Genomic DNA, 57,671 nt, shown 5'->3' on the forward strand with positions numbered 1-57,671 from the left:
AGCGTTATTAGATATTGAAGATATAGTTTTAGATAAAAGAGACGACTGGGAAGAAGTTCAAAATTATATTGAAGCTATGAATACTGCGATCAAACAGCTGGAGACTTTACCGTTTTCTACTCGCTTGATTAAGGAAACTCACAAAACATTGCTTCAAGGAGTTAGAGGTCATAATAAACAACCTGGTGAATTTCGAACAAGTCAAAATTGGATTGGTGGTGCTTCTATAAATGATGCTACTTTTATTCCGCCAGTTCATAATTCGGTGTCAGAACTAATGAGTGATTTAGAAAAATTTGCACACAATGAAGATTTTTATTTTCCTGATTTACTTAAAATTGCTTTAATTCACTATCAATTTGAAACTATTCATCCTTTTTTGGATGGTAACGGAAGAGTTGGACGGTTGTTGATAACACTTTATTTGGTTGATAAAACTATTCTAAAAAAGCCAATTTTATATTTATCTGATTTTTTTGAAAGAAACCGACAATTTTATTATGATAATTTGATGAATGTAAGAACCAAAAATGATTTAAAACAATGGTTTAAATTTTTCTTGGTTGGTGTTATTGAAACGGCTAAAAGTGGAATTGAAACCTTTGATGCTGTTTTAAAATTGAAAAAAGAAATAGAAGATAAAATTAAAAAAACTGGGAATAGAAGCCATCACTTACTGAGTATTATGGAAGTTCTCTATCAAAAACCAACAGTTAATGTATTTAAAATTGTAGATATTACTGGTGTTTCACAAGCTACAGCTTATAAAATTTTAGAAGAATTAGTAAGTATGGATATTCTAAAAGAAATAACTGGTGGCAAAAGAGGCAAAGTATATGTATTTAAAAATTATATAAAATTATTCAATTAAAATTCTAATGACTAACATACAATTTATAGCAAAGTTTGTAGCTACCACAGCTATTAACATTCAAAATACGGTTCAATTACTACAAGAAGATTGTACAATTCCCTTTATTTCTCGCTATCGAAAAGATACAACAGGAAATCTAGATGAAGTTCAAATTGAAAATATAGCTAAGTTTCAAAAGGAATATGAAGTTATTGTAAAACGTAAAGAGGCTATTTTAAAATCTATTGAAGAGCAAAAAGTACTTTCCCCTGAATTAAAATCTAAAATTGAAACAAGTTTTGATTTACAGGAATTAGAAGATTTTTATTTGCCTTTTAAAAAGAAGAAAAAAACAAAAGCTGATGTGGCTCGTGAAAACGGATTAGAACCTTTAGCTAAAATTATTATGGCTCAAGGAAATGACGATATCGATTTCTTGGCAACAAAATATTTGAATGACAATGTAATTAATGAAGAATTGGCTTTGCAAGGAGCTAGAGATATTATTGCAGAATGGATTAACGAAAACATTTATGTGCGTAAGCAATTGCGTAGATTGTATCAAAGGAAAGCTAGTATTACCACAAAAGTTGTAAAATCTAAAAAAGAGGACGAAAATGCTCAAAAATTCAATCAGTATTTTGATTGGTCAGAGCCTTTAAGTAAAACACCTTCCCATCGATTATTAGCAATGCTTCGAGCTGAAAACGAAGGTTTTGTAAAAATGAAAATCGAAGTAGATACAGAGGAAGTTTACGATTTAATTGATGAAATAATTTTAAAAAAACAAAGCAATTCAACTTCTCATGTGCAGCTTGCTATTGAGGATAGTTTTAAACGTCTTTTAAATCCTGCTATTTCAAATGAAAGTTTGCAAGAAGCAAAGGTTAAGGCTGATGCCAATTCTATTCAGGTTTTTGCTAATAATTTAGGACAGTTATTATTGGCACCGCCCTTAGGAGAAAAACGAATTTTAGCGATTGATCCAGGATTTAGAAGTGGTTGTAAAATTGTTTGTTTAGACGAAAAAGGAGATTTGTTATACAATGAAACGATTTATCCGCACGCACCACAAAAAGAGGAAGCGATGGCGATGAAAAAAATTCGTTCGATGGTGAATTCCTATAAAATTGATGCTATTTCTATAGGAAACGGAACCGCATCTCGTGAAACAGAATTTTTTATAAAGAAAATTGCTTTTGATAAACCCGTACAAGTTTTTATTGTCAGTGAAGCTGGTGCTTCAGTATATTCAGCCTCTAAAATTGCCAGAGATGAATTTCCTAATTATGATGTTACGGTTCGAGGTTCGGTTTCTATTGGTAGACGACTTTCGGATCCATTGGCTGAATTGGTAAAAATTGACCCAAAAGCGATTGGTGTTGGACAATACCAACATGATGTAGATCAAAATAAATTAAAAGAAGAATTGGATAATACCGTAATTCGTTGCGTGAACTCGGTTGGAATTAATATCAATACTGCCAGTAAACACTTATTGAGTTATGTGAGTGGGATAGGAGAGAAGTTAGCCGAGAATATTGTGCAATATCGATCGGAAAATGGCCCATTTACAGACAGAAAGCAACTCAAAAAAGTGCCTAGATTAGGAGAAAAAGCATACCAACAAGGTGTTGCATTTATCCGAATTTCGAATGCTAAAAATCCGCTAGATAACTCGGCAGTCCATCCTGAGGCCTACGGAATTGTTGAAAAAATGGCTAAGGATTTAAAATTGACAGTCAATGATTTAATTGCTAATCCTGAAAAAACAGCTTTAATAAAACCAGAAAATTACAGTACACCAGAAATAGGGTTACTAGGGTTAAAAGATATTATTAAAGAACTCGAAAAACCAGGATTAGATCCTAGAAAGTCGGCTAAGGTTTTTGAATTTGATCCCAATGTGAAATCAATAAAAGATATAAAAACAGGAATGATTTTGCCAGGAATTGTCAATAATATTACCAATTTTGGATGTTTTGTTGATATTGGTGTGAAAGAAAGTGGCTTAGTTCATATTTCACAACTCAAAGCTGGTTTTGTAAGCGATGTAAATGAAGTAGTAAAATTACACCAACACGTTCAGGTAAAAGTTACTGAGGTTGATGAGGATAGAAAAAGGATTCAGCTAACGATGATACTATAACCAACAAAAAAATCCAAATTACATAAGTTTACCTTATGTAATTTGGATTTTTTTAATATTGAAATTAAAGAAATTTATTCTTTTGTTTCGTCTTCTTTTTTATTTGCTGGTTGGTCATCCTTAGCGGCATTCTTGAATTCTTTAATTCCGCTTCCTAAACCTTTCATTAATTCTGGAATTTTTTTACCTCCAAAAAGTAATAAAACAACAGCTAATATAACCAGGATTTCTGTAACACCTAATCTTCCCATGATTGAATAATTTATTGCCGCAGCAAATTTGTACTAAAACGTTGGGCAAAGGTATATAGAATTCCTTAATGGAAAAGTATTTTAATGCATTTATTTGGTTTCAAAAGCGTTAAAAATTTATTAAAAATAAATTTAGGTAAGAGCATTGTGACAAACACTTACGAATACAATCAACAACAATAATTGTTATATTTGTTCAATAATAAAATACGATGCCTAAAAAAAAGCTCAAGAGACGTAAAATAAAAGAAAATTTATTCAATAAAAGACGTTTAATTATTTTAAACGAAGATACTTTTGAAGAAACATTTTCTTTTAAACTTACCTTGATGAATGTGTTTATATTTGCCACTTTAGGAGCGGTAATTATTATTACAGTGACTACTTTTATTATTGCTTTTACACCTCTTAGAGAATTTATACCCGGTTATTCCTCTTCTAAATTAAAAAAAGATGCTACTGAATTGGCATTAAAATCGGATTCTTTGACTACAGCATTAAAGAAAAATGAAGCCTATATTTTATCGATTAAAAAAGTACTTATTGGTCAATTAGAATATGCCAAATTTAATAAAGATTCAATACTAGCCTCTAGTGATGAATTAGTTGAACCCGAATTATTAAAAGCCTCTAAGGAAGAATTAGAATTAAGAAAAGAGGTTTCTGAAGAAGAAAAAACTACTTTATTAACTAAAAAGCCAGTTTCTAAGAAAGAAAAGAATAAGAAATAAAACAAGCAATATCCTCTGCCTTTGTGCCTTTTTGGCAAAACTAAAATAACTATGTCTATAAAATCTATCGCAGCAAAATTGTTTGCACAAAAAATATACAAAAAAACACAAGTTTGGGTTAATAATCCCGTGGAAACACAAAAAAAAGTTTTTTTGCATTTAATCAAAGAGGCTAAAAACACACAGTTTGGTAAAGATCATGATTTTGAAAAAATAAAAACTACGACTGATTTTGCTCAACAAGTTCCCGTTCGGGATTACGAAGCATTAAAACCTTATGTAGATCAGGTGGTTAACGGAGCTGAAAATATTCTTTGGAAAGGCAAGCCGTTATATTTTGCCAAAACTTCAGGAACTACTTCTGGTGCCAAATACATTCCGTTAACAAAGGAATCCATGCCATATCATATTGAAGCGGCTAGAAATGCCATTCTGCACTATATTCATGAAACGGGAAAATCTGATTTTGTTGATGGAAAAATGATTTTTTTACAAGGAAGTCCAATTTTAGAAGAGAAAAATGGAGTAAAACTAGGTCGTTTATCTGGAATTGTAGCTCATTTTGTTCCCAAATACCTTCAAAAAAATAGAATGCCTTCATGGGAAACCAACTGTATTGAAGATTGGGAAACTAAAGTAAATGCAATTGTAGAGGAAACTTTTGACAAGGATATGTCTGTGATTTCAGGAATTCCTTCTTGGGTGCAAATGTATTTTGAAAAATTGCAGGAAAAAGGAGGGAAGAATATTGGTGAAATTTTCAAAAATTTTAATTTATTCATTTATGGCGGTGTCAATTATGAACCCTATCGCGCTAAATTTGAAAATTTAATTGGAAGAAAAGTAGATAGCATCGAGTTATTTCCAGCTTCTGAAGGTTTCTTTGCTTATCAAGATTTGCAGAAAGAAAAAGGAATGTTATTGCTTTTAAATGGTGGTATTTTTTATGAATTTATAAAAAGTGACGAATTTCATTTAGAAAATCCTAAACGGTATACGATTGGCGAAGTAGCTTTAAATGTGAATTATGTTTTAATTATTTCAACCAATGCCGGACTTTGGGGTTATAATATTGGTGACACCGTTCAATTTGTATCTTTAAAACCGTATAGAATCATCGTTTCAGGTAGGATTAAGCATTATATTTCGGCTTTTGGAGAGCATGTTATTGGTAAGGAAGTAGAAAGTGCTTTGCAAGAAGCTATTTTAGGAACTACAATTCGTATTAATGAATTTACGGTTGCTCCTCAAATTACACCAACAACTGGTTTGCCTTATCATGAGTGGTTTATTGAGTATGAGAACGAACCACAAGACAGCGTTACTTTTGCGCAAGCGATTGATAATGCGATGCGCAAGCAAAATATGTATTACGATGATTTGATCGTTGGTAAAGTGTTGCAAAAATTAGTGGTCACTCCAGTGGTTAAAAATGGTTTTCAAGACTATATGAAATCGATCGGTAAATTAGGTGGCCAGAATAAAATTCCTCGTCTTTCAAACGATAGGAAGATTGTCGATTTATTAAAAAGAAAATAAATGTCTTACCTTTGAAGGTTAGAAAATAATTAGAAAATGAAAGAAACAAAAAATATATCTCGTTCGAGAGCACAAGAATCATCAGCAGCTATTGAAAAAATGTACATTACGATGCGTCATCTTTTTAATAGAGGATTTTACAAACCTATGGGAGTTTCTGGAGATACGTTGCGTGAAGCTTTACTGGCATTGCGTCCAGAAATTTACGGAAACATTGGAGAAGAAAAGGTAGAGTTAAACGGTCTTTTATATGTAATTGAGCGTCTTCCGGTAGGAATAGAGGAATGCCGATTTATTAATTTAACTTCGGATGAAGGCTATTCTAAATCCCATTTTCAGGCTATTGTACCGCCTAAAAGACGTCGCAATTGTTACCGTATCGATGAGGAACAAATGAATGTTGAAATTACAAGAGGTCGATCTGATATTTATGATATTCTAACGCATTTGACATTTATTTTTATTGAATCTCATAAAATCAGAAATAGAGTTTTACTAGATGATGCAGGCGAAGTTTCTCGTGATTGGTTTAAATTAGAGCAAGCTGTTTCGCAAAAGAAAAAACTGACTCTTGTAGAAAAAGAAAAAGCAATTTCGCATGCGGCAAACATTTTAGGTAGAACTTTCGAGGAAGTTTTAAATATTTATGATGCTTTTGGTTCAACCGCTTCGCCAGACCGATTTTTGCACGTTATTTTTTGGTTGGGAAAATTAGCAATAGAGGAAATTGTTGATGATAATAAACGAACAATCACCTTTAGTCCTATTCTAAGAGAACGCTTAGGACATCACATTCACGGTGAAGTTTGGGCTACAAATATTAAGAAGGTTTTAGAAGAAAATAAACTTTTAGACCGTCCTATTCATGTTATTAGTGCTAACATGCACTCGGTTATGAACTCCATTTTTGCAACAGAGGTTTTAAAAACGAAGTTCAAAGACAAATCAGATTTCTTTATTTATGAGGAATTGAGTAAATCTGGAGCAGATGTTCTAAGAAATGAAGTTTCGGATGTAGCCTTAAAGCACGGAATGATCTCTTTGCCAGATACTTCTGGAACTAATATTGACGTTCAAATTTTTGATACAGCAAAATTAAACTGGTCTAAAACATCATTTGCAAACGCAACTATTGGTGATAAAAAACCCGTACTTATTGTTATGGATTATGCCTTTGGTGAACAAGCCTATGAAACGATTGACGAATTATTGAAGCCATATAAAAAAGACATTCTTTTGAACGTGGAGTCGGTTTCTATAATGGGTAAAGCAGGAATTCTAGAAGGTGGAAAAGGAGATATAATGATTCCGAATGCCCACATTAACGAAGGTACGGCAGACAATTATTTTTTCGAAAATGAATTATCAGCTGAAATGTTTGAAGGAAATGACATTGCCGTTTTTGCTGGACCAATGGTTACAGTACTTGGAACCTCATTACAAAATAGAGATTTACTAAAATTTTTCCATGAATCTACTTGGGGAATTATTGGTCTTGAAATGGAAGGTTCTTACTATCAAAAAGCCATACAATCGGCATCTAAAATCAGAAAAAGTGTTCCTCATGACGTCAAGGTAAGATACGCGTATTACGCCTCAGATAATCCATTAGAAACCGGAAGTACATTGGCTTCGGGTGGTTTAGGGACAACAGGAGTAAAACCAACCTATTTGATTACTATTAAAATATTGGAACAAATTTTCCAGGTTAAATAGTAACATTCAAGTCGCTGTATTAAAGAAGTAAAATAACAGAATATCGCAAACTTACCCTAGTTTGTAAAAACTTTATTGGAGAATCAAATCCTAGTAAATTAAGGAAGAAATCCAACATAATAATCAATATATGAAAAGAATACTTATTACTGGAGCTGCAGGATTTTTAGGCTCTCATCTTTGTGACCGTTTCATAAAAGAAGGTTATTTTGTAATGGGCATGGATAACCTTATTACAGGAGATTTAAAAAACATAGAACATCTTTTTAAATTAGAAAACTTCGAGTTTTATCATCACGATATTACGAAGTTTGTTCATGTTCCTGGAAATTTAGATTATATTCTTCATTTTGCATCGCCCGCAAGTCCGATAGATTACTTAAAAATACCGATTCAAACCTTAAAAGTGGGTTCTTTAGGCACACATAATCTTTTAGGATTGGCTAGAGTAAAGCAAGCAAGAATTCTTATTGCATCGACCTCTGAAGTTTATGGTGATCCACTAGTTCATCCTCAGACCGAAGAATATTATGGAAATGTAAATACGATTGGTCCAAGAGGTGTTTATGATGAAGCCAAGCGATTTCAGGAATCTATTACAATGGCCTACCATACTTTTCATGGTGTAGAAACTAGAATTGTTCGCATTTTTAATACCTATGGTCCAAGAATGCGACTCAATGATGGTCGTGTTATTCCGGCATTTATAGGCCAAGCCATACGAGGTGAAGATTTAACCATTTTTGGTGACGGAATGCAAACGCGTTCTTTTTGTTATGTAGATGATCAAGTAGAAGGAATTTTTAGATTGTTACATTCAGATTATGTATATCCTGTAAATATTGGAAATCCAGATGAAATTACGATTAAAGATTTTGCCGAAGAAATTATAAAATTAACCGGAACCAATCAAAAAGTAGTCTATCATGAACTTCCTGTAAATGATCCTTTGCAACGCCGTCCAGACACCACTAAGGCTAAAGAGTTACTAGGATGGGAAGCTAAAGTTGGTCGTGCAGAAGGAATGAAAATAACGTATGATTACTTTAGATCTTTGTCAAAAGAAGAATTATCTAAGGAAGAGCATAAAGATTTTTCAAGCTATATCAAGTAGTGAAAACAAAAGTAGGAAGATATTCAGTTTACATTCGCCCTTTTTCATATTGGATTGATTTAATAATCATTAATGTTTTGAGTATTTATTTAATACCTCACGACAATCAGTTTTGGTATGTTATTTTGATAAGCGCAGCATGGATACTTACTGCCATTTATCTCGGTTTTTATGAAATATATCGCTATACAAAGAGCATTGCAATTGCAAATAAAACCATAAAACAGGCTGCTTTGTTTGGTTTATTTTGTTTGATTCTGGAGTTGTTTGATTCAGAATCTAATCCTCCAAAAAGAGTTGTTTTTTACATAGTTGTAGCGCTTAGTCTTGTTTTTTTTGTCAAAGTATCTATTTATTATTTTTTAAGAAAATATAGAGTTTGGTACGGCGGAAATTTTAGAACTGTTGTATTGTTGGGGAATGAGGAAAGGATTAATCCTTTGAAACATTTCTTTACCGAAAACCCAGATTATGGCTATAACTTAACCCAAGTTTTTTTGTTGAAAGAAGCAAATGAAGAAAGTATAAAGAGATGTCTTTCTTTTGTAACAGAAGAAAATATTGATGAAATTTATTGTTCTATCGCCGATTTATCGCCAGAGCAAATTGCAGATATTATTGATTTTGCTGATAATAATTTTAAAACATTAAAATTTATTCCCGACGAAAAGCAAATCCTATCCTCCAATGTAAAGTTCGAATTTTACGATTACATTCCTGTCATGTCCTTGAGGAATATCTTGCAGGAAGAAGATTTTAATAAAGTAATAAAACGAATTTTTGATCTTGTTTTTTCTTGCTTTATAATAATAACCGTATTGTCATGGTTGCTACCTATAATGGCTGTTTTAATAAAATTAGAATCGAAAGGACCATTATTTTTTGTTCAAAAAAGAAGCGGAATCAATTCTAAGAATTTCAATTGTTATAAATTTCGATCGATGGAATTAAACGATTCTGCCGATATGAAATTGTCATCTAAAAATGATGTTAGAATCACTAAGGTGGGAAAATTTATTCGTAAAACAAGTATCGATGAATTGCCACAATTTTTTAATGTTTTCTTGGGAGAAATGTCTGTTGTTGGTCCAAGACCACATATGATCAGTGTTACTGATTTATATGCTACCAAAATCGATAAATTCATGGTTCGACATTTTGTAAAACCAGGAATCACAGGATTAGCACAAACCAAAGGATATAGAGGCGAAGTAGAAACCGATACTGATATAATTAATAGAGTAAAATATGATATTTTTTATATTGAAAATTGGTCTATTTTGTTAGATATAAAAATCATTTTCATCACGATATTCCATATTTTGCGTGGCGACGATAAAGCTTATTAAACATGAAAAATCCATTGGTTTCTATAATTACGCCTGCTTTTAATTCTGAAAAATACATTACAGAATCAATTCAATCTGTTTTAAATCAAACCTATCAAAACTGGGAAATGATTATTGTAGATGACGCTTCTAATGATGCTACAGTCTCGATTATAGAAGAATTTATTAAAAAAGACAATCGGATAAAAATTTGTAAACATCATGAGAATGCAGGAACCGGAATTGCTAGAAATACAGCTTTGAATGAAACTTCTGGAAAATACATTGCTTTTTTAGATGCGGATGATATTTGGAAACCAACAAAATTAGAAAAGCAAGTACATTTTCTCCAAATAAATAAAATCCCTTTCACTTTTTCTTTTTACGAAATTATAGATGAAAACGGAAAAGCATTGAATAAAAGAATCGAATCACCTTTAATCTTGAGTTACCAACAATTGTTTTTTTGTAATTATGTTGGAAATCTCACGGGAATTTATGATGTTGATTATTTTGGAAAAATAAGTATTTCGTCTATCAGAAAGCGTCAAGATTGGATGTTGTGGCTCACGATTTTACAAAAAATTAAATTAGCTCCAGTAATTCCTGAAAGTTTGGCCTATTATCGCATTCGAAAAAATTCGATCTCTGCTTCAAAATTTGATTTAGTGTACCATAATTTTAAGGTTTATAGAACCTTTCATGGGTATAATTTATTCGTTTCTTTATTGTGTATGACTGGGTTTTTATTTACACAATTGCTGATAAAACCACGATATATTAAAGCAACGATTTAAATTGTTTTAACTTTCCTCTATTGCTTCGATCAAGAGTTCGTTTTCTGGTAAATTTAAATTTTAAATCAGGCTCCAGATACAAATCAATAGCTTGTTTAATTTTATTTATTTGTTCTAAATTCAATTCTTTTTCGCTAACATATTCGATTTCGAATAAATCTAATTTGGTTTGTTTAATCACGAATTCCTTTACGTTTCCATCATCTTCAATAATACTTTTTGTAATGTAATAGAAAGTTAAACCAGGCGTTTTTTTGCCGCTAGGTAAAACGGCAAAGTCATTAGTACGACCCAATAATTTCTTTAAAATAGGTTTTTGTAAGGTGCTTTTTTCATCTAGTATTCCAATATCACCAATATCATATCTAATAAACGGATGTGCTTTATTAAATAAGGAAGTAATTACGATTCGGCCCGACACACCATAGGGAACGGTTTGATCATTTTCGTCTATTATTTCTACAAAAAGTGTTTCTGCATTTACTTGCCATTGCTGTTCCGTATTTTGAAAAGCTATTAAATCCAGTTCTGAAGCTCCATATTCATTGACGATAGGAATGCCAAATTGCTTTTCTAATAGGATTTTATCCTCTTCAAAAAGCATCTCAGATGTTACAATACAAACTTTTAAAGTGGGACAAATAACCGATAAAATTATATTTTTTTTCTCAAGGAATTTTGCAAATAAAACGATAGAACTCGTATAACCATTAATATAATCAAATTTCTTTTTTTCAAACTCTTTCAACATCACTTCTAATGCTCGATCTGATAAATCAAAAATAGAGAAACGATAGCGATTGCTTAAAAAGTCTTTGACTCTTTCCTTTTTGTTGCCTAAAAAATCCAGCGGAATTCCATAAAAACGCGCTTGAAAGGAAGTGTTAAAATCAATTCCGTACCAACTAAAACGGTATATATTTGAAGCCCAAGTTAAAGCGTGGCTGTATTTATCTTTTGCAAAAACAAAAGGCTCGCCACTAGAACCAGAAGTTTTATTGATGTAACTATTTTTTGAAGAATATCCTTTAGAAAACCTTTCTAATAATGGTTTTTGTAAATTTTTTTTATTTAAAATGGGTAAATCATTCCAATTTTTAAAAGTTTTTATACCCACTAATTCCTGATAAAAAGAATTGTTTTCTAAATGAAAAGTGACAATTTCTTGTTTTTTATTTTCTATAAAAATGTCATGTTCTTGTTCAGACAATGCTAGAATTTCTCGCAATTCCTTTTTAGCTTTCTGTATAGGAAAACCATTTAATAAAAGCGATAAGTCAAAAATTCGAAACATTTTACAAGGATATTTTATCAAAAATAATATATACCACCAAGTAATAATCAGGAAGTGGCAAATTTTTGAAAATTAATTATTTTTTACGTCCAAAAGCAATTATTTTTGCACCTCCTTGAAAAAGGGAAACACACAACTAAAAAACACACAAAATGAGAATTTTATTATTGGGTTCAGGAGGTAGAGAACATGCTTTTGCATGGAAAATGATTCAAAGTCCACTTTGCGAGACTCTTTTTGTAGCACCCGGAAATGCTGGAACTGCTACAATAGCCACAAATGTTGCTTTGAGTCCTACAGATTTTGATGCTATTAAATCATTTGTGATCCAAGAAAAGGTAACTATGGTAGTAGTAGGTCCTGAAGATCCTTTAGTAAAAGGGATTTATGATTTCTTTTTGAATGATGCTGCCTTAAAACACATTCCAGTAATTGGTCCCTCTAAATTAGGTGCGCAATTAGAAGGAAGTAAAGAATTTGCAAAGGAATTTTTAATCCGACATAATATTCCAACAGCTGCTTACGATAGTTTTACTGCTGAAACGGTAGAAAAAGGATGTGAATTTCTAGAAACATTGCAACCGCCTTATGTATTAAAAGCAGATGGATTAGCAGCAGGAAAAGGAGTTTTGATCATTCAAGATTTAGCTGAAGCCAAAGAGGAATTAAGAAATATGCTCGTGCACCAAAAATTTGGTAATGCGAGTTCAAAAGTGGTAATTGAAGAATTTCTAGACGGAATAGAACTGAGCTGTTTTGTTTTGACAGACGGAAAAAATTATAAAATTCTACCTACTGCTAAAGATTACAAGCGCATAGGCGAAGGCGATACAGGATTGAATACAGGCGGAATGGGAGCAGTTTCTCCAGTTCCTTATGTTGATGCCGTTTTGATGGAAAAGATTGAAACACGCATCGTAAAACCAACAATTGATGGTTTTAAAAAAGATGGTATTCCGTATAAAGGTTTTGTTTTTATCGGATTAATCAATGTCAATGACGAACCTATTGTGATCGAGTATAACGTGAGAATGGGTGATCCAGAAACAGAAGTAGTGATTCCGAGATTGAAAACCGATTTAGTCGAGTTATTTTTGGCTGTAGCCAATGAAAAGCTGGATGAGATTACACTAGAAGTAGACGAAAGAAGTGCCACTACAATTATGGTTGTTTCTGGAGGTTATCCGGAAGATTTTGAAAAAGGAAAAGTAATTTCGGGATTAGAAACCATCCAAGATTCAATTGTTTTTCACGCAGGAACCAAATTAGATAACGGAAATGTTGTTTCTAATGGAGGAAGAGTTTTAGCAATTACATCTTACGGAAATAATTTTGAAGAGGCCATAAAAAAATCTTACCAAAATATAGATAAACTAAATTTTGATAAGATGTATTTTAGAAAAGATATTGGAAACGATTTAAAATAGTTTCGAGCTATCGTTCCCTTTTTGTTTAAATCTTATTTAAAGAAAGAGTGAGCGGTAGTATCTTGCTTTTCAGTACCTGCATCTTCAAACATTTTTAATTGTTTGATCCAATATACCATTGCAGCCGCACAAATAATCATGAAAATCCAGTTAATTGTATTTGCTGCAAACCAAGATCTTAACTCTAATGAGCGTAAAAAATCTTGAGGAGCAAATAAGATGTCTACAAATAAGTATTGTATTGCTTCGAAAAATGCTTTCATAATGTATAAAATTAATTTTAGTAGTTGTTTTTTGTGGTAGGACGAGTTAAAAAGGGACTTTTTAGGAATCTTTTCAGACTAGCAGGGCTTACTTTTTAAACAAGTCTTATATTTACCGACACAAAAGTATAAAATATCCGTATGATAACAAGTGTTTTTAGAAAATCTACACCATTAAATTTTTTATTTGTTGGAATTTTAATGTTGTTCTTCTTTTTAATATTTCAATTTCAAGATTTGTCATGGACAAAATCCATTTTTTCAATACTAACAAAGATAGGATTGTTTTGTCTTTTATTGGCTTCTTTATTCGTATCCAATTTTATAGCAAAGCGAAATGTACTGACCAAGGACAGTACCTTTACGATCTTTTTTTCCTTTTTGTTTCTGCTTTTCTTTCCATCGGTATTTAGCAATACGAATCTAATTATTGCTAATTTTTTTATCCTGCTTGCCTTACGAAGATTACTTTCTTTACAATCGCTAAAAGCCTCTAAGGAAAAAATATTTGATGCCTCTTTTTGGATCTTTATGGCCTCCTTATTCTATTTTTGGAGTGTTCTATTTATAATTCTAGTTTTTATATCGATCATTTTTCACGTTTCCAGAGATTACAGAAACTGGATACTGCCATTTATTGCTTTTTTTATAGTCGGAACATTATACTCCCTCTATGTTACTCTTTTTAATCTAAGCGGATTTGATTATTTTATTAAAACCGTACATACGAATTTTGAAATATCCTATTTTACTAATAATTACCAAAACGCGGCATTTTCTATATACGCTACAATTGCGCTGTTTTTCTTAGTATCAATGTTTTCAACAATGTCTAATAAACCTCAAGTTTCTCATACCTCTTTCAAAAAAATAATAGCATCCTTTTTCATCGGAGTTATAATTTTCTTGGTTGCACCAGAGAAAAGCAATGACTTGTTAATTTTCACGATTGCTCCTTTGGCCATTATGACCACCAGTCATATAGAAATGCCACAACTTAGATTGAATCAGGAAATAGTGTTGTATGTACTTATTATTTGTAGTGTTTTTGCTTTCTTTAGCCAGTTATAATTTCGGACCGTAGGCTAAATCACCAGCATCTCCTAACCCAGGAACGATATAATTTTTAGCATCTAGACTATCGTCTAAAGTAGCAATCCAAAGATGACAATTTTTAGGTAAATGATCTTCTAAATGGGCAATACCTTCGGGGGTTGCAATCACAACAGCAATATGAATTTCCTTTGGATTTCCTCTTTCCATCAATTTATTATAAACAGCAATTATAGATTGACCAGTTGCTAACATTGGGTCAAGTAACAATACATTCTTTTTATTGATGTCTGCTACGGCTTGATAATCGACTTTAATTTCAAAATAATCATCGTTGTTTGGATGATGTCTGAAAGCCGAAATAAAACCATTTTCAGCACTGTCAAAATAATTTAGAAAACCTTGGTGCAAAGGCAAACCAGCCCGTAGTATAGAACATAAAACTATTGGGTCATTAATTTCGGTAGTCTTTTTTATACCAAGTGGGGTTTGGATTTCCACGTTTTTATAACTTAGTTCTTTGCTTAATTCATACGACATGATTTCACCAATTCGCTCAATATTTCTTCGAAAACGCATGCTGTCCTTATGAACATCAACATTTCTAATTTGTCCTAAAAAATGGTTCAGGATACTATTGTTTTCTGATAAAATATGAATTTGCATGATTTATTTTTTGATATTAAACTTCTACAGTTTTTGTTAAACCATAAAAGTATAAAAAGTATCTTTGTAATTATTAAATATAAAAATATGTTTTCAAAATTAGCTTATTCCGTATTCGAACAAAGTATTAAGGATTATCATCAATTTGATAATGTAGATCAACCCATCAACAATCCGTTTCCAAAAGATAAATTTGAACATTTGTTGTATCATAAAAACTGGATTGATACCGTACAATGGCATTTTGAAGATATTATTAGAGATCCAAACATTGATCCTGTTGCAGCTTTGACTCTAAAAAGAAGAATTGATGCTTCTAATCAAGAACGTACCGATATGGTAGAATATATTGATAGTTATTTTTTACAAAAATACAGCACGGTAGTCATCAAAGACAATGCAAAAATCAACTCTGAAAGTCCGGCTTGGGCTTTTGATAGATTGTCTATTTTGGCGCTTAAAATTTATCATATGAATGAAGAGGCGACTCGCGCAGAAGCTTCTCAAGACCACAGAGACAAATGTCAAGTAAAATTGAATATTTTGTTAGAGCAAAGAACTGATTTATCAACAGCTATCGATGATTTATTGACTGATATCGAAAAAGGTGATAAATTCATGAAAGTGTATAAGCAAATGAAAATGTACAATGACGATGACTTAAATCCTGTTTTGTACCAAAATAAGAAGTAATTTCAGGAGCTTTTTCCAGCTTTCCATTACAATTCCTCACAAAAAAAGTACCGTTTCTATGGTCCTAAAAAGAGCTTCCGCTGGTCGCTTTTTTAGAACCAGAAACGTTACTTTTTTTGTTCCGGGATTTTCATTTCAATCTGGGCTAAGATCCCAAGAATAAATATTTATACTTGTCAAAAAATACCAAACATATCGCTGTCATGAGACTTTCCGCAATGGGAGATGTGGCTATGACGGTTCCTGTTTTACGCGCTTTTGTAAAACAATATCCATCGGTTCAAGTCACCGTAATTTCGCGACCTTTCTTTAAGCCTTTTTTTGAAGGAATTCCTAATGTTTCCTTTTTTGCTTTCGACGAAAAAGAAAGGCACAAAGGTTTTTTGGGATTACTTCGATTATTTCAAGATGTAAGAGCGCTTCACGTTGACGCTTTTGCTGATTTGCACAATGTATTGCGTTCTCAAATTATCCGAAATCTTTTTCTAGTAACAGGAAAAAAAGTAGCTGCGGTAGATAAAGGTCGTGCTGGTAAAAAAGAATTAACGCGCGCCGTAAACAAAGTATTCCAGCAATTACCAACGATGTTCGAAAGGCATGCTGAGGTTTTTAAAACACTTGGTTATCCAATAGATTTATCTCTTGAGCTAGAATTTCCCCAAAAAACGGTCTTAAGTGCAGAAATTACAGACTTAATTGGCGAAAATTATCAAAAATTAATCGGAATAGCTCCTTTTGCACAATACGATTCTAAAGTGTATCCTTTGGATTTAATGAAAGAAGTCCTCGCAAAATTGTCCGAAAATAAAGAGCATACTATTTTACTTTTTGGCGGCGGAAAAAAAGAAATCGAAATTTTAGATTCACTTGCCACTCCTTTTAAAAATGTAATAAATGTAGCGGGAAAAATTAAATTTCAACAGGAATTAAAACTGATCAGTAATCTAGATGTAATGCTTTCTATGGATTCTGGTAATGCTCATATTGCAGCAATGCTTGGTGTAAAAGTAGTAACACTTTGGGGTGCAACACATCCTTTTGCTGGTTTTTCACCATTTAATCAACCCATAGAAAATGCTTTGGTTTCAGATAGAGAAAAGTATCCTATGTTACCAACATCAGTTTATGGCAATAAAAAAGTAGAAGGATATGATGAGGTAATGCGAACTATTTTACCAGAGAGTGTAGTTTCTCGTATTCAGTCATTACTGTAGTTTTAAACTATTATGCAGGCAATTTTATTTGGCTTACAGCCAAATCCCATTTTCTCTACATCTAACCTGTAAATATCGTTTTAAATTAGAAATAGATACTTCAAAATCAGGAGATTCTAAACCAAAACGGATCGATTCTTTTTGTTGTTTTTCGGTTTCTTCACACGCTTTTACAATTTCTTTGAGCATGTCCAGCATTATCAATTGCTTGTTTTCGTTTTGCTGAAATTTTAAATCGACTAATTCGTCTTGCAACTTTTCACAGTAGTCTAAAAGTTGTTCGACTTCTGTTTCTTCCAGAAGATTAGGTTTGTTTTTAAAAATTTCCCGTGGTTTTTTCATTTGGTTTGAAATAAAAAATTCCAAATTCCTATTTTTAAGTAGGAGTTTGGAATTTTAAATTAGTAGTTATTTATTGATTAAACATCATCATAATCAATATAAATGCTTTCTGATGTGGGATGCGCTTGACAGGTAAGGATCAATCCGCTAGCAATTTCTTTATCAGTAAGAATGGAGTTTTTACTCATTTCGGCAGTTCCAGAGGTAACACGAGCCAGACAGCTGCTACAAATTCCGCCTTGGCAAGAATAAGGTGCGTCGATTCCTTGTTTTAATGCCGCATCCAAAACGGTTTGTTTCTGAGACATTTCAAAAGTCGTTTCCTCATCATCAACCATAATGGTGATTTTGGAGTGTCCGCTTAAGGATTTTTCTATAGTGTTTTCTACGATAGAAGCTGCGAATAATTCAAATTTTATAGCAGTATCCTTTACGTTGTGCTCTTTTAAAACATCAGAAACTAGATTGATCATAGGCTCAGGACCACACAAGTAGAACTTATCAAATTCGAGTTCCTTGTGCTTGTTTTTCAAAACAAAGTTTACTGCTGCTTTCTCAATTCTACCAAATAATGCATTGTCTGTTTTGGCTTGACTGAATACATAATGTACAAAAAGACGACCTACATATTGCAATTGCAAATCGTGTAATTCTTGATGAAAAATCGTTTCCTCGGGAGATTTGTTGCCATAAACCAGTACAAAAGAGCTTTTAGATTCGTTTTTCAATACTGATTTCAATATCGACATTACGGGTGTTATTCCGCTTCCTGCAACAAAAGCAACATAATTTTTTTGTCGGTCTGCTTGTGGTTCAAAAGTAAATTTTCCTTCAGGAGTTCCTACTTCAATGGCGTCACCGGCTTTTAGTTTTGTATTAGCAAATTGAGAAAATGCACCATCTTTTACCGCTTTGACTGCAATGCGAAGTTCGCCACTGTCGGGTGATGAACAAATAGAATAGGCACGGCGAATTTCTTGACCGTCCAGCGTTAGTTTCAAATTTAGGTATTGACCCGCAATGAATTTGTAATTTGCTTTTAGTTCTTCCGGTACGTTAAAAAGTATAGAAACGGCATCTTTAGTTTCGCGTTTTACTTCTTTTATAATTAGTTTTAAAAAGGATGACATGGGATTTTTTTTTTGACAAAGATAATAAACAGATTAGGTTTCTTAAATCAAAGTGTTTGAAAATTTATAATAGCGGAAAACTAGTGGATATTTTTTGACACGAATGACACGAATCATATTTTTTTTAAAAATTAAATTTCCCCAATTTTAGCTTTCTAAAAAGTATTAAAATGAGAAATAGTTTTTATTAGTGTTAATTAGGCTATTTTTTGTTTTAATTTTTAGTTAAATGATCCGTTTACTTTAAAAATTACATACCTAATAGTATTATGTATAAGATTCTTATGTATATTTGTTTTTAGAAATTATAAAAAAATGAAAAACTCACAATTATATAAGGGAAGTTTAAATACGATCATCATGAAGTTGCTGGAGGAAAACGGCAAGATGTATGGTTATGAAATTACTCAAAAAGTAAAAGCAATTACATCCGGTGAACTTAATATTACCGAAGGAGCTTTATATCCAGCATTACATAAATTGGAAGCAGAAGGAATTCTAGATGTAGAGATGGAAAAAGTAGACAATAGAATGCGCAAATATTATAAACTTACTGAAAAAGGAACTACCGAAACCGTAAACCGACTTTCAGAATTGGAAGATTTTATTAGAAACATGCAGAGTTTAGTAAACCCAAGTCCGAAATTAGAATTTTAATCTTAAGGAGATGCAGTTAACCGCCGAACAAATAGAGTGTATAGACCAGACTTTAAATGAAAGAGGGATAAAGTTTGACGATATAAAACTTGAAGTTTTAGATCATATTGCTAGTGAAATTGAAAATGAAATGGAACTTACTAACAATGAATTTCCTGAAGTTTACAATCAGGTTCTTAATAAATGGGGTGAGGATTTCAAATTGACAAGAGATTTTTTTTCATTGCAATCAACATATCCTAAACTAGTTCATAGTAAATTAAAAAATCAGTTTAAAAGGGAAGTTATTATATCAGTAGTATTGTCTATAATATTAATTATTATTTTTCAATTGGTCGATAACACAAAGGAAAAATTAGAATTTATTCGTCTAATGAAAGATTTCTTGTTTTACGCCTTTTGCACAACGGGAGCTTTAGCACTTTTGACCAAATTTTGGAATTTGAAGTCTAAAGCTACTTCTACATACAAGCATTTGTTTGATAGTCGCTTTACGAGTCTTATTATTTTCTTATCATTTATTATCAATCCAAATATTCCTCATGATTTAAGGAATCAAAACTTATTTGTAGCAACAATAGGTTGTTTTTTTGTGTTTTTGTTTTCGATATTATATTTGGGAGTGAAGCATTTACAATTTCAAAGAAAATTACCAATTCAATAAATTATGCAATTAACAACCGAACAAATAAAATACGTCTCAGATTACATTGAATCCAAAGATATCAAATGGTACGAATTACAAGTAGAATTAACGGATCACATGGTTTCTAGCATGGAGGAAATTTGGGAGAAAGATCCTGAACTCACTTTTCATCAAGCAAAACAATATGCTGAGAATAAGTTTACTGGAGATTCTAGTTTTAAATCTATTGAAAAGGAACAAACAAAGGTTCTTAGAAAAGAATATAACAGAGAGCAATGGAAAATGATTGCAGCGTATTTAAAATTCCCTAAAATCATAAGTAGTATTTTATTGCTTGCTTTGACATTTAAAATTTCTTTGTATTTTGAAGAGCCAAGAAAGTTTGTAGCAGTATTATTTCTTTTTTTACTTTTTGCAGCCATAACCATAGTCTATTCTTATTACAAGCATAGAAAAATAGATGGTAATCGCTTTTTGGAAATTGAGATGATTAATCCAATTCCAATAATTTTTGGTGGTTTTATTAATTTAGGACTTAGTTTAGGAAGTGTTTTTAAAGAAGAAATTAATGAATATCCTTTAGTGCTTTTTCTCTTTTGTTGTTTGTGGGCATTAACGGTTTTATTCGTAATAACTGGAATCCAATTGCAAAATAAAACAATCAAAAGGATTAAAAAACAATACGAACTAAATTAGCATTATTAATTCACTATTATTTCATGCTAAGGAACGAAGCATCGCCATAAAATATGTAATCATCTTTAAAATAAAAAACATGATAGAATTTTATTAGTCAAACCAAATACTTTGTCATGCTGAGGAACGAAGCATCATCACAAACTTTGAAATCATCTTTAAAGCGGAAAACATGATAGAATTTCAACATGGGTATCATACTTATTACGTTTACATTCTAACCAATAAAGCAAAAACAGTTTTGTACACTGGCGTTACAAATAATTTAAAAATTAGACTACAGCAACACAAAGACTCCTTAAATCCGAATTCATTTACTGCTAAATATAACGTTCATCATTTATTATATTTCGAAAAATTCACATGGATACAAATAGCAATTACTAAAGAAAAAGAAATTAAGGGATGGAAGAAAGACAAGAAAATCATACTAATAAAAACAATTAATCCTGACCTGAATTTTCTTAATGACTTGTTTGAATAGTAGGAAGAGATGCTTCGTTCCTCAGCATGACAAATAACGTAGATAACTGTATTTACCGAAATGTAAGTTCAAAAGAATATTTTAAAAAATTAAAAAACATCATCACTTAATTTAAATTTTCCAGCGTGAAACTAACCAAAGACCAAATCCAATTAATAAATGAATCCTTAATTTCAAAGGATGTAATTTATGAAGATGTAAAATTAGAATTGATTGATCATATTGCTTCAGAGATTGAATTAGAACAAGAATCTACTTTTGAAGAAGCCTTTGCAAAGAGTTTAAAAAAGTGGAAATCAATGTTGAAACAAACAAAAAGTGTTGGATGGGGAATTGTTGGGCCAAAAATAATTGTTGACAGATATGTTGCTGCGGCATCAAAAATTTTTAAATCGAGTTTATTTTCAACTCTTTTTTTTAGCATTTTGATGACAACGATCACAATAATGTATCCACAAGAATACGTTTATACTATTTTGAAATCCTTTTTAACGTCAGTATATATTTTAACGTGTACGGCAATACTAACTATTATGTTTTTTGTTTGGAAATTAAAATCAAAAACGGTTTATGGATTCTTTTTTCTAAAAAGTTCCTGTTTGCTACCTAATAATTTTTATATGATCTACACCCTTTTAAATGGAAATTATCGTCACTATCAGAGAGGCAGTTTGCTTAGCAATTTTATGGAGTGGTCTATTACTAGTTTTTTCTTTTTTATAAGTGTCTATTTAATTGCGCTTGCAGCAGAGCATTTTAGAATAATAAAAAAATACAAACTAATTTAAAACATGAACTTAACCAACCAACAAATAACCCAAATAGAAGAAACTTTAGTTTTGAACGGTCTTGATTATGACGATATAAAACTGGAAGTTACCGATCATATTGCCTCAGAAATAGAAGTTATGATGGAGGAAAATTCGCTTTCATTTGATCAAAATTTAAAAACTATTTTTGAAAAATGGAAGCCAGAATTACAGCCGGCATCAAGCAGAATATGGCTTGGATCGAGGATTTATGTACCCAAAATAATTTTAAATAAATTAATAATAGAGTCTAAAAAAGAACTTTTTCAAGGTATTCTGGTTTTAGTTATTTTGGCTTTTTTACTGGTTATGACAAGTAATTTTTTTAAAGACATAATTTTTACAAATTACATCGTTAGTTTTTTACGAACAGTATCAGTAATTGGAACTTTTATTCTTGTTTTAGGCAAGGCTTTTATATTGAAAGCAAAAACAAACACTACTTATTCTTTATTATTTAAAAGAAATTTTTATTTAATGTTATTTTATGGAATTAGTATCGGAATTGGAATTTATCAAATTCTTCCTTCTGGTAAAAGTGATAATATAAAAGTATTTTCATTGATTTTTACTTTATCATATCTAATTATAATTTTTAATATGTTTCGCTCTTTGTATAAACATTTTCAATTCGAGAAAAAACTATCAATTTCTAATTCATGAAACTAACCATTTCACAAATAGACCAACTTTTCATTTTTACTCAACAACATTATGTGGAATATTATGATTTGCAATCAGAACTAGTCGATCATTTGGCCAATGCTATTGAAACCCAATGGCAGGAAAATCCCAATCGTTCTTTTGAAGAAGCTTTACATATTGAGTTCAAGAAGTTTGGCGTTTTTGGTTTTATGGATGTTGTGGAAAAAAGACAAGTAGCACTTGGAAAAAAATACAACGGTTTGGTTTGGCAACATTTTAAAGATTTTTTTGGTATCCCAAAGATTGTCTTAACTATTGCAATGACTTTATTGCTTTTTACTTTCATAAAATTAAGTTTATATAAAGTATGTATTCTAGTTGGTTTTTATATCCTCTTATTAGGCTTTACATTTTATGAAATGTTTAAAAACCGAAAAACAAGAAAGGAAAAAAAGAAATTAAATGAGAAAAAGTGGCTGTTCGAAGAAATTATCAATCAATATGGCACTTTTTCTGCAACAATAATACTACCTCTTAATTTGTTGTTTCAATTAATCAATCTTGGTGATAACTTTTTAACGAACGACTATTGGATATTAGGAATTAGTTTTCTTTTTGTATTATTTAGTTTGGTACTTTTTATCGTATTCAAAATTATTCCTGCCAAGGCGTCTTTTTATTTACAACAAACCTATCCTGAATATAAATTAGAAAAACTGTAACGTTTTCTTACTTTATCTTACCTACTAAAAAAACTAAACAACCAAAATATGATTCAAAAATTCCTTTATCTCGAATGGAAAGCATTTTTTAGATCGGCTTCCTTCGCTACCAACTTAGCTTTGAAAATCCTCATTGGTTTTCTTGCCGCCTATTTTATTATAGTCTTTTTAGCATTAGGAATTGGTGTTTTCTATTTCTTAAAGAAAATGAACATGGACCCAATCACAACAGTGAATAAATTCATGATTTATTACGTAGTAATGGATTTACTCGTTCGAATATTGTTGCAGAAAATTCCAGTAATGAACATTCGTCCCATGCTAATTTTTCCTATAAAAAAAGCTACGATTGTTCATTTCTCAATAGGAAAAACAATTTTATCTTTCTTTAACTTAGTTCATGTATTTTTCTTACTTCCATTCAGTATTGTTTTAATGATCGAAGGATATGATGTTGTGCATGTACTATTATGGTTTACTGGTATTTATTCTTTATTGTACATCAACAACTTTATTAATATTATACTAAGCAATAAAGATAATTTATTTGGAATTTTCTTGGTAATTACAACTGTATTAGCGGGTTTACAGTATTATGGATTATTTAATATTACGGATTATACAGCGCCTCTATTTGATGCTATTTTCAACAATTATTGGGCTTTTGCAATTCCAGTTATCGCTTTAATAGTTTTGTATTACTTCACATTTATCTATTTTAAAAATAACTTATATCTAGATGCAGGACTTACAAATAAGCATGATGTTGCTAAAACAGAAAATTTAACTTGGTTAAATCAATTTGGAACTATTGGTACCTTCTTGAAAAATGACATTAAATTAATAAAAAGGAACAAAAGATCGAAGACTACTGTCGGGTTAAGTGTTATGTTTCTTTTTTATGGACTTCTGTTTTTCTCTACAACTTCTTTTTACGGACCAGTAATGCATATTTTCGGGGCAATCTTTGTTTCAGGAGGATTTCTAATCACTTTTGGACAATTTGTACCCAGTTGGGATAGTGCCTATTACCAATTAATGATGACACAAAACATTCCGTATAAAGAATATTTGAGTTCTAAATGGTGGTTGATGGTTATTGCTACTATACTAACCACTATTGTTGCGTCATTTTATCTTTACTTTGGTTGGGAAACGTATTTAGTGATTATCGTAGGCGCTGTTTACAATATTGGCGTTAATTCACATTTAGTTTTATTAGGTGGAGCTTATACTAAAACGCCAATTGATTTGAGTTCTGGAAAAGGAGCTTTTGGAGATAAAAAAGCGTTTAATATTAAAACCATGCTAATCTCCGTTCCACAATTAGGTTTGCCTGTTTTACTCTATTGGTTAGGTTTAAAATATGCCAATCCTAACGTAGCATTAGCTTTAGTGGCTAGCGCAGGAGTAATTGGTTTTGCTCTTAAAAATAAAGCTTTTTCTTTGATTGAAAGAGTCTATAAATCAGAGAAATATGCAACAATAGCCGCTTACAAACAAAAAGGATAACGGTACTATTCATCAAACTATTCATCAAATTAATTTTTTATAAAATGATACAAGTAAACAATCTTTCAAAAACATATAACGGAACAACCGTACTTAAAATAGATTCTTTAGAAATTAAAAAAGGCGAAAGCTTTGGTCTTGTGGGAAATAATGGAGCAGGAAAAACTACTTTTTTTAGCCTTTTATTGGATTTGATTCAGCCTTCTACAGGAAATATCATTAATAATGGTGTTGAGGTAAATACTAGTGAAGCTTGGAAACCGTTTACGGCTTCTTTTCTAGACGAGAGTTTCTTAATAGGATATTTAACTCCAGAGGAATATTTTTATTTCATTGGTGATTTACGCGGACAAAACAAAGCGGATGTTGATGCTTTACTAGCAAAACATGAGGAATTTTTTAATGGAGAAATTCTTAAAAACAAAAAATATTTACGTGACTTGTCAAAAGGGAATCAGAAGAAAGTAGGAATCATTGCTACATTAATTGGAAATCCAGAGGTAATTATTCTTGATGAGCCTTTTGCTAATTTAGATCCAACAACGCAATTTCGATTAAAAAAAATCATCAAAGATCTCGCTGATAATCCTAATGTGACGGTATTAGTTTCCAGCCACGACTTACTGCATACTGTTGAGGTTAGTAATAGAATCGTTGCGATGCACAAAGGGGAAGTAGTCAAAGATATTCAAACTTCTGAGGAAACATTGAAGGAGCTTGAACTGTTCTTTGCTGTATAATAAAAAATTAGAGAACCGCTACTTTATAGATTTCAAATGCTTAATAAGCAACAGTAATTTATAAAGTAGCGGTTTTTACTTTTAATGAAACCACTCATTTATAGCGCTATAATTACCACGATATCAAAAAGAAATGTATTTTTACCAGTCATTATACTAAATTCTATATTTAATAGTTAATTGATAAAAACGTTTTCCATTGAAAATCAATATATTTAAATCTTCATTTTTCTTACTGTTATTTGCTTTTTTAGTAGCCTGTTCTACTAAAAAAGACACTTTTATGTCTAGAAATTCGCACGCACTCAGCACTAAATATAACATTTTGTATAATGGAGGTGTTGGTTATGATAAAGGAGTAAAGACAATAAAGTCTAATAATGAAGATGATTTTTGGCAGTTGCTTCCGATTGAAAAAATGCTTATCAAAGACGAAATCAACACCAGCAAAAAGTCAAGCAATCCCGATTTTGAATTGGCCGAAACCAAAGCGACCAAAGCCATTCAGAAACATTCAATGAATATTGAAGGAAGAGAGAAAAACACCCAAATTGATGAAGCTTATCTGATGCTCGGAAAAGCGAGGTATTACGATCAACGTTTTATTCCTGCGCTTGATGCTTTTAATTACATATTGTATAAATATCCCAATAGCAGCAATATTTACGAAGCAAAAATATGGCGCGAAAAAACTAATATGCGTTTAGGAAACGATGCTTTAGTAATAAAAAATATTAGCAAGTTAATCGAGGATTACAAAATGAGTCATCAGGTTTTTGCTGATGCAAATGCACTATTAACAGCTTCATTTTTAAATTTAGAAGAAAAGGATAGCGCTATTGCAAAAATAAAATTAGCTATCGATTTTACCAAAATTAATCAAGAGAAAGCGCGTTATCGTTTTATTTTGGGACAATTATACCAACAGTTGGGATATAAAGATAGTGCGGTTGCTATGTATCAGTCTGTCATAAAAATGAATAGGAGGGCAGATCGGAAATTTGTGATCCATGCACAGGCAAAAAAAGCAGATCTATTTGATTACAATAACGGAGATTTTGTTGTTTTTCAAAAAACATTTGATAAACTTATAAAAGACAGAGAAAACCGTCCTTACAAAGACCTTATTTATTACCATTATGGACTTTTCTTTGATAAACAAAATAAGCAAAAAGAAGCCTTACATTTATATAATGCCTCTTTACGGTCAAACTCTAAAGACACTTACTTAGTAGCTTCAAATTACAGAAATATAGGAAATATGTATTTTAGAGAGGCACTATATACTCAAGCTGCAAAGTACTACGATAGTACCTTAGTAAAACTGGATACAAAGTCAAGAGAGTTTTTAAAAATTAAAAAAATCAGAGGAGATCTTAATGACGTAATTTTATACGAAGCGATAGCTCAAAGAAACGATAGTATATTAAATGTAGTTGCTTTAAATCCCGCTGATAAAATAGCTTATTATGAAAATTATATTACGCAACTAAAACAAAAAGACAATCAAAAACGTATTTTAGAAGAGAAAAATCAAACGATTCAAGATAATATTAAACGAAATAATACAACTGGCGCTAATGATATTGTTTCACAACAAAATCCTTCAATAGGCAAGACAAAATCTATAATGATGCCGCCATCAATGCCAGGAAATCCTAACGCTACGGTAACAAGTGCTTTTTATTTTTATAATCCAACTACGGTTGCTTTTGGTAAATTAGAATTTAAAAAAATATGGGGTGATCGAGCTGCAGAGGGAAATTGGAGAATTTCATCTGTTAGTACTACCAATATAAATGCTGATTCCTCAGAAGATGGGAATAAAAATCTTGCAGAAAAGCCATCTGAAGTTGCTAAAATAGTGCCTGAATATACGGCAGAGTTTTATTTGAAAAAACTGCCACAAAAAGATTCAGCAATTGATAGTATTCAAAAAGAACGTAATTTTGCTAATTACCAACTCGGAATTATATATAAAGAAAAATTCAAAGAAAATCAGTTGGCTATTGCAAAATTAGAGCATTTATTAAACAATAATCCAGAACCCAAATTAGTACTTCCTGCCTTGTATAATTTATATAAATTATATGAAATTACAGATAGTAGTAAAGCAGTTGCTTTAAAACAAAAAATAACGGCCGAATATCCTGAATCGCGTTATACTCAAATTTTGAATAATAATGATTTAAATGTTTCTCACGAAAATTTATCTCCAGAAGGCATTTATACTAAATGGTACAAGCTTTATGAGCAACAGCAATATGTATTAGTTTTAGAAAACATAGATCAATTGATTACCCAATTTTCTGGAGAAACGATTGTTTCTAAATTTGAATTGCTCAAAGCCAATACGATTGCCAAACTGCGAGGAGTAACTGCCTACAAAGAAGCATTGCAATTTATAGCGGACAATTATCCAAATACAGAAGAAGGTAAAAATGCACAAGTTATAATTACGGAGCAGATTCCGCTTATTGACAAAATGGAATTGGTTGAACAAAACTCTAAAAGTTGGAAGATTTTGTTTAAAGTAGGTTCACGTGACGATGCAAACACAAAAGAAATTGAAGATAAAATTAAAATTTTTAACACAGAAGAAAACTACCAACAATTGCGTTATTCTTATGATGTTTATACAGAAAAAGAAAATTTTATTACCATTCATGGTATCACATCAAAAGCTTATGCAGAAGATATTTTATATGTTTTGCGTGAAAAACCTAAGTTTAAAATTGCAAACCCAGCAATCATAATTTCTGGAGAAAATTACAAAGTAATTCAAATCAAGAAAAATCTAGAAACCTATTTAGCACTCGAAAAGAAATAATTATGTTTGATAAAAAAAAGAAGCCCTACACTGATTTACTTGGTAAAACCAACAGAATAGTTGGTGGTACAACAATAAAAGGCGATATTATTTCAGAAGCCGATTTTAGATTAGATGGAAATTTGATTGGGAATTTTCAATCTACAGCTAAACTAGTTATTGGCGCTTCAGGAAGTGTATCGGGCGATATCATTTGCAATAACGCGGATATTGAAGGTAAATTTAATGGAAGTATCAAAGTAGCCGAGGTTTTAAATGTTAAAGCTACAGCAAGTATTCAAGGAGAAGTTAGCGTGGGTAAGTTATCTGTAGAACCAGGTGCTGATTTTAGCGCTTCTTGTGTTATGAACACAACTGTTGTGAAAAATCAAATCGCTACCAATGAGCAAAAATAACAATCTTAAACAAACCAATAAATGGTTGGTGATGATGAACATTCCTTTTCAGATGGGCGTAATTATTTTTTGTTTTACCTATCTCGGAATGTGGCTGGATGAGAAATATACCAATTCCTCCGTTTTTACAATTATACTATCACTTTTAGCTGTTTTCATTGCATTGTATAATGTAATTAGGCAAGTTAAAAATTTAAATAAAGAAGAATAATGCAACAATTTTATAAATTTTTAAAGATAATAATTCCGTTTTCTATTGTATTATTTTTCGTACAATACTATCTAATAGAGACTTTTTTTAAAAATATTTCTTTTTATTATTCGACTTGGAGTATTTATCTTTTTCATCTTGTAGTTACGCTATTAAGCTATAGTTTCTTACTCTTTGTTAATAAAACATTTGCTGATAAAACGGGATTTGCCTTTATGGGATTTAGCTTAATTAAAATGATGGCTTCTATCGTTTTTCTAATTCCTTTGCTTCAATCAGACCTTAAGAGCCAAATTCCTGATGTTAGTGCATTTTTTATTCCCTATTTTCTGTTCTTATTCTTCGAAACTTTTTTTGCTGTTCGTTTAATAAGTAAACAATAAATGTTTTTTTTATGAAAATCATAATTAATTACAATATGACTGCTAAAAACAAAATGATATATTTTCAGTTGTAAATAAATTATGTACCTTTGCAAAAAATTTTGAAACGTAAAATTAGACACACAATTTAATAATGGTATTTTCAAATAAACCTGTTCAGTTCTTATTAGTTGCCTTAGTAGCCAGTATTCCTTATTTCGGATTTGCAAATCCTGCGGTTGATAGTCTTTCTATTGCTAATGTAGCAGTAACAGAGCATCATGCAGAAGCGACTCCTGAAAAGAAGCCATTCGACGCTACAGAATTAATTAATACACACATTGGGGATTCTCATGAATTTCATATTGCAGACTGGGGCGGACATCCCATTTCTTTTTATTTGCCTGTAATTTTATGGACCAACACTGGTTTAGAAATTTTCTCTTCTGAGAGATTTCATCATGACAATGAAGCGAAACATATTATTGATGTAAATGGTCAAAAATTAGTTCGTTCAAATGAAGTGATTTATTACGCTGATAAATTTGAAAAACTAACTGTAGAGGAAAGAAAAAATGGTGCATTTGAATTTGATGCAAGACCATTAAACTTTTCGATTACTAAGAATGTTTTTTCAATGTTCATCTCTGCTATAATAATGTTTTTATTATTTTTAGCGGTAGCGAGATCATACAAGAAAAATCAATTAGCACCAAAAGGGATCGCTGGTTTTCTAGAACCATTAGTAACATTTGTTAGAGATGATATTGCTAGACCAAATATTGGAGAGAAAAAATATGAAAAATACATGCCGTATTTATTAACTATCTTTTTCTTTATTTGGATTAACAACCTTATTGGTTTGATTCCGTTTTTCCCATTTAGCTCGAACTTAACTGGAAATATATATTTTACTTTTGTAATGGCGTTGATTACATTCATCATTACAACATTAAGTGGAAATAAAGATTATTGGGGACATATTTTTAATACACCTGGAGTTCCGTTTTGGTTAGCGCCAATTATGATTCCTGTTGAATTAATAGGAATGTTGACTAAACCTTTTGCCTTGATGATTCGTTTATTTGCTAACATTACAGCAGGACACATCATTATTTTAAGTTTAGTTTCGTTAATATTTATATTTGAAACGGTAGTGGTTTCTCCTATTTCTGGAGCGTTTGTTTTATTTATGAGTGTATTAGAAATGTTGGTAGCTGCCTTACAAGCGTATGTGTTTACGTTGTTATCAGCATTGTTTATTGGTCAGGCCGTTGCAGAGCACGATCATCATTAATTTGAGTTTTAATAATTATTAACTATATAAATTTATCATTATGGTATTAGCTGGAATCGGAGCTGGATTAGCAGTAATTGGAGCAGGTCTTGGAATTGGAAAAATTGGTGGATCTGCTATGGATGCAATTGCTCGTCAGCCAGAAGCTGCTGGAAAAATCCAGACTGCTATGATTATCGCTGCTGCACTTATTGAAGGTGTTGCACTTTTCGCAGTAGTTGTTGCTTTAATCGCAAAAGCATAATTAAAAATTAAAATTTCCTGTAGCGGTTGGCTGCAGGAAGTTTTTCTTTCTAAAACAAAAAAACTATTTTAAATATATACCTATGAATTTAACAGCACCGGAGAGTTTAATTTTTTGGACAACGATAATTTTCTTTGTTTTCTTTCTACTTTTGAGAAAATTTGCTTGGAAACCAATTTTGGGAGCCGTAAAAGGTCGTGAGGAATCTATAAACAATGCTTTGGCTTCAGCCGAATCAGCACGTAGAGAAATGCAGAATTTAACTGCAGACAATGAACGCATTTTACAAGAAGCTAGAATGGAGCGTGACAACATGCTTAAAGAAGCGCGTGAAATGAAAGAGAAGATGGTTGCTGATTCTAAAAAAGAAGCACAAATTCAAGGAGAAAGAATGATTTCTCAAGCAAAAATTGCTATTGAAGCAGAGAAAAATGCAGCTATGGCTGAATTGAAAACGCAAGTTTCTACTTTGTCATTGAGTATCGCAGAAAAATTATTGAAAGACGAATTATCTAATAAAGAAGCTCAAGCTAAATTGATTGAGAATATGTTAGGTGACGTAAAATTAAACTAAAATTATGTCAGGAACTAGAGCAGCAATTCGTTATGCAAAAGCATTCTTAGATTTAGCTATTTCTGCAGGAAATGAGCAAGAAGTCTATAAAGACATGGCTTTGATTTCTTCAACAATAAATGGAAATGAGGAACTGAATAGTTTTATTCAAAACCCTACTATTGCTGTTGGTGTTAAAGAAAGTGCTTTGACTGAAGTTTTCGCAAGTACAACTAAATTGACTAAAAGTCTTTTCCATTTGTTATTCGAAAACAAAAGATTTGAAATTTTAGAAGATATTGTTTCGCAATACGTTCTTTTATCAGATGAAATGAATGGCTTTGAAGTAGTAAAAGTAACTACTGCAATTGCACTGGATTCTGCATTAGAAGCGAAAGTTTCTGAAAAAATAAAAGAATTTTCAAATAAGAAAATTACAATAGTAAATACGATAGATCCTGCTATTATTGGAGGATTTATTTTAAGAATTGGTGACAAGGAGTATAATGCTTCTATTGCTAATAGATTACAAGTATTAAAAAGAGAGTTAAGTAACTAGTTTTATTGCACTTTAAAGTGTCTAAATTATAAATTAAGATGGCGGAAATTAAACCTGCTGAAATATCAGCAATATTAAGAAAGCAAGTAGAAGGTTTTGAATCTGGCGCTACGCTAGAGGAAGTAGGAACAGTACTTCAAGTTGGAGATGGTATTGCTCGTATTTACGGGCTTTCAAATGTTCAATACGGTGAGTTAGTAGAATTCGAAAATGGTCTTGAGGCTATTGTTTTGAATCTTGAAGAAGACAATGTTGGTGTGGTACTTTTAGGACCATCTACAGGAATCAAAGAAGGATCGACTGCAAAAAGAACACAACGTATTGCTTCTCTTAAAGTAGGAGAACAAATGGTAGGACGTGTAGTAAACACACTTGGTTTTCCTATTGATGGAAAAGGACCAATTGGTGGAGACTTATACGAAATGCCATTAGAAAGAAAAGCTCCTGGAGTTATCTTCCGTCAACCAGTTACTGAGCCATTACAAACAGGTATCAAAGCAGTAGATGCTATGATTCCAGTAGGTAGAGGTCAACGTGAGCTAGTTATTGGTGACCGTCAAACAGGTAAATCAACTGTTTGTATCGATACCATCTTAAATCAAAAAGAATTTTACGATGCTGGTAAACCAGTATTTTGTATATATGTTGCAATTGGGCAAAAAGCGTCAACTGTAGCAGGAATTGCAAAAATGTTAGAAGAAAAAGGAGCAATGGCGTATACCATTATTGTTGCTGCTAATGCTTCTGATCCAGCTCCAATGCAAGTTTATGCTCCTATGGCAGGTGCTGCAATTGGTGAGTATTTTAGAGATTCAGGTCGTCCAGCTTTAATTGTTTATGATGATTTATCTAAACAAGCTGTTGCTTACCGTGAGGTTTCTCTTTTGTTAAGAAGACCACCGGGACGTGAGGCATATCCTGGAGACGTTTTTTACTTACACAGTCGTTTATTAGAGCGTGCTTGTAAAGTAATTGCTGATGACGGAATTGCTAAAAATATGAATGACTTACCAGATTCATTGAAATCAATTGTAAAAGGTGGTGGTTCATTGACTGCATTACCAATTATTGAAACTCAAGCTGGTGACGTATCTGCATATATTCCAACAAACGTAATTTCGATTACGGATGGTCAAATTTTCTTGGATGGAGATTTGTTTAATTCAGGAGTTCGTCCAGCAATTAACGTAGGTATTTCTGTATCTCGTGTTGGAGGAAATGCTCAAATTAAATCAATGAAAAAAGTAGCAGGTACATTAAAACTAGATCAAGCACAATTCCGTGAATTGGAAGCGTTTGCTAAGTTTGGTTCTGATCTTGATGCGGTTACATTGAACGTAATTGAAAAAGGAAAAAGAAACGTTGAAATCTTAAAACAAGGTTTAAACGATCCTTATACTGTTGAAGATCAAGTTGCAATTATCTATGCTGGTTCAAAAAACTTGTTGAAAAATGTTCCTGTGAATAAAGTAAGAGAATTTGAGAAAGATTTCTTAGAATTCTTAAACAACAAACACAGAGCAACTCTTGACGCTTTGAAAGCAGGAAAATTGACAGACGAAATTACAGATGTAATCGAATCTGTTGCAAAAGAATTATCAGCAAAATATAACTAATAAGAGAATTAGAGAATTAGATAATTAGAAAATGTCTCAAAACGTTTTTTAATTATCTAATTTTCAAATTGTCACATTTTCTAATTAACAAATGGCAAATTTAAAGGAAATCCGTAATAGAATTACTTCCGTTTCATCTACGATGCAAATTACATCTGCGATGAAAATGGTTTCTGCAGCAAAGCTAAAGAAAGCACAAGATGCAATCACAGCGATGCGCCCTTATGCCGAAAAATTAACGGAGTTGTTGCAAAATCTTTCTGCTACTCTTGAAGGTGATGCTGGTGAAGAATATACGACACAGCGTGAAATCAAGAAAGTATTACTAGTTGTTGTTACTTCTAATAGAGGTTTAGCAGGAGCTTTTAATACCAATGCAATTAAGGAAGCTAAAAGTCGTGCATTATATTATGCAGGAAAACAAGTGGATATCTTTGCTATAGGAAAAAAAGGAAATGATGTTTTAGGTAAAACGCTTAATGTTGTTGCGAATGAAAGTCCAGTTTTTGATGCATTAACTTTTGATAATGTCGCTAAAATTGCTGATACTTTAACAGAGAAATTCGTTTCTGGTGAGTATGATAAAATTGAATTGATTTACAATCAATTTAAAAATGCAGCTACACAAATCGTTCAAACAGAACAATTTTTACCTTTAGCACCAATTAAATCTGATTTAAACGTTACTCCTGGTGATTATATCTTTGAACCTTCAAAAGAAGAAATTGTTTTGACATTGATTCCAAAATCATTGAAAACACAATTATATAAAGGAATACGCGATTCATTTGCTTCAGAACATGGTGCTCGTATGACCGCAATGCACAAAGCAACTGATAATGCAACCGAGTTAAGAGATCAATTAAAATTAACTTATAACAAAGCACGTCAAGCAGCAATTACGAACGAGATTTTAGAAATCGTTGGTGGTGCAGAAGCGTTGAAAGGATAAGGAAGTTTATATTATAAAAAAAGGCGATTGAATTTAGTTTCAATTGCCTTTTTTAGTTTTCTTCAACTTTTGTTTTTTGGACATTATAACAACGCTTTTATGTGTAATAGAATAACAAATATTGAATACATATTTCTTTAAAACTGATTCTTATTAGATAATTTTTTTCTATAATTTACTTCAGTTTAGCTTTTCTAGCTATCAGCTTTCTAATCAGAACTTGGATTCCAATTGTTATTAAAAGAGTGATTAAGAATATAATTCCCAAAATAATAATTGCTACTTGAGGCATTCCACATTTTACATTTTGATTTTCTATTGCAATCCTATTTACAGTTAGAAATATTAAACCAATTTGACTAAACATAGTGATGATGCAAATTAAATCAAAGTTCCATTTAAGGACTTTTATAATAGCCATCGAGCCTACTATAATTTGTAATAATAGGGGAATAATTAAGATTAAAAAAGCAATAAAATACATATTCATCTACCTATTATTTTGAGTGATTGAGTATTTTCTATTGATAACAATGTAATTATAGGATTTAAATAGAAGTAAAAGCGAGCTAAGTATTTTTGATCTGCTGATGATTAATAATAAATCTGTATTTATTCCTCAGTATAAAACTTTTTTTAAGTATTTAAAAGCAACTCTATTTTCCTATTTCAATTAATTTAAATATTTTTTATTGTTCAAAAGCATATTCGTTTAACATAGAAGCTACTAACTATTGGTCTTGTAAAAAGTTCTTTTTAAGATTTAAAAAAAGTATAAAAAACAAAAAAGAGCCTATTGGCTCTTTTTTTTGCTTTGTTTAAGGAACAAGTAGCTTTATAGTCCTGTAGCTCTGTGTTGTAAGGCATTCTTAGCTTTTACCTGTGGCTTTGTTTGTTAGGGTCAAATAGCTTTATACTCCCGATGCTCTGTTTTTAATGGGTTATACTTAGCTTTACCCGTGCTTTGTTTTTAAGGGACAATTAGCTTTATTTACCCATGCTCCTTTTTTGTAGGTGAAAATAGCTTTACCCTGCTTTGTTTTTTTGAGGGTCAATTAGCTTTATTACCCGATGCTCCTTTTTTGTGGGTGAAATTTAGCTTTACCCTGCTTTGTTTTTTTTACGAGGTTCAATAGCTTTATACACCTCTTTTTTTTGATTTTCTCTTCGACAAATTTCAATTAATTAAAACATATCTGCAATACCCACTTTTAGTGATATTTCATTTTTTTTTCACTTTTAATGATAAAAAATGCTTTATCTACTTTTTTTAAAGTCATAAAGGCTTTAAGCTAGTTATACTGCATTAATTTGACCATTTAAAAAGAATGCTAATAATACATTTTATACATCATAACTCTCGATCGGCTAAAAATATTAGATAAATGAAACAATATCACTTCTTACCATTTGAATCTTAATAAATAGGATACTTGAACTTTTTCTTTCTAATTTTTAAAAGTGATTTTATTCTCTAGCAGCTATTTCGCGTTTAAAATCTGAGGGTCTGTAATTGGTCATTTGATAAAACGTATTGCTAAAAGAAGATAAACTATCATATCCTACCGCATATCCAATTTCACTAATTGATATATCACTTTGCAACATCAGTTCTATCGACCTTACCATTCGTAATAATTTTAAATATTGTAGGAAGGAGGTTTTTAAAGTAATTTGAAATAATCTAGACAAGGATCGTTCACCTATTCCAAAATGAGTACTCAAACTGGCCAAGGTATGATTAGCCGTTATGTTATTTGCAATAAATTCTAAAATGGGTTGCATGCGTTCGTGGTCAGTAAAAGGTAAACTTATAGGTAGTTTCTTGTTGCTGATTTCGGGGAGGATATTTTTGATTACCGATAAGAATTGATACCTGCTATCATCGGATTTTATTGGACCATCCCAAAGCTCCGTGTATTTGATCATTTGTAGCAAAAGAGCATTGATTGGATATATTCCTACTTCAGAAAAAAATAAATTTTTATTATCATCATAGGTATAAAAAAAAATGGAACGCAAAATAGTCCCTGAATGTCCAATTTTTAAAATATGTTCTAATCCAGATGGAACCCAAAAATAATGTCGAGCTGGAATAACATAATTTTTATCGTTTAATTGTAAATAGGCTAATCCTCCTTCAACATAGGAAAGTTGCCCTTTTGCATGACTGTGATAAGGTATAAATTTTTCAGAGCGTTCGTGCATTACAAAGACAGAATCAGCTATTTTATCAATGTTTGGTAGAGAGGCTATCAGACTCATGAAATAAAGGTTTTAGAAACTAACTAATCCTAAACAATGGTATGGAGTTAGGGTTCGCTATTTTATTTTTCAAAGTTACCGATTTCCTGTTTTAAAATGTCTGGTTTCATCAAATTTTAGACTATTTTTTACAAATCGATCCTAGCATCTCGACTTTATATTTGTATCCACAAATTATAAAAAAATGATCCGCTTTACTTTTCGAAATCTGTTAAAAATTTTACTCATTACCTTCTCTAGTTTTATTTACTCACAAAACAATACAAACTCAAAAATCCCTTTAAACCTTAATGAGACTTGGTCTAAAGCGATTGAAAACAGCAAAAAAATTCAACTTAGTACATTAGAATATCGCATCAATAAGGAAGAAGTTATTGAAAGTAAATTGGAGCGACTTCCGGAGGTAGAGATCAAAGGAAATTATGAATATGCTACAAATATTCCCGTTTATGAAGACGGTTTGTTTCATAAACCTACACAACACGAAGTCATTCATCTTTTGTACAAAGTGAGCACTGGGTATTATCTGAATGTTTATGATGGTAATAAGCTGAATTTAAAAATTGACAAAAAAGAAATACTAGCTTCGATTGCTTTAGAACAGCAAAAAATGACTACTTCTGAGATTAAGTTACAAGCGGCTATTTATTATCTCAATTTACAAAGAAGTACTGTTTTTAGAGATTTAATGATCACAGATATAGCAAATCAAGAAAAGCAACTTGCAGAAATTAAATCTTTATTTAAAAATGGGGTCATTTTAAGAAGTGATGTTTTACGAGTTGAACTGAAATTATCTAATCAGAAAATGATGCTTGTAAAAATTGAAAATGATATTGCAATTGCGAACCAGAGATTAAATATTTTAATAGGCCTTCCGGATGAAGAACTCATAAATCCTCATGAAATTTTAGAACCTGAAAGTTTTATTTTAGAACCCTACAATCAATATTTAGAAATAGCCAAACACAATTCTTACGAGTATAATATTTCTGAAAGTAAAACGGAACTCTCTAAAATAGAATTAAACAACAGCAAAGCCAATGTTCGACCTAAAATTGGTTTGTATGGCGAATTTTATCTCGCTAATCCTCAAATATTTTTATATCCGTATTCACCAAGCAATTATACTTTAGGGATTTTTGGAGTAAAAGCTTCTTTTCCTTTATCAGAATTGTACCTGAATAAGCCAAAGGTGAGAGCTGCAAAATTAAGTCTTGAAAAAGAAGAATTAGAACATCACGATACAGATGATAAAATAAGACAACAAGTCTATGAATCGTATTTGCGTTTTAAAGAAGGCCTTGTTAGAATTGATGTAGCCAAAACAGATGTAGATCAGTCTAAAGAAAATGCGCGAATTGTAAATGAAAACTATTTTAATCAGGCCTCGTTAATCACTGATCTTCTTGATGCTAACGTACAATTGTTACAAAGTCAATTTGATTACGCATCCTCTAAAATAAATGCTCAAATAAATTATTATCAACTTCAAAATATCTTAGGAACCCTTTAAAATGAGACACAAAAATAATTATACAGTAACAGATAAACTCATCACAAAAATAACAGCCTGGATTGCTGGAAGCATTGCAATCGTTTTATCAATATGGGGCGTGATTACGATGGTTGACATTTACTTTAATCAAAACACTAATGACGCTCAAGTACAAGAATATATAAATCCCGTAATATCTAGAGCAGGAGGTTTTATTGTAGCCATTAAATTTGAAGAAAATGAAGCAGTCAAAAAAGGGGATACCTTATTAGTAATTGATAATCAGGAATACGTAATTCAGGAAGAACAAACAGAAGCGGCTTTGTCTAATGCTAGAGCATTACTGGAAGTGTGGAAAAGTAAAGTGGCCACATTAAGTAAAACTGCACAAGTAAATCAGTCTAAAATTTTGGTTACCAAAGCGGCATTGTGGAAAGAAAACCTCGAATATTCGCGATATAAAAAATTAGTCGCTTCAGAGTCTGCTACCAACCAACAATTTGAAGCTAAAGAAGCTTCGTATAAAATAGCCGAAGCAGAACAACGATCTGCAAATGATAAATACAGTGCTTCGCTTTCAGAAATTAATGATGCAAAAGCGCAAGAAGAAGTTGTAAAAGCCGAGATAAAGCGATTGAGCGCCTTATTAGATCGTCATAAGCTTGATGTTTCTTATACTATTATTAGAGCTGCTTATGATGGCGTTATGGGGCGAAGAACCGTTGAAAAAGGACAAATGATCAATGCTGGAGAAGTGCTGGCTTATATTGTTAATTCGGAAACAGACAAATGGGTTGTCGCCAATTACAAAGAAACTCAAATAGAAACCATGAAAATTGGTGATACGGCACGCTTTACAGCCGATGCGTATTCTAAAAAGGAATTCAAAGGTGTTGTTATTTCACTTTCACCTGCTACTGGATCTAGTTTTTCTTTATTACCACCAGACAACTCTACTGGAAACTATGTAAAAATTGTTCAGCGAATTCCAGTAAGAATTAGAGTAACAGGATCTAAAAAGGATATTGAATTATTAAAAGCAGGAATGAACGTAAATGTTTCGATTGCTAAAAATCAGAATTAATGCTTCCTAAAATTTTCTTATTTAAAGATTGGGTGCCCAACTGGCTCATAAAAATAGTACTCTTTATAGTACTCTTGCCAAGTCTTGTGCTTTTCTTTCTTCCGATGACAAATGTAGCTGCCGCAGCAGGAAATACTGGAATTGAGACGTATGATGTTATTTATTCGGTTGCCTTGTTTTATGCAGGCTATGTGAGTTTCTTTTCTTTAGAAAGACGTTTTTTTAGATTTTTAGCTGCAAAAGAATACTTTATCATCATTACAATAATCCAAATTGTGACTTCCTATATCTGTTACAGTACACAGCAAGTTTCTATCCTTTTTGTTTTTAGATTCATACAAGGAATGGCTTTTACAATGACTGTAAATCTTTCTTTATCCTTAATCTATTCGCAGCTTCGAACTGAAAGGGCTAGAATTATAGGATATTCTATTTTTTTTGGAATGCTAGTTTGCATGATTCCACTCAATAATTTCCTAACCGCCAATATTGTAGATTCATTCAACTTCAACTTTTTATACAAATGTGCTATATTTTCGTATTTCCCAAGTTTAGTATTTATCTATTTATTTATGAACAATGTTCACTTAGACGTAAAATTTCCTTTATATCAATTGGATTGGGCAAGTTTTATTCTCTATGCATGTTTTGTTTGCTTAATAGGTTACATTATGGTTTACGGACAAGAATATTATTGGCTAGAAGATCCTAGAATTTTCTGGAGTATTGTATCAATATTCGTTTTATTGGTTTTATTCTTGCTCAGACAATCCAGCCTCAAACGTCCTTATTTCGATCTTGCCGTTTTTAAATATAGAAACTTTTATATTGGAGGTGCGGTCATTCTTATTTTTTATATCTGCAGGTTTGCTTTAGGTGTTACAACCACTTATTTTCAAACGGTTTTAAAACTAGACCCGCTGCATATCGGCGATATTACATTACTGAATATTCTAGGAATTGTAGTTGGTGTAATCAGTGCTGGGGTTTATATTCTGCAACATCGTCCCATTAGGCTATTATGGCTTTATGGATTCTCACTATTGTTAATTTACCATGCAGGGATGATTTTTCTATTTACAACACAGGCTAACGAAGGTTATTTTTATTTGCCTTTATTCCTTCAAGGACTTGGTGTAGGAACTTTAATGACTCCGTCTATCATTTTTATGGTTTCGTCAGTTCCAGAGCGCTTTGGTGTTACTTCAGCAGGAATTTGTTTACTGATGCGTTGCTTGGGTTTTTATCTGAGCGCAGGCCTAATGAATTATTATGAACTGTTTTCAAAAAGCAAACATTATAATACATTTCAGAATCAAATTAGTGTTTTGAATCCTATAGCAAAACAACAATTAGTAAAGTATAGCAATTCCTTAATAGTACATGGTTCTGCATTAGGAAAATCTACTAAACTCTCTAACAAAGTAGTTGTAAACGCAGTAAATGTGCAAAACCACATCCGATTTGGGATAGATTATTATGAAATGATTTGTACGTTACTTGTAGTGACTATATTACTAGTTGCTTTATTTCCCTACATCAATCGAACTATTGTGACTATTTCTAAGAACCAACCCTCTCCTTTTTAATATATCGAAGGATTGGTAGGCTATTTTATTTTTAAATTAAGCATTATGTGGATATTTTATTTGGCCGGAGCAGTCATTATTTTTGGACTATTATTTTACAATTTCCAACAGAGTAAAAAGAAAAATATTAAATACATCTATTCAGAATTAATAGCATTATGCCAACATATTGATAAGAACATTCGACTTGAGCATGAAAGTTCAGATTCATTAACCTTTGAAATTTCAAATCATAGAGGTTCATTACTACTAGTTTTAACCCAATTTGATGGAATTTTATGCGTTGAAATCGAACGAATCAATTCTGAAAATATTATCGATAATCAAGAATGGTATTTTTTAGAAAATGAAAATCAAAAAAAAATGTTTCATCAAATGGTATCCGATATTATTGCTACAAAATCAGGTGTATTAAAAGAGATAACACTCTTAAAACTAGAAGGAATTTCTAGTGATTTTGTAAACGATCCAAAAAATCATTTAGGAGTTAAAAATAAAAGGGCACAAATCTTATTTTGCAAAGCCTATGATGGTGTCAAGAAATTTCCGAGGTATAAATATGCAAATTGTGAAGGAAGATTTGAAATGCTTTTGTTTAATTGTGTGTTACTAATCAGTAAAACACCTGTTGGTTTTAAACAACAAGAGCAAACAACTGAAATTATTTCGCTCTTATTATTTTATTTAGAAAAACATCAAATAATAAATCATATCAAAGATATCGATCTTTTTTTTGAATCTCGATTTACTGCTTACCAGCAACAATTTGCAGAAAATAGAGATAGAACAGATCAGGAATGGCGTCAGTTGTTTTGTTTGTTTTTCATCAAACCTTTAAGCAGTAAGGAAAAGGTCAAGTACAAAGAAATTGAAGATGTTCATTTTAAAAATGCAGTTACCAAAATGATTAAAAATCTAGAGAGCGATTATAATCTTATTTTATAAATAAATTAAAACATTACAATATGTTTAGTCTAAAAAACAATACTTTGAGTGAATTAGTAACAGAGGATTACCGATTGGCTCCAGTTTTTAAAAAGTACGGAATTGATTATTATTGCCGAGGAGAAAGAACCCTTCAAGAAGTGTGTGAAAGTAAGAACATTTCAAGTAAAATACTGGTTCAAGATCTGCAAAATGCGATAGCTGAAACCGATCCAAAACAATTGGATTTTCATAGTTGGTCGATAAGTGAGTTGGCTTGCTACATAGAGGAAAAACACCATTCTTATACCAAAAACAGGGCGCCAAAGATTATTGAAAACTTGTTTGTTCTTTGCAAGGAATACGGAGATTTAAGACCAGAACTTACTTGTATTATGGAACTCTTTACTAAGGTTTTTAAGAAAATTGAAAACCACAATAACAAAGAGCGTTTTGTCTTATTTCCTTACGTAAGAAAAATGGGAAACTTGATCGAAAACAAAGAAACTATTGATTGTAAATACCTAGGAATCATTAAAATTCATAGCCAGAATATTATTCAAGAGAATAATTTTGAGGGCCAACATTTTCTAGAAATTAGAGAATTATGTAATAATTATGCAGTGCAAAACAAAGAATGTAATGCTTACAAGGTTGTAATGGAATTGCTTAATGATTTTGAAACTAAGTTAGAATTACAACTTCATTTAGAAAACAACTTATTGTATCCAAAAGCACTTGAAGTTGAAGCTCTTTTATTAAAAAATCGCTGTTTTTGATATAATTGAATTTAAAAAAATAACACATAAGTATTGAATCAAAATTCAAAAATTGGATTCGAGCTAATTGGTACTTTTCTGTTATAAGATAATGTTAAAGTAAAATTCTGCACTAAATTATCACGTAAATTTGATAGGCTAAATTGTTAATTAATATACTCATCTTTAATGGATTATCGCTTTATTTTTTCTCCTCAATTTTTACAGTACTCTCAGACTAGGACAACATTAATTCAGTCTTTTTTATAATGTAAAAGAGTAGAATTAATTACATTAGCAACGCATCAGGATTGGTAAATTTATCTATAAGCTATATTGGATACTATTTTAATAATTGCGCGACTTTATAATTTTTTAAACCAATTTTAATTATGGAAAGCTTTTTAAGAATACAGTTTAGTAGAATTTTTTAATTGTTATTTCATTATTTCTAATACAACTGATTTATAAATTAAACTCACTTTTACCAATCGATTTGCAATAATACATAACCAATTTTTACAGCCCTAAAATCAATTTTAATAAAGAATTACAAACCATTTAAATTTAAAAAATCATGAAAAAAGTAATTTTATTAGTTGGCGCTGTTATGTTAACGTTTGCAGTATCTCAGGCGCAAACAGTTCAGGAACAAAAATTGAAAAGCGAAATAAAATCGTTAGACAAAAAAGACACGAACGAAAAACAAGAGAAAAAGGTTCTTAGAAAAGAACTTCATAAACTAAAATCGCAAGAGGTTAGCGAGCAATCAAAAAGTCAGTTTATCAAAGATTTTAAAGGTATAACTAATGCAAAATGGAAAAAATCTGATAGTTTTGACCAAGCAAGTTTTATGAAAAAAGGAGATGCAATGGCTGCTTTTTATGACCAAGATTCAAAATTAATAGGAACCACCACAATTAAAAAATACAGTGATTTACCTGTAAATGCTCAAAATAAAATTAATGAAAAGTATAAAGAATACAGTAAAGGAAGTGTAATTTATTATGATGATAATGAAGAGAATGTAACAAATATGCTTTTTTACGGAAAACCTTTTGATAAAGATAATTATTTCCTCGAAATTTTGAAAAACGGAAAAAAAAGTGTTTTACAAATAACAACCCAAGGAGAGGTGATTTATTTTGAATCCATGAAGTAATAGTTTAATAATTTATGTAGAAAAGGATCGGTACTGCCGATCCTTTTTAGTATTTCTAAGTATTGTATTTCAACGAACTAGATTTAAATTTTTATATCATTAAATAAATTTATGGAGAACTATAATTTATACCAATTTCTAAAACGCTAATTCTATAAATAGCTTTATTCCTTGAGTACTTTTTTATCGTACCGATTTTTTGGTTAATTTTATCTTTTTTAAATTACACATGAAAATAGAACTTAAAGAACTTACCACAAAGCAAGAAATGCTGGCTCAATTTGAAGTCATGCAACATTTATATTCTAAATTTACGATAGAAAAATATGATTCGTATCTTACAGAAATGATCCCTCACAATTACAAGCAAGTAGCTGTTTTTGAAGGTAGTGTTTGCGTAGGAATTTCAGGATTATGGTCTGGAACAAAACTTTGGTCGGGTAAATATTTAGAAATAGATAACTTTATTGTACATCCTGATCACCGATCCAAAGGCATTGGAAAAATGATGACAGATTATATTGATGCTAAAGCAAAAGAGATGGGTTGCACCATGATTGTTCTCGATGCTTTTACCGGAAATTATACCGCACATCGGTTTTATTACAATCAAGGATATGTGCCAAAGGGATTTCATTTTCTTAAAATCTTAAATGAAGAAGGACTAAGCTAACGTTTATGCTAATGAAAAAAATATTAACCATTATTTCCCTCTTTATTCTTTGTTTTGTTCTAACATTTTGTGCTATTAAACAAGAACTTCAAATGGAATTTCCTCAAGAAATACAATCTGTTTTCTATCAAAAAAACATAGAGAAAAGTACAATTCAATTTTACATAGAGTTCCAAATACCGCTAGCCAAAACGATCCACTTAAAAAAAGTTTATTTTCACAATCAGCAGGCTGTTATTGAGGCCATAACTACTAATAAATTTGTAGCTCATTTTACTGCGAACTCTAAAAAAGTAGATTTGATTTTAGATTCAGATAGTACCAAGGAATATGCAAATAAACCACCGGTTATAACAAAATCAAAATTTGAATTAAAATCTAATGAAGCGGTGCTAGAATATCAAATTAACAAAAAAACAAACTATTTCAAAATTACAAATGTAATTGAAAGAGTAGTCCGATAGTTTTATGTTATTATTTCGACTAGAGCTCTTCTAAAACAATTAGACACATCGGAGGATTAAATCAAAGAAATAGTTATTTTTGTTCCTTTAATTTAATTTACACACCATTTTGGGATTATATAAAAATCTTTTTAAACAAACTGCTATTTACGGATTGGCAACGGTAATTCCGCGAATGTTTAGTTTCCTATTAGTTCCTTTATACACCGATTTACTGCCAAAAGAGGAATACGGAAAAATCTCCATCATTTTTGCTGGTATGATTTTCTTCAATGTAATTCTCGCATACGGAATGGAAACTGCCTTTTTTAGATTTTACAATAAAGAAAAAAATAAAAATGCTGTAGTAGAGACGTCCTCGGTTTCTATATTCTGGACCTCTTTTATATTTTTAGTTTTGTCCTTGTTAACCCAAAATACTATTGCAAGATGGTCAGGAATAGATGTGCAATTTATTACTTACACCATTTGGATTCTAGTGCTCGATGCTTTGGTAATTGTTCCTTTCTCTAAGTTAAGGGTCAATCAACAACCGATACGATATGCCATAATAAAAATAGGAAATGTAGCGGTCAATCTATTTCTAAACCTTTTCTTTTTGATTTCGTTACCCGCGATAGCAAAATCAAATCCAGACCATTTCCTAAGTACTTTTTATATCGAGAATTTCCAGATTGGCTATATTTTCGTATCTAATATTGTTGCTAGCTTATTGACATTTCTAGTGCTTTCACCCAATTATTTCAAACTAAAATGGCAGTTTGATTATAATTTGTGGAAACAAATGATGAAATACGGAATGCCTATCATGATTGCTGGAATTGCATTTGCCATCAATGAACAATTTGACAAAATATTACTAGGCTATTTGTTACCACAAAACATTGCAGCCTCAGAGGTCGGAGTATATTCGGCTTGTTACAAACTAGGTTTATTTATGGTTTTGTATCGCACTGCTTATACCTTAGGAATAGAACCCTTCTTTTTTAGTCATGCATCCAATGAAAATGCGCCACAAACTTACGCGACCATTACCAAATATTTTGTCATTTTTGGCTCTTTTATCTTACTCTCGGTCATCGTTTTTGCAGATATTCTAAAAATAATAATGATTCAAAACTCTTCTTATTGGGAAGCCATGAAAGTGGTGCCGCTTATCATTTTGGCAAATTTCTTTCTCGGAATTTACACCAATCTTTCGGTTTGGTACAAACTCATCGACAAGACACATTATGGCGCTTATATTTCAATTGTGGGAGCTATCATAACATTAGCGCTCAACTATTTATTAATTCCAACGATGAGTTATTACGGATCCGCAATTGCCACTATTGCAGCGTACGGCAGTATGATGGGAATCTCCTATTATTTTGGAAACAAATACTATCCAATCCCTTACGACATCAATAAAATAGCCATATATCTATTGGTTTCCATCGGTTTTTCTGCGATTTCATTTTACGGATTTAGAGAGAATTATTTTGTCGGAATCCCGTTATTACTCTTATTCATGTATTTTATATACCACAACGAAAAAGAATTATTAACTAAAATTTTAAAACGAAAACCAAATAAAATTTAAATTTCTTGGAGCTAATCGCGCTGTACGTTTCAAGCTTTTTCCTAAAATTATTTTTTTCTAGGCACCAAAAAGGAGCTTCTTCCAGTCGCTCTTTTTGTACCAGAAAAAATATAATTTTATAAAAAAAGGCTTTCCACTTCCATCACGGCTAGGACTTAGAATACAACAGTACTATTCTTTTAAAAACACATTTCAATTTCAAAAAAATAATAGAATGACAATAAATATCATTAACAAATCAGGACATGCCTTACCAAACTATGAAACCATAGCTTCAGCAGGAATGGACTTAAGAGCTACTATAACCGAACCGATAACGTTAAAACCTTTAGAAAGAGCCATCATAAAAACGGGTCTTTTTATTGCTCTGCCAATTGGTTACGAAGCGCAAGTGCGTCCCAGAAGCGGTCTCGCTGCCAAAAACGGAATCACTGTTCTCAATTCGCCTGGAACGATTGATGCGGATTATCGTGGAGAAATTGGAGTGATTTTAGTAAATTTATCCAATCAAGATTTCGTAATTCAAAACGGAGAGCGTATCGCACAACTAATTATTGCCAAACACGAACGCGCAGAATGGATTGAAGTACAAGAACTAACAGAGACTTCTCGCGGAGAAGGCGGTTTTGGTAGTACTGGAGTAAAGTAGTTTTCAGCGTTCAGTAAACAGTTGTCACATCGAGCGCAGTCGAGATGTTATATAAAAATAAATTATTAATTAGAGGTTGAGATTGCTTTGCTTCGTGCCTCGTAACTCCTCGCAATAACATAAAACTCCTCGGAAATCAGTTTAATCTGAGGCTAAAAATAATAATTAAAACCTTCGTAAACTTTGCGAAAAACCTTCGTGAACTTTGCGGTTAAAAAAATAATATGAAAATAATCGTTCCTATGGCAGGTCGTGGATCACGCCTTCGCCCACATACATTAACTATTCCTAAACCATTAATTCCTATTGCCGGAAAACCAATTGTACATCGTTTAGTCGAAGATATTGCAGGTGTTTTACAACAAGATATAGAGGAAGTTGCCTTTATTATTCACGAAAGTTTTGGCAAAAAAGTTGAAGAAGAATTAATAGCAATTGCTACTAAATTAGGCGCTAAAGGAACTATTTATTACCAAAACGAAGCCTTAGGAACCGGTCACGCAATTATGTGCGCTAAAGATTCTTTGAGCGGACCAGCAGTTATAGCTTACGCCGATACACTAATTCGTGCCGATTTTGATTTAGACCAAGAGGCTGATAGTGTCATCTGGGTCAAACAAGTTGATCAACCAGAAGCATTTGGTGTAGTAAAACTAAATGCCGCTAATGAAATAGTAGAGTTGGTCGAAAAACCAGCCGAATTTGTATCCGATCTGGCTGTAATTGGAATTTATTATTTCAAAGATATTGCCGTATTAAAAAACGAATTGCAACTAGTATTAGACAACAACATTATTCATGGTGGTGAATACCAGATCAATGATGGTATCAAGCAAATGATGGCCAAAGGGATGAAGTTTGTTCCGGGAAAAGTAGCGGAATGGATGGACTGTGGAAACAAAAATGTAACTGTAGAAACCAATTCTAGAATGTTAGGATTCTTGCACAATGATGGAGAACATTTAGTTGACTATGATGTAAAACAGGAAAATTCAACTATTATTGCACCTTGCTATATTGGTAAAAATGTAGTTTTAATTAATGCAACGGTAGGTCCTAATGTTTCTTTAGGAGACGGTTGCCATGTGCAAAATAGCACAATAAAAAATTCTTTGATTCAAACACATTCCCATGTAAAAAATGCCAATTTAGACAATGCAATGATTGGAAATCACGCCAGTTTTGATGGTAACTTTACAAACATTAGCATAGGAGATTATTCTGTTTTAGAATAATCTATACACTGCCTCATTAAAGGGTAGGATAAAAAAGAAATTATGAAAAAACCGTTTTACATAATTTTATTATTCGTTTTGCAATGCAATTCAGCTTTGCTGTGGGCACAAACGGAATCCGAGGAAATCAAGTCAGATGCAGATCAATTTCAAGATTATTTTTACGAATCCTTGCTTCAAAAAGGAATTGAAAATTATGATAAAGCAATAGTCGTTTTAGACAAAGCCAATAAAATTAAACCCAATGAAGCATCAATTTATTTTGAATTAGGGAAAAATTATTTAGCCTTAAAGGACTATAAAAATGCCTATAATTATTTTGAAAGTGCTGCTAAAATTGATCCAAAAAATAAATGGTTTTGGGTAGGAATGTATGATGTTTGTTACGAAACTAAAAATTTTAATCAAGGAATTATTGTCATCCAAAAACTAATTGAATTTGATCCGAAGTACAAGGAAGATTTAACGTCTTTGTATATGGCAACCAATCAATTTGAAAAAGCATTAGTTTTAATTCAGGAGTTGGAGGAAAATATCGGCAAAACGGATCGAAGAGAATTATACAAAAGCCAGATTCTTTCTCAAGGAAAGTTTCAAAATATAGAGATTAACAATTTAATTGCTCAAATTGAAAAGTATCCAAAAGAAGAATCGAATTATTTGAGTTTGATTTTTTTGTATTCTAAAAACAAAGAGGAAACTAAAGCTTTTGAAATTGTAAAAAAGCTTGAAAAAGCAATTCCGAATTCAGAGTGGGCGCAAGTCACTTTATTCAAAGATTATTTAGAAGCAAATGATGCTCCAAAAGCAATTAATGCGATGAATGTTGTTTTGGCTAGTTCTAAAATTGACTCTAAAATTAAACATAGAATACTCAATGAGTTTTTGATTTTTAGCTTCAAAAATCCACAATATGCTACTGATTTAGAGAAAGCGGTAAATTATTTTGACACGGATAAATCTGTTGATGTTGCAAAAGAGATCGGGAGATTTTTTCATTCAAAAAAAGAATGGGCTACCGCTATAAAATATTATGAGAAATCGGCAGTTAGTCGGACAGAGGAAGCTTTAGAGACTAATTTACTTTTGTTGCAAGCCTTTACCGAAATGAAACAATTTGATATTGTTGCCAAAAAAGCAACAGAAATGATCGAGAGTTTTCCCACACAGCCGGAGTTTTATTATTATGCAGGTTTGGCTAAAAATCAGTTGCAAGACTATAAAAAAGCAAAGGACTTACTAGAAATGGGCATGGATTATGTAGTGGAGAATAAGGAATTAGAAATAAATTTCAATATTCAATTGGGAGAATCCTATAATGGTTTAGGTGATTTTAAGAAAAAAGAATTGTATTTTTCTAAAGCCAATCAATTATTAAAAGAAAAAAAATAATGAAAAATACAACAGTAACAAGAATGCGATCGGCAATACTAATTTGTTTAGTGAGTTCATTGGCATTAGTTTCTTGTAAATCAAAAGCGATTGCAGTTGCGGCAAGTAATGAACCCGTAAAAGAAGCAAATTATATGACGGCCAAAAAAATAATTGAGAATTATTACAACAATAAAATTCAATTTTCTACATTATATATAAAGTCTAATGTGCGTTATGCGGATGACAAGCAAACCCAAAATGTAACCGCCGAAATCAGAATCAAAAAAGACGAACAGATTTTAGTAAGCATTCGATTTTTGGGAATAACAATGGCTAAAGCTTTGATTACTCCTACGTCTGTTAATTATTATGAAAAGATAAATAGCAAGTATTTTGAAGGAGATTTTAGTAGTTTAAGCGAATGGTTGGGTACGGATTTGGACTATAGTAAAATTCAAAATATGTTGTTAGGACAAGCTATTGATGATCTAACAAAAGGCAAATATTTAGAATCATTATTGGAGCAGACTTACCGATTAGAAGAAACCTCCAATAAAAACACAAAAAAATCATTCTTTTTGGATGCTACAAAATTCTTGATTGAGAAACAAGAAATTACCCAAACGGCAGAAGAGCGTACTATAAAAGTAGCTTATGCAGACAATAAAGTGTATAACGAGGGAACATTGCCTACCGCTGTACAGATTAATACATTTCAGAAGAAAGGAAATGTCGAAATTAATCTAGATTACAACTCGATTACTTTTAATGAAGAACTTTCTTTTCCTTATAGTGTTCCAAAAGGGTACAAAAGAATTATAATTAAGTAAATTTGCAAAAATATTTTTTAATATGCCAAAATTTCTCCTTACCCTAATTTTTATCTGTATAACTTCATTGCTATGGAGTCAGGAATCCCAACAAGAAAAATTAGAACAACGTAAAGCTCAAATTCAACAAGAAATTCGAGACAATGAAAAGCTATTGCAGAGCGTAAAGAAAAAAGAAAAGTCTGCTTTTAATGTGGTTATTATTCAAAACACAAAGATACAACTGAAAGAGAAATTAATAAATACTACTGAAAAGCAAACTAAATTGTTGAGTAATGATATGTATATTAATCAAGTTCAGATTAATAAACTCAAAAAAGAGCTAGAGATTCTTAAAGAGGATTATGCTAAAATGATTGTGAAATCATATAAAAGTAGATCGGAGCAAAGTAGAGCTATGTTTTTATTGTCTTCTGAAAACTTTTTGCAAGCTTACAAAAGAGCGCAATACATGAAGCAATATACTGGGTATAGAAAAATGCAGGGAGAAGAAATTAAATCAAAATCTACAAAACTAGTTGATTTTAATAATAAACTTAACATTCAAAAAACAGCCAAACAAAAGTTGATTGCTGAAAATGAAAGAGAAAGAATATCATTAGAAAAAGAGAAACAAGAGCAAGTAAAGTTGGTTAATGTTATCAAAAAAGATAAAAATAAGATCTCTAAAGAAATTAGTAAAAAGCAACAAGAATATAGACTTGTAGATAGACAAATTAATAAATTAATTAGAGAGGCTATTGCAGCAGCCAATAGAAAAGCAGCCGCAGAAAAAGCAAAAGCAAATCCGAGTGCACCAGTTTCTAAAGCAGCGGTTTCCTCATCAAAGATTGAGTTGACACCCGAGGCGAAAATAATAGCCGACAATTTTAGAGCCAATAGAGGTAGATTACCTTATCCTGTCGAAAAGGGATACATATCTTTAGGCTACGGAAATCAAACCCATCCACTTTTTAATACTATTACAGTTCACAATAGTGGTGTTGAGATCACAACGGATAAAGGAGCGAATGCTAGAGCCGTTTTTGGTGGTGAGGTCACAAGTGTAATTGTGTTGTCTCCGGTAAATAAAGCGGTAATGATACAACATGGTGATTATTTTACGGTGTATCAAAACTTAAGTTCTGTGAGCGTAAGCAAAGGAGATAAGGTAAGCATTAAGCAAAGTATTGGAACAGTTAGAACCAATGGAGAGACTGGGAAAACCGTTCTTAAATTCTTGATTCTTCAAAATACGACTTATAATGACCCTGATAATTGGTTGTCTGGAAGATAAGCAATCCGACAACATACAAAAAAGCACTATCAAATTATTAAGAATTTGATAGTGCTTTTTTTATGGGTTTACTTTTAGTGATTACGTATTCCTGAAATCAGAGTTTTTTAAACCAAGAGTAATAAATCTTCAATCATTTAGCATCTTACTACATAAAGAATCATTGAAAGTTCTAAAATTCGTTGAGTAGAAATGGAGATTTTCATTGCTCAAACTTTTAAAAAAATCAAATTCTAGGTGTATTAAAAAGCTAAAATTTTATTCGTTTTTTGAAGTGCGATTAATCAGTAATTACTCTTTATTGACATTATTAAATTCCTTGAATAACTCTAATAAATTCATTAATGATTTAACGAGATCATTAGATTCAAGTAATAGCGCAAAATACAATTTGCTGTTTTTAGGACTTGTTTCTGTTGTTCTAATCCTTTTGATCTGTTTTGTTATCAAATCTGAAACAGTGTCTAATAATGCTTGTTTGTCATTTAAAATTGTATCAATTTGATGAAAGTCTTCATTCTTAAAACTTTCTTCTAATAATTGTAGCAAATGTTGCAATTGGGTATCAATATTTTTAAGCCCTTTTATCTGATTGAATTTTAATTTTTTGTGATTGTTATTAACGTGCAAATAACTATTGGTGGTAATAAAATCGATGGATTGAACCATATCTTGCAAATATCCTAAAATTAAAATATAAAATTTACTTGCTTCAACGGAGTTGTCATCTAGGTTTTTTATTAAATAAAACACATTACTTTTTAGCTCATCAATTTCTTTTTCTAACTTTTTTTGATCTTTCTTATTTTCTTTTAATTTTGCTAAATCTTGCATACTTAAATTATCAATTAAGTTTGAATATAAAGCACTGGTTTTGCGAAATACTTTTGAAATTTGTGCAGAACTCTCGGTAATCATTTCTTTTACAGTTCCGATATCTTCCTTACGCAAACTTTTGATTTCCTCTTCATTTTTAATCTTTTGTTTGTGTTTTCTAGAACTGTTGTACAACATAATTCCTAACATAAGTAACAAACCAACAAAAGCGAATATTTCACCTACTTTTAAAATATAAGCCATTATAAAGGCCAATACAAAGGCAATAATTGCTGTAAAAAACCAACCACCAATTACTTTGAATACACCTGCAATTCTATATACAGCACTTTCTCTGTCCCAAGCTCTGTCAGCAAAGGAAGTTCCCATTGCAACCATAAAGGTTACATAAGTAGTAGAAAGCGGTAATTTCATAGAAGTACCTATTGAAATTAATATGCTGGCAACCATCAAGTTTACCGAAGCTCTAACCATATCAAAAGCGGGCTCGTCATCAGTTTTTTTGGTTGTTTTCTTTACACTTTCAAATCGTTTGTCAATTTTAATCTGTAATTTTTTAGGAAGAAAAACATTTATAGCTTGACCAATATACACTCCGAATCGTACAATAAATCGAGAAGCCGTGTTAGGTGTAAATTTCTCATCACCTTCACCTTGTCTGGATAAATTTACACCTGTTTCTATTACACTTTTCGCTTTTTTCGAAGTCCACAAAGTCACAACCATTACTACTCCAGCTAATAATAGGAAATAAAATGGAGCAACAATATCGTCATTAGCCAAAGCGCCCATCATAAAGGAATCGCCAGAAACGCCACTTCCCTGAAAAATTTGATAGGAATTAAAAGCCGCAATTGGTACTCCGATAAAGTTGACTAAGTCATTTCCTGCAAAGGCCAAAGCCAAAGCAAATGTTCCGATGAGAATGATAACACGTAAAATATTGACTTTGAAATAACTTATTAGTATTTGGGAAAGTAAAAGAAATACAGCAAAATTTACGGCAAGAATTAAAAACTGATGTTTATCAATCCATTCAAATTGTTCCGAAGAGATGAATGAAACACCTTTAAGTCCTTTGATTAAAATAAAAAAGGTTATCGCTGTAATGGCTACTCCGCCAAAGATTGCGCCAAAATATTTTAGCTTTTTCTCATAATGAAAAGTAAAAATAAGACGCGAAATGTATTGTATAAAACTTCCCAAAGAGAACGACAGAATTACGGAGAGTAAAATACTGTAAACAATTGTAGAGGCTTTTTTGGTATTGATGTACATTCCTAAATGATCTAATGTCTCGTCGGAAGTGTAAATTTTGTAAAGAGCCAAACAAACAGCTGCGCCTAATAATTCAAAAATAATTGAAACAGTGGTAGAAGTTGGTAATCCCAAAGAGTTAAAAACATCTAACAATAAAATATCGGATATCATAACGGCCAAGAAAATAATCATGACATCATTAAAACTAAACATACTAGGGACAAAAATACCGCTTCGAGCAATTTCCATCATTCCGCTAGAAAACATGGCGCCCACTAATACACCAAGACTAGCCACAATCATGGTGGTTTTAAAAGAAACTGCTTTAGAACCTACAGCGGAGTTTAAGAAGTTTACGGCATCATTACTGACTCCAACTACTAGATCTATAATAGCTAAAACGCCTAATACGATTAACATTATAACATATATCTGCTCCATAATACTTTGCGTTTTTAATTTTTACAAAAGTCCTTTAAGAATTTTGTTTGCATGTTAACTTAATGTTATTAAAAAGTTATGCCAGCTATAAGTGTCTAAAGTACAAATTTGAAGTAAAAGGAACATGAAAAATAGACATATAATAAAAAAGCAGCCTAGATAGCTGCTTTTTATTTTATGTTTTAGGACGAGTAATTTGACTGCTTTATTTGAAAGAAGATTCAATAGACTTCAACATTCCTTGTGGAGAGGAAGTTCCGGAGATAATAATTCTTCTTATGGTGTAAAGAGGATCTATAGAATCTCTTTTGGTAGATAAGATATAAGCCATTTTATGGCCACTCTTTTTTAATTCTGGAATTGCTGCCGTATTCCATAGACCAAAAGGATAAGCAAAGTCAGTAACAGGTTTACCAATTATTGCTTCTAATTTTGCTTTAGGTTTTACAAATTGGGTATTCCAATCTTCATCAGCATATTTTGTTACCATGTGGTGATCCCAAGTGTGTGATGCAATAACATGTCCTTCATCCGACAAAGTTTTTATCTCTTCTTTAGTCATATAACCAGGACGGTTTATAGCTACTGTCATAACAAAAAAAACTCCTTTAAAACCATATTTTTTCATTTCTACCGCACCAATATTATACTGATCCACTCTTGTATCGTCAAAAGTAATCATGATTGGTTTTTCTGGTAGTTTTCCATCAAATACTAAATAGTCGTATAATTGTTCTGGTAAAATAGTATGATAACCAGCCTCAGACAAAGTTTTCATTTGTTCAGCAAATGCGGCAGGTTTTACCGTATTGGTCTTCATCACATCGCTAGCAGTACTTTTAAACTCCCTGATATTATGATAGCATAATATGGGCACTTCTTTTTTAGAGAGAATCGTTGCAGCGTCTGCTATGACTTTTTTATCAGTAGTTTTTTTTACCGAAAGAGTGTCACTTGTTGCTTCTGGCTTGACCTCAGATGTTTCTTTTTTGCAACTTATAAATAAAAAAAGGCCTAAAAAAATAGAAATAATAATTTTTTTCATAATCTAAAAACTAAATTATTGGTACTGAATATAAACTGGTTTTGGAGTAAATTTTACTAATTCTTCTGGAGTGTACATTTCCCAATCGTTCTTGTTGTCATTTTTATAGAATAATTTAAAACCAGTGAATTGAACAGGTTCTTTATAAATATAACGCAAATAAGTTGATCTTTTTAATACTTTACTGCCAAAACCATCCATGTGCATCACGATTTGAACTTCAGGAACTGTTTTGATATCCTTATAGTTTTTAATCATTCCTTGTGTAAAACGGTGTACCACTAGCACTTTTGGAGGCAAGTTGTTTTTGCGAACTAAGTCTGCTAAAATGTCAATAGCATCATTGATATCTTGAGCTGTGAAATTTCCAATTTTAGAACCCGGACGTTCTCCATTTTTCATAGAAAATTCTGGGTCAATACCAAGATGTACATTAGGCATTGAAAGATATTGAGCCAGTTGCTGCACTTCCTCTTTTACAGTACTATGTCCTACTTGAATGTCTAAAAAAACAAGTGCATTAATTGGTTTTGCCCAGCTAATAATGGTATCAATTTGTTTAAAAGGCATTCTCATGCGGTGTTTATTGTCCTTACCTGGAGCACCTTGAGCGGTAACTGCAATATAGTGTAAAGCAGGAATTGCTTTTATAGATGGGTCTGCAGCTTGCCATCTAGCGACTTCCCCTTTTAATTTTTCTAACATTTCTTGACGCGGAAATTCTCCTAAAACTCCCATTCGGGTTGAATATAAATTCCCATAATATGCAATGATTCTATTGTAAGGCAAAATAGCACCTGGTAAAGGATAAGGAGCTTTTACTGGCCATTTACCGGTTGTGTCATTTACACTTAAGGCAGCATTTCTTTTATCAAAATCAATTGTGTCAATAGTCAGCGCTTTTGTTTTCTGTATAGAATCTGCTTTTATCGTTTCGGTTTTATCTAAACTGTCTTTAGGATCTGCTGCTTTACTGCGGTCGCAAGCCATCATACTTAATAGTACTACAGGAAGAGTGATACATGCAATAATTGATTTTTTCATAGGTAGTACTGTTGAGTATTAAGTAAAAGTAAAAAGTAAGTTTTTATTATTAAATAGCGTACAAAGATATGATTTTAAAAGAATGCCTAATGGTATAAATTTGTTTCTGAATGTCGTATTTTTTATATAATTTACGGTTTTTGATACAATCACATTTCATTACAATAACCCTTGGAATTTTTGATAAAAAAAAGAGACCATCCATAAGGGTGGTCTCTCAAAAAACTTCTCTCAGGATAAAGAGAAGTAAAAAAAAACAAAAACAAACTTCGGTTTAGACTTTGATGTCTTATACTATCTATTCTACGTATTTATCATCTGTTAAGGTCTCCATAAAAGCAACTAACGCTTTTATCTCTTTCTCATTAAGATTTAATTTGTCAGGAGCTAAACTTTGATTTTCAACTTTTAGACCAACACCAATTCCTCCACCTTTATTATAAAAATCAATTACTTGTTCTAAACTCGAAAATACGCCATTGTGCATATACGGTGCAGTTATAGCAACATTTCTTAAAGTAGGCGTTTTGAATGCATTTTTTAATTGTTCCATTTGATGTTGTTTATATCTTCCTAAATCGGGACTTATTTTCAAATTGTTTTGATTTTCAGGTGTGCCAATAACTTCATGCTCCGTTTTATTGAATTTTGGCGGAACTGTTCCGTTGAACAGCGGAATGAAATGACAAGTGGCACATTTTGCCTTGCCTGCGAATAAATTAAAACCTAGTTTTTCTTGGTTGCTATAAACATTAGATTCTCCTCGCATGTACTTATCAAATTTACTATCAAATGCATTTAAAGAACGTACATAACTGGCCAAAGCATTTTGAACTTGCCATTCTTGTATTTGTTTTGATTTTGGAAATGCCTGTTGGAATAATTTGAAATAGGCTTTGTCCTTATTTAGAAATCCAATAATATCGGACACATTTCCGTGCATTTCCTCTTTATTTTGAATAACATCTGAACTTTGTTTTTCTAAATCCAATTGTCGCATGTCCCAAAATTGTGCATTTTGTAAAGAAGCATAAGTCAGAGTAGGTGTGTTGCGAGTTAATTTTCCGCCTTGCAACGAAACATTGGTTTTTAAATTATCTGTGAAAGCTAATTTAGGGTTATGACAAGAGGTACAACTTCTAGTATTGTCTTTTGAGAACCTATTTTCTGAAAACAACTTTTTACCTAATG

57 protein-coding genes (2 of these 57 only partly in view) are annotated in these 57,671 nt (G+C 31.5%); 45 read left to right on the forward strand and 12 right to left on the reverse strand.

Translation table 11 applies throughout. From position 1 onward, the window contains the following. Together H2650_RS03045 and H2650_RS03050 are read left to right on the forward strand one after the other, a co-directional pair. On the forward strand, positions 1-871 hold the 3' portion of the coding sequence (locus tag H2650_RS03045) for a Fic family protein (protein WP_188049280.1). The gene continues 254 nt to the left of window position 1, outside the view; 871 of the gene's 1,125 nt are visible here — the last part of the coding sequence; the start codon falls outside the window, past its left edge; it ends in the stop codon at positions 869-871. A 7-nt stretch (positions 872-878) separates the two neighbouring features. Then, the gene (locus H2650_RS03050) at positions 879-3,002 is read left to right on the forward strand and encodes a Tex family protein (protein WP_188049281.1); all 2,124 of its coding nucleotides are present in this window, start codon (positions 879-881) and stop codon (positions 3,000-3,002) included. A gap of 74 nt (positions 3,003-3,076) precedes the next feature. Here H2650_RS03050 and tatA read toward each other — a convergent pair whose 3' ends face one another. Next, positions 3,077-3,253: a twin-arginine translocase TatA/TatE family subunit gene (gene tatA, locus H2650_RS03055; protein WP_188049282.1), complete on the reverse strand. Its 177-nt coding sequence runs from the start codon at positions 3,251-3,253 to the stop codon at positions 3,077-3,079. Positions 3,254-3,465: 212 nt separating this feature from the next. Here tatA and H2650_RS03060 point away from each other — a divergent pair, with 212 nt between their 5' ends. The 6 genes from H2650_RS03060 to H2650_RS03085 all read left to right on the forward strand — a co-directional run bounded on the left by H2650_RS03060 (position 3,466) and on the right by H2650_RS03085 (position 10,478). Next, positions 3,466-3,984: a peptidase gene (locus H2650_RS03060; RefSeq protein ID WP_188049283.1), complete on the forward strand. Its 519-nt coding sequence runs from the start codon at positions 3,466-3,468 to the stop codon at positions 3,982-3,984. Between the two features lie 51 nt (positions 3,985-4,035). Continuing rightward, entirely contained in the window at positions 4,036-5,523 is a 1,488-nt protein-coding gene (locus H2650_RS03065; RefSeq protein ID WP_188049284.1) for a GH3 auxin-responsive promoter family protein, read from the forward strand. Positions 5,524-5,559: 36 nt separating this feature from the next. Beyond that, positions 5,560-7,239: a hypothetical protein gene (locus H2650_RS03070; RefSeq protein WP_188049285.1), complete on the forward strand. Its 1,680-nt coding sequence runs from the start codon at positions 5,560-5,562 to the stop codon at positions 7,237-7,239. Positions 7,240-7,369: 130 nt separating this feature from the next. Next, positions 7,370-8,353: a UDP-glucuronic acid decarboxylase family protein gene (locus H2650_RS03075; RefSeq protein WP_188049286.1), complete on the forward strand. Its 984-nt coding sequence runs from the start codon at positions 7,370-7,372 to the stop codon at positions 8,351-8,353. After that, positions 8,353-9,702 carry an exopolysaccharide biosynthesis polyprenyl glycosylphosphotransferase gene (locus H2650_RS03080; protein ID WP_188049287.1) on the forward strand — a complete coding sequence of 450 codons (1,350 nt, stop codon included), beginning with the start codon at positions 8,353-8,355 and terminating at the stop codon, positions 9,700-9,702. Before H2650_RS03075 ends, H2650_RS03080 begins: the two co-directional genes overlap by 1 nt. 2 nt (positions 9,703-9,704) lie before the next feature. Continuing rightward, positions 9,705-10,478: a glycosyltransferase family 2 protein gene (locus H2650_RS03085; protein WP_188049288.1), complete on the forward strand. Its 774-nt coding sequence runs from the start codon at positions 9,705-9,707 to the stop codon at positions 10,476-10,478. On the opposite strand, the gene H2650_RS03090 is transcribed toward H2650_RS03085, so the two are convergent. Beyond that, positions 10,462-11,772 (reverse strand): phenylacetate--CoA ligase family protein, encoded by a 1,311-nt coding sequence (locus H2650_RS03090; protein ID WP_188049289.1) that lies wholly within the window; start codon positions 11,770-11,772, stop codon positions 10,462-10,464. The genes H2650_RS03085 and H2650_RS03090 overlap by 17 nt on opposite strands. A 152-nt stretch (positions 11,773-11,924) precedes the next feature. Here H2650_RS03090 and purD point away from each other — a divergent pair, with 152 nt between their 5' ends. Then, on the forward strand, positions 11,925-13,199 hold the full coding sequence (gene purD / locus H2650_RS03095; protein WP_188049290.1) for a phosphoribosylamine--glycine ligase: 1,275 nt from the start codon (positions 11,925-11,927) through the stop codon (positions 13,197-13,199). Between the two features lie 32 nt (positions 13,200-13,231). Here the strand turns inward: purD and H2650_RS03100 are convergent, their stop codons facing one another. Beyond that, a complete protein-coding gene (locus H2650_RS03100; protein ID WP_188049291.1) occupies positions 13,232-13,462 on the reverse strand; it encodes a uracil phosphoribosyltransferase in 231 nt (76 codons plus the stop codon). Between the two features lie 141 nt (positions 13,463-13,603). Between H2650_RS03100 and H2650_RS03105 the strand changes: the two genes are divergently transcribed. After that, positions 13,604-14,533, forward strand: a complete 930-nt coding sequence (locus H2650_RS03105) for a DUF6427 family protein (RefSeq protein ID WP_188049292.1) — start codon at positions 13,604-13,606, stop codon at positions 14,531-14,533. On the opposite strand, the gene upp is transcribed toward H2650_RS03105, so the two are convergent. After that, the gene (gene upp, locus H2650_RS03110) at positions 14,528-15,181 is read right to left on the reverse strand and encodes a uracil phosphoribosyltransferase (RefSeq protein WP_188049293.1); all 654 of its coding nucleotides are present in this window, start codon (positions 15,179-15,181) and stop codon (positions 14,528-14,530) included. The genes H2650_RS03105 and upp overlap by 6 nt on opposite strands. An 87-nt stretch (positions 15,182-15,268) precedes the next feature. On the opposite strand from upp, the gene H2650_RS03115 reads away from it, so the two are divergent. Next, on the forward strand, positions 15,269-15,874 hold the full coding sequence (locus tag H2650_RS03115) for a DUF4254 domain-containing protein (protein ID WP_188049294.1): 606 nt from the start codon (positions 15,269-15,271) through the stop codon (positions 15,872-15,874). 203 nt (positions 15,875-16,077) lie between these two features. Next, positions 16,078-17,088: a glycosyltransferase family 9 protein gene (locus tag H2650_RS03120; RefSeq protein WP_188049295.1), complete on the forward strand. Its 1,011-nt coding sequence runs from the start codon at positions 16,078-16,080 to the stop codon at positions 17,086-17,088. A gap of 33 nt (positions 17,089-17,121) precedes the next feature. Here the strand turns inward: H2650_RS03120 and H2650_RS03125 are convergent, their stop codons facing one another. After that, the gene (locus H2650_RS03125) at positions 17,122-17,430 is read right to left on the reverse strand and encodes a hypothetical protein (protein ID WP_188049296.1); all 309 of its coding nucleotides are present in this window, start codon (positions 17,428-17,430) and stop codon (positions 17,122-17,124) included. 77 nt (positions 17,431-17,507) lie between these two features. Next, a complete protein-coding gene (locus H2650_RS03130; protein ID WP_188049297.1) occupies positions 17,508-18,560 on the reverse strand; it encodes a ferredoxin--NADP reductase in 1,053 nt (350 codons plus the stop codon). Positions 18,561-18,875: 315 nt separating this feature from the next. Between H2650_RS03130 and H2650_RS03135 the strand changes: the two genes are divergently transcribed. The 19 genes from H2650_RS03135 (at position 18,876) to atpG (ending at position 34,490) form a co-directional block, all read left to right on the forward strand. Then, positions 18,876-19,217, forward strand: a complete 342-nt coding sequence (locus H2650_RS03135; RefSeq protein WP_072989747.1) for a PadR family transcriptional regulator — start codon at positions 18,876-18,878, stop codon at positions 19,215-19,217. 10 nt (positions 19,218-19,227) lie between these two features. Continuing rightward, positions 19,228-19,881 (forward strand): hypothetical protein, encoded by a 654-nt coding sequence (locus tag H2650_RS03140; protein WP_188049298.1) that lies wholly within the window; start codon positions 19,228-19,230, stop codon positions 19,879-19,881. A gap of 3 nt (positions 19,882-19,884) precedes the next feature. Beyond that, positions 19,885-20,559 (forward strand): hypothetical protein, encoded by a 675-nt coding sequence (locus tag H2650_RS15835; RefSeq protein WP_255462785.1) that lies wholly within the window; start codon positions 19,885-19,887, stop codon positions 20,557-20,559. 172 nt (positions 20,560-20,731) lie between these two features. Then, on the forward strand, positions 20,732-21,043 hold the full coding sequence (locus tag H2650_RS03155) for a GIY-YIG nuclease family protein (protein WP_188049301.1): 312 nt from the start codon (positions 20,732-20,734) through the stop codon (positions 21,041-21,043). Between the two features lie 125 nt (positions 21,044-21,168). After that, positions 21,169-21,831 (forward strand): hypothetical protein, encoded by a 663-nt coding sequence (locus H2650_RS03160; RefSeq protein ID WP_188049302.1) that lies wholly within the window; start codon positions 21,169-21,171, stop codon positions 21,829-21,831. A gap of 3 nt (positions 21,832-21,834) precedes the next feature. Further along, a complete protein-coding gene (locus tag H2650_RS03165; protein WP_188049303.1) occupies positions 21,835-22,515 on the forward strand; it encodes a hypothetical protein in 681 nt (226 codons plus the stop codon). Further along, positions 22,512-23,219, forward strand: coding sequence for a hypothetical protein (locus tag H2650_RS03170; RefSeq protein WP_188049304.1), 708 nt, complete (start codon positions 22,512-22,514; stop codon positions 23,217-23,219). Before H2650_RS03165 ends, H2650_RS03170 begins: the two co-directional genes overlap by 4 nt. Positions 23,220-23,267: 48 nt before the next feature. Continuing rightward, positions 23,268-24,731 (forward strand): DUF5687 family protein, encoded by a 1,464-nt coding sequence (locus tag H2650_RS03175; RefSeq protein WP_188049305.1) that lies wholly within the window; start codon positions 23,268-23,270, stop codon positions 24,729-24,731. A 44-nt stretch (positions 24,732-24,775) separates the two neighbouring features. Further along, positions 24,776-25,471 carry an ABC transporter ATP-binding protein gene (locus tag H2650_RS03180; protein WP_188049306.1) on the forward strand — a complete coding sequence of 232 codons (696 nt, stop codon included), beginning with the start codon at positions 24,776-24,778 and terminating at the stop codon, positions 25,469-25,471. Positions 25,472-25,670: 199 nt separating this feature from the next. Beyond that, a complete protein-coding gene (locus H2650_RS03185; RefSeq protein WP_188049307.1) occupies positions 25,671-28,301 on the forward strand; it encodes a tetratricopeptide repeat protein in 2,631 nt (876 codons plus the stop codon). 2 nt (positions 28,302-28,303) lie between these two features. Continuing rightward, positions 28,304-28,696 carry a polymer-forming cytoskeletal protein gene (locus H2650_RS03190; RefSeq protein WP_188049308.1) on the forward strand — a complete coding sequence of 131 codons (393 nt, stop codon included), beginning with the start codon at positions 28,304-28,306 and terminating at the stop codon, positions 28,694-28,696. Next, positions 28,683-28,907 carry an AtpZ/AtpI family protein gene (locus tag H2650_RS03195; protein ID WP_188049309.1) on the forward strand — a complete coding sequence of 75 codons (225 nt, stop codon included), beginning with the start codon at positions 28,683-28,685 and terminating at the stop codon, positions 28,905-28,907. The genes H2650_RS03190 and H2650_RS03195 overlap by 14 nt, the downstream gene beginning before the upstream one ends. Beyond that, positions 28,907-29,290 carry a hypothetical protein gene (locus H2650_RS03200; protein WP_188049310.1) on the forward strand — a complete coding sequence of 128 codons (384 nt, stop codon included), beginning with the start codon at positions 28,907-28,909 and terminating at the stop codon, positions 29,288-29,290. The genes H2650_RS03195 and H2650_RS03200 overlap by 1 nt, the downstream gene beginning before the upstream one ends. Before the next feature lie 133 nt (positions 29,291-29,423). After that, a complete protein-coding gene (atpB, locus tag H2650_RS03205; protein ID WP_188049311.1) occupies positions 29,424-30,566 on the forward strand; it encodes a F0F1 ATP synthase subunit A in 1,143 nt (380 codons plus the stop codon). Between the two features lie 40 nt (positions 30,567-30,606). Next, positions 30,607-30,810 (forward strand): ATP synthase F0 subunit C, encoded by a 204-nt coding sequence (atpE, locus tag H2650_RS03210; protein WP_086453039.1) that lies wholly within the window; start codon positions 30,607-30,609, stop codon positions 30,808-30,810. Between the two features lie 82 nt (positions 30,811-30,892). After that, a complete protein-coding gene (locus tag H2650_RS03215; protein ID WP_188049312.1) occupies positions 30,893-31,384 on the forward strand; it encodes a F0F1 ATP synthase subunit B in 492 nt (163 codons plus the stop codon). A 4-nt stretch (positions 31,385-31,388) separates the two neighbouring features. Then, positions 31,389-31,922, forward strand: a complete 534-nt coding sequence (gene atpH, locus H2650_RS03220) for an ATP synthase F1 subunit delta (RefSeq protein ID WP_188049313.1) — start codon at positions 31,389-31,391, stop codon at positions 31,920-31,922. A 38-nt stretch (positions 31,923-31,960) separates the two neighbouring features. Next, on the forward strand, positions 31,961-33,538 hold the full coding sequence (gene atpA / locus H2650_RS03225) for a F0F1 ATP synthase subunit alpha (RefSeq protein WP_188049314.1): 1,578 nt from the start codon (positions 31,961-31,963) through the stop codon (positions 33,536-33,538). A gap of 91 nt (positions 33,539-33,629) precedes the next feature. Continuing rightward, positions 33,630-34,490 (forward strand): ATP synthase F1 subunit gamma, encoded by an 861-nt coding sequence (gene atpG / locus H2650_RS03230; protein ID WP_188049315.1) that lies wholly within the window; start codon positions 33,630-33,632, stop codon positions 34,488-34,490. A 175-nt stretch (positions 34,491-34,665) separates the two neighbouring features. Here atpG and H2650_RS03235 read toward each other — a convergent pair whose 3' ends face one another. Next, complete coding sequence (locus tag H2650_RS03235; protein WP_188049316.1) at positions 34,666-34,980, reverse strand: hypothetical protein; 315 nt, start codon at positions 34,978-34,980, stop codon at positions 34,666-34,668. Between the two features lie 977 nt (positions 34,981-35,957). Next, entirely contained in the window at positions 35,958-36,755 is a 798-nt protein-coding gene (locus H2650_RS03240; protein WP_188049317.1) for an AraC family transcriptional regulator, read from the reverse strand. 184 nt (positions 36,756-36,939) lie between these two features. Here H2650_RS03240 and H2650_RS03245 point away from each other — a divergent pair, with 184 nt between their 5' ends. The 14 genes from H2650_RS03245 to H2650_RS03310 all read left to right on the forward strand — a co-directional run bounded on the left by H2650_RS03245 (position 36,940) and on the right by H2650_RS03310 (position 51,853). After that, positions 36,940-38,271, forward strand: a complete 1,332-nt coding sequence (locus tag H2650_RS03245; protein WP_188049318.1) for a TolC family protein — start codon at positions 36,940-36,942, stop codon at positions 38,269-38,271. A gap of 1 nt (position 38,272) precedes the next feature. After that, the gene (locus H2650_RS03250; RefSeq protein WP_188049319.1) at positions 38,273-39,337 is read left to right on the forward strand and encodes an HlyD family secretion protein; all 1,065 of its coding nucleotides are present in this window, start codon (positions 38,273-38,275) and stop codon (positions 39,335-39,337) included. Further along, positions 39,337-40,926 (forward strand): beta-carotene 15,15'-monooxygenase, encoded by a 1,590-nt coding sequence (locus H2650_RS03255; RefSeq protein WP_188049320.1) that lies wholly within the window; start codon positions 39,337-39,339, stop codon positions 40,924-40,926. Before H2650_RS03250 ends, H2650_RS03255 begins: the two co-directional genes overlap by 1 nt. Before the next feature lie 45 nt (positions 40,927-40,971). Then, positions 40,972-41,871, forward strand: coding sequence for a hypothetical protein (locus H2650_RS03260; RefSeq protein ID WP_188049321.1), 900 nt, complete (start codon positions 40,972-40,974; stop codon positions 41,869-41,871). Positions 41,872-41,891: 20 nt separating this feature from the next. Beyond that, on the forward strand, positions 41,892-42,629 hold the full coding sequence (locus H2650_RS03265) for a DUF542 domain-containing protein (protein WP_188049322.1): 738 nt from the start codon (positions 41,892-41,894) through the stop codon (positions 42,627-42,629). A gap of 556 nt (positions 42,630-43,185) precedes the next feature. Further along, entirely contained in the window at positions 43,186-43,770 is a 585-nt protein-coding gene (locus tag H2650_RS03270; RefSeq protein ID WP_188049323.1) for a hypothetical protein, read from the forward strand. Positions 43,771-43,999: 229 nt separating this feature from the next. Beyond that, positions 44,000-44,443 (forward strand): GNAT family N-acetyltransferase, encoded by a 444-nt coding sequence (locus H2650_RS03275; protein WP_188049324.1) that lies wholly within the window; start codon positions 44,000-44,002, stop codon positions 44,441-44,443. Between the two features lie 11 nt (positions 44,444-44,454). Then, complete coding sequence (locus H2650_RS03280) at positions 44,455-44,907, forward strand: hypothetical protein (protein WP_188049325.1); 453 nt, start codon at positions 44,455-44,457, stop codon at positions 44,905-44,907. Between the two features lie 109 nt (positions 44,908-45,016). After that, positions 45,017-46,489 (forward strand): lipopolysaccharide biosynthesis protein, encoded by a 1,473-nt coding sequence (locus H2650_RS03285; RefSeq protein ID WP_188049326.1) that lies wholly within the window; start codon positions 45,017-45,019, stop codon positions 46,487-46,489. A 214-nt stretch (positions 46,490-46,703) separates the two neighbouring features. Next, a complete protein-coding gene (gene dut / locus H2650_RS03290) occupies positions 46,704-47,138 on the forward strand; it encodes a dUTP diphosphatase (protein ID WP_188049327.1) in 435 nt (144 codons plus the stop codon). Between the two features lie 224 nt (positions 47,139-47,362). Then, on the forward strand, positions 47,363-48,373 hold the full coding sequence (locus tag H2650_RS03295; protein ID WP_188049328.1) for a sugar phosphate nucleotidyltransferase: 1,011 nt from the start codon (positions 47,363-47,365) through the stop codon (positions 48,371-48,373). A 42-nt stretch (positions 48,374-48,415) separates the two neighbouring features. Continuing rightward, entirely contained in the window at positions 48,416-49,765 is a 1,350-nt protein-coding gene (locus tag H2650_RS03300; protein ID WP_188049329.1) for a lipopolysaccharide assembly protein LapB, read from the forward strand. After that, a complete protein-coding gene (locus tag H2650_RS03305) occupies positions 49,765-50,577 on the forward strand; it encodes a DUF4292 domain-containing protein (RefSeq protein WP_255462786.1) in 813 nt (270 codons plus the stop codon). Before H2650_RS03300 ends, H2650_RS03305 begins: the two co-directional genes overlap by 1 nt. A gap of 22 nt (positions 50,578-50,599) precedes the next feature. Next, entirely contained in the window at positions 50,600-51,853 is a 1,254-nt protein-coding gene (locus tag H2650_RS03310; RefSeq protein WP_188049330.1) for a murein hydrolase activator EnvC, read from the forward strand. A 291-nt stretch (positions 51,854-52,144) separates the two neighbouring features. Here the strand turns inward: H2650_RS03310 and H2650_RS03315 are convergent, their stop codons facing one another. The 4 genes from H2650_RS03315 to H2650_RS03330 form a co-directional block, all read right to left on the reverse strand. Further along, positions 52,145-54,391, reverse strand: coding sequence for an inorganic phosphate transporter (locus tag H2650_RS03315; RefSeq protein ID WP_188049331.1), 2,247 nt, complete (start codon positions 54,389-54,391; stop codon positions 52,145-52,147). Between the two features lie 205 nt (positions 54,392-54,596). Continuing rightward, positions 54,597-55,436 (reverse strand): polysaccharide deacetylase family protein, encoded by an 840-nt coding sequence (locus H2650_RS03320; RefSeq protein WP_188049332.1) that lies wholly within the window; start codon positions 55,434-55,436, stop codon positions 54,597-54,599. Between the two features lie 15 nt (positions 55,437-55,451). Further along, a complete protein-coding gene (locus H2650_RS03325) occupies positions 55,452-56,480 on the reverse strand; it encodes a hypothetical protein (RefSeq protein WP_188049333.1) in 1,029 nt (342 codons plus the stop codon). Positions 56,481-56,778: 298 nt separating this feature from the next. Next, positions 56,779-57,671: the 3' portion of a cytochrome c peroxidase gene (locus tag H2650_RS03330; RefSeq protein WP_255462787.1), read on the reverse strand. Its footprint extends 925 nt past the window's final position; the window shows 893 of its 1,818 coding nt (coding positions 926-1,818); its start codon lies off the right edge, out of view; the stop codon is at positions 56,779-56,781.

It is taken from the genome of Flavobacterium sp. GP15 (genome assembly GCF_014281985.1).
GTDB classification, from domain to species: Bacteria; Bacteroidota; Bacteroidia; order Flavobacteriales; family Flavobacteriaceae; genus Flavobacterium; species Flavobacterium pygoscelis.

What these genes read in the sequence shown, in the direction of transcription:
- H2650_RS03270 (WP_188049323.1), top strand. Translation starts at nt 43,186, where the DNA reads ATGAAAAAAGTAATTTTATTAGTTGGCGCTGTTATGTTAACGTTTGCA.
- H2650_RS03195 (WP_188049309.1), top strand. Translation starts at nt 28,683, where the DNA reads ATGAGCAAAAATAACAATCTTAAACAAACCAATAAATGGTTGGTGATG.
- H2650_RS03165 (WP_188049303.1), top strand. Translation starts at nt 21,835, where the DNA reads ATGAACTTAACCAACCAACAAATAACCCAAATAGAAGAAACTTTAGTT.
- H2650_RS03245 (WP_188049318.1), top strand. Translation starts at nt 36,940, where the DNA reads ATGATCCGCTTTACTTTTCGAAATCTGTTAAAAATTTTACTCATTACC.
- H2650_RS03240 (WP_188049317.1), bottom strand. Translation starts at nt 36,755, where the DNA reads ATGAGTCTGATAGCCTCTCTACCAAACATTGATAAAATAGCTGATTCT.
- H2650_RS03115 (WP_188049294.1), top strand. Translation starts at nt 15,269, where the DNA reads ATGTTTTCAAAATTAGCTTATTCCGTATTCGAACAAAGTATTAAGGAT.
- H2650_RS03260 (WP_188049321.1), top strand. Translation starts at nt 40,972, where the DNA reads ATGTGGATATTTTATTTGGCCGGAGCAGTCATTATTTTTGGACTATTA.
- atpE (WP_086453039.1), top strand. Translation starts at nt 30,607, where the DNA reads ATGGTATTAGCTGGAATCGGAGCTGGATTAGCAGTAATTGGAGCAGGT.
- H2650_RS03305 (WP_255462786.1), top strand. Translation starts at nt 49,765, where the DNA reads ATGAAAAATACAACAGTAACAAGAATGCGATCGGCAATACTAATTTGT.
- H2650_RS03060 (WP_188049283.1), top strand. Translation starts at nt 3,466, where the DNA reads ATGCCTAAAAAAAAGCTCAAGAGACGTAAAATAAAAGAAAATTTATTC.
- H2650_RS03085 (WP_188049288.1), top strand. Translation starts at nt 9,705, where the DNA reads ATGAAAAATCCATTGGTTTCTATAATTACGCCTGCTTTTAATTCTGAA.
- H2650_RS03215 (WP_188049312.1), top strand. Translation starts at nt 30,893, where the DNA reads ATGAATTTAACAGCACCGGAGAGTTTAATTTTTTGGACAACGATAATT.
- H2650_RS03280 (WP_188049325.1), top strand. Translation starts at nt 44,455, where the DNA reads ATGAAAAAAATATTAACCATTATTTCCCTCTTTATTCTTTGTTTTGTT.
- atpG (WP_188049315.1), top strand. Translation starts at nt 33,630, where the DNA reads ATGGCAAATTTAAAGGAAATCCGTAATAGAATTACTTCCGTTTCATCT.
- H2650_RS03190 (WP_188049308.1), top strand. Translation starts at nt 28,304, where the DNA reads ATGTTTGATAAAAAAAAGAAGCCCTACACTGATTTACTTGGTAAAACC.
- atpA (WP_188049314.1), top strand. Translation starts at nt 31,961, where the DNA reads ATGGCGGAAATTAAACCTGCTGAAATATCAGCAATATTAAGAAAGCAA.
- H2650_RS03315 (WP_188049331.1), bottom strand. Translation starts at nt 54,391, where the DNA reads ATGGAGCAGATATATGTTATAATGTTAATCGTATTAGGCGTTTTAGCT.
- H2650_RS03180 (WP_188049306.1), top strand. Translation starts at nt 24,776, where the DNA reads ATGATACAAGTAAACAATCTTTCAAAAACATATAACGGAACAACCGTA.
- H2650_RS03265 (WP_188049322.1), top strand. Translation starts at nt 41,892, where the DNA reads ATGTTTAGTCTAAAAAACAATACTTTGAGTGAATTAGTAACAGAGGAT.
- H2650_RS03155 (WP_188049301.1), top strand. Translation starts at nt 20,732, where the DNA reads ATGATAGAATTTCAACATGGGTATCATACTTATTACGTTTACATTCTA.
- atpH (WP_188049313.1), top strand. Translation starts at nt 31,389, where the DNA reads ATGTCAGGAACTAGAGCAGCAATTCGTTATGCAAAAGCATTCTTAGAT.
- H2650_RS03175 (WP_188049305.1), top strand. Translation starts at nt 23,268, where the DNA reads ATGATTCAAAAATTCCTTTATCTCGAATGGAAAGCATTTTTTAGATCG.
- H2650_RS03065 (WP_188049284.1), top strand. Translation starts at nt 4,036, where the DNA reads ATGTCTATAAAATCTATCGCAGCAAAATTGTTTGCACAAAAAATATAC.
- H2650_RS03075 (WP_188049286.1), top strand. Translation starts at nt 7,370, where the DNA reads ATGAAAAGAATACTTATTACTGGAGCTGCAGGATTTTTAGGCTCTCAT.
- H2650_RS03325 (WP_188049333.1), bottom strand. Translation starts at nt 56,480, where the DNA reads ATGAAAAAATCAATTATTGCATGTATCACTCTTCCTGTAGTACTATTA.
- H2650_RS03310 (WP_188049330.1), top strand. Translation starts at nt 50,600, where the DNA reads ATGCCAAAATTTCTCCTTACCCTAATTTTTATCTGTATAACTTCATTG.
- H2650_RS03125 (WP_188049296.1), bottom strand. Translation starts at nt 17,430, where the DNA reads ATGAAAAAACCACGGGAAATTTTTAAAAACAAACCTAATCTTCTGGAA.
- H2650_RS03090 (WP_188049289.1), bottom strand. Translation starts at nt 11,772, where the DNA reads ATGTTTCGAATTTTTGACTTATCGCTTTTATTAAATGGTTTTCCTATA.
- H2650_RS03200 (WP_188049310.1), top strand. Translation starts at nt 28,907, where the DNA reads ATGCAACAATTTTATAAATTTTTAAAGATAATAATTCCGTTTTCTATT.
- H2650_RS03300 (WP_188049329.1), top strand. Translation starts at nt 48,416, where the DNA reads ATGAAAAAACCGTTTTACATAATTTTATTATTCGTTTTGCAATGCAAT.
- H2650_RS15835 (WP_255462785.1), top strand. Translation starts at nt 19,885, where the DNA reads ATGCAATTAACAACCGAACAAATAAAATACGTCTCAGATTACATTGAA.
- H2650_RS03255 (WP_188049320.1), top strand. Translation starts at nt 39,337, where the DNA reads ATGCTTCCTAAAATTTTCTTATTTAAAGATTGGGTGCCCAACTGGCTC.
- H2650_RS03170 (WP_188049304.1), top strand. Translation starts at nt 22,512, where the DNA reads ATGAAACTAACCATTTCACAAATAGACCAACTTTTCATTTTTACTCAA.
- H2650_RS03250 (WP_188049319.1), top strand. Translation starts at nt 38,273, where the DNA reads ATGAGACACAAAAATAATTATACAGTAACAGATAAACTCATCACAAAA.
- H2650_RS03140 (WP_188049298.1), top strand. Translation starts at nt 19,228, where the DNA reads ATGCAGTTAACCGCCGAACAAATAGAGTGTATAGACCAGACTTTAAAT.
- H2650_RS03130 (WP_188049297.1), bottom strand. Translation starts at nt 18,560, where the DNA reads ATGTCATCCTTTTTAAAACTAATTATAAAAGAAGTAAAACGCGAAACT.
- H2650_RS03320 (WP_188049332.1), bottom strand. Translation starts at nt 55,436, where the DNA reads ATGAAAAAAATTATTATTTCTATTTTTTTAGGCCTTTTTTTATTTATA.
- H2650_RS03295 (WP_188049328.1), top strand. Translation starts at nt 47,363, where the DNA reads ATGAAAATAATCGTTCCTATGGCAGGTCGTGGATCACGCCTTCGCCCA.
- dut (WP_188049327.1), top strand. Translation starts at nt 46,704, where the DNA reads ATGACAATAAATATCATTAACAAATCAGGACATGCCTTACCAAACTAT.
- atpB (WP_188049311.1), top strand. Translation starts at nt 29,424, where the DNA reads ATGGTATTTTCAAATAAACCTGTTCAGTTCTTATTAGTTGCCTTAGTA.
- H2650_RS03100 (WP_188049291.1), bottom strand. Translation starts at nt 13,462, where the DNA reads ATGAAAGCATTTTTCGAAGCAATACAATACTTATTTGTAGACATCTTA.
- H2650_RS03275 (WP_188049324.1), top strand. Translation starts at nt 44,000, where the DNA reads ATGAAAATAGAACTTAAAGAACTTACCACAAAGCAAGAAATGCTGGCT.
- H2650_RS03120 (WP_188049295.1), top strand. Translation starts at nt 16,078, where the DNA reads ATGAGACTTTCCGCAATGGGAGATGTGGCTATGACGGTTCCTGTTTTA.
- H2650_RS03070 (WP_188049285.1), top strand. Translation starts at nt 5,560, where the DNA reads ATGAAAGAAACAAAAAATATATCTCGTTCGAGAGCACAAGAATCATCA.
- H2650_RS03135 (WP_072989747.1), top strand. Translation starts at nt 18,876, where the DNA reads ATGAAAAACTCACAATTATATAAGGGAAGTTTAAATACGATCATCATG.
- H2650_RS03050 (WP_188049281.1), top strand. Translation starts at nt 879, where the DNA reads ATGACTAACATACAATTTATAGCAAAGTTTGTAGCTACCACAGCTATT.
- H2650_RS03105 (WP_188049292.1), top strand. Translation starts at nt 13,604, where the DNA reads ATGATAACAAGTGTTTTTAGAAAATCTACACCATTAAATTTTTTATTT.
- purD (WP_188049290.1), top strand. Translation starts at nt 11,925, where the DNA reads ATGAGAATTTTATTATTGGGTTCAGGAGGTAGAGAACATGCTTTTGCA.
- tatA (WP_188049282.1), bottom strand. Translation starts at nt 3,253, where the DNA reads ATGGGAAGATTAGGTGTTACAGAAATCCTGGTTATATTAGCTGTTGTT.
- upp (WP_188049293.1), bottom strand. Translation starts at nt 15,181, where the DNA reads ATGCAAATTCATATTTTATCAGAAAACAATAGTATCCTGAACCATTTT.
- H2650_RS03235 (WP_188049316.1), bottom strand. Translation starts at nt 34,980, where the DNA reads ATGAATATGTATTTTATTGCTTTTTTAATCTTAATTATTCCCCTATTA.